42 protein-coding genes (2 of these 42 cut by a window edge) are annotated in these 57,671 nt (G+C 43.7%); 32 read left to right on the forward strand and 10 right to left on the reverse strand.

Annotated features, from left to right (window positions below):
* The 3 genes from V7R55_RS15115 to V7R55_RS15125 form a co-directional block, all read right to left on the reverse strand.
* Nucleotides 1–22, reverse strand: partial view of a DEAD/DEAH box helicase gene (locus tag V7R55_RS15115; RefSeq protein ID WP_334060125.1) — the start only. The gene continues 1,304 nt to the left of window position 1, outside the view; the window shows 22 of its 1,326 coding nt (coding positions 1–22); its start codon is at nucleotides 20–22; its stop codon lies off the left edge, out of view.
* 274 nt (nucleotides 23–296) lie between these two features.
* Nucleotides 297–950, reverse strand: coding sequence for a CoA transferase subunit B (locus V7R55_RS15120; protein WP_334060126.1), 654 nt, complete (start codon nucleotides 948–950; stop codon nucleotides 297–299).
* Nucleotides 950–1,657 carry a CoA transferase subunit A gene (locus V7R55_RS15125; RefSeq protein WP_334060127.1) on the reverse strand — a complete coding sequence of 236 codons (708 nt, stop codon included), beginning with the start codon at nucleotides 1,655–1,657 and terminating at the stop codon, nucleotides 950–952. Before V7R55_RS15125 ends, V7R55_RS15120 begins: the two co-directional genes overlap by 1 nt.
* Nucleotides 1,658–1,776: 119 nt before the next feature.
* On the opposite strand from V7R55_RS15125, the gene V7R55_RS15130 reads away from it, so the two are divergent.
* Nucleotides 1,777–2,661 carry a LysR family transcriptional regulator gene (locus V7R55_RS15130; protein WP_334060128.1) on the forward strand — a complete coding sequence of 295 codons (885 nt, stop codon included), beginning with the start codon at nucleotides 1,777–1,779 and terminating at the stop codon, nucleotides 2,659–2,661.
* Between the two features lie 39 nt (nucleotides 2,662–2,700).
* Here the strand turns inward: V7R55_RS15130 and V7R55_RS15135 are convergent, their stop codons facing one another.
* Nucleotides 2,701–3,459: a hypothetical protein gene (locus V7R55_RS15135; RefSeq protein ID WP_334060129.1), complete on the reverse strand. Its 759-nt coding sequence runs from the start codon at nucleotides 3,457–3,459 to the stop codon at nucleotides 2,701–2,703.
* A 93-nt stretch (nucleotides 3,460–3,552) separates the two neighbouring features.
* Nucleotides 3,553–4,257: a sensor histidine kinase gene (locus V7R55_RS15140; RefSeq protein WP_334060130.1), complete on the reverse strand. Its 705-nt coding sequence runs from the start codon at nucleotides 4,255–4,257 to the stop codon at nucleotides 3,553–3,555.
* Between the two features lie 209 nt (nucleotides 4,258–4,466).
* Here V7R55_RS15140 and cysB point away from each other — a divergent pair, with 209 nt between their 5' ends.
* Nucleotides 4,467–5,441, forward strand: coding sequence for an HTH-type transcriptional regulator CysB (gene cysB, locus V7R55_RS15145; RefSeq protein ID WP_118494818.1), 975 nt, complete (start codon nucleotides 4,467–4,469; stop codon nucleotides 5,439–5,441).
* Between the two features lie 81 nt (nucleotides 5,442–5,522).
* Here cysB and V7R55_RS15150 read toward each other — a convergent pair whose 3' ends face one another.
* From V7R55_RS15150 to pabB, 3 genes are all read right to left on the reverse strand, one after another.
* The gene (locus tag V7R55_RS15150; RefSeq protein ID WP_334060131.1) at nucleotides 5,523–6,896 is read right to left on the reverse strand and encodes an L-serine ammonia-lyase; all 1,374 of its coding nucleotides are present in this window, start codon (nucleotides 6,894–6,896) and stop codon (nucleotides 5,523–5,525) included.
* Between the two features lie 152 nt (nucleotides 6,897–7,048).
* A complete protein-coding gene (locus V7R55_RS15155; RefSeq protein WP_334060132.1) occupies nucleotides 7,049–7,621 on the reverse strand; it encodes a CoA pyrophosphatase in 573 nt (190 codons plus the stop codon).
* 69 nt (nucleotides 7,622–7,690) lie between these two features.
* Nucleotides 7,691–9,127, reverse strand: a complete 1,437-nt coding sequence (gene pabB, locus V7R55_RS15160; protein ID WP_334060133.1) for an aminodeoxychorismate synthase component I — start codon at nucleotides 9,125–9,127, stop codon at nucleotides 7,691–7,693.
* A 267-nt stretch (nucleotides 9,128–9,394) separates the two neighbouring features.
* Here pabB and V7R55_RS15165 point away from each other — a divergent pair, with 267 nt between their 5' ends.
* Both V7R55_RS15165 and rmuC read left to right on the forward strand, forming a co-directional pair.
* Nucleotides 9,395–10,924 carry a fumarate hydratase gene (locus V7R55_RS15165; RefSeq protein ID WP_334060134.1) on the forward strand — a complete coding sequence of 510 codons (1,530 nt, stop codon included), beginning with the start codon at nucleotides 9,395–9,397 and terminating at the stop codon, nucleotides 10,922–10,924.
* 270 nt (nucleotides 10,925–11,194) lie between these two features.
* The gene (gene rmuC, locus V7R55_RS15170; RefSeq protein WP_334060176.1) at nucleotides 11,195–12,484 is read left to right on the forward strand and encodes a DNA recombination protein RmuC; all 1,290 of its coding nucleotides are present in this window, start codon (nucleotides 11,195–11,197) and stop codon (nucleotides 12,482–12,484) included.
* 43 nt (nucleotides 12,485–12,527) lie between these two features.
* Here the strand turns inward: rmuC and V7R55_RS15175 are convergent, their stop codons facing one another.
* Nucleotides 12,528–16,496 (reverse strand): S8 family serine peptidase, encoded by a 3,969-nt coding sequence (locus V7R55_RS15175; RefSeq protein WP_334060135.1) that lies wholly within the window; start codon nucleotides 16,494–16,496, stop codon nucleotides 12,528–12,530.
* A 517-nt stretch (nucleotides 16,497–17,013) separates the two neighbouring features.
* Between V7R55_RS15175 and V7R55_RS15180 the strand changes: the two genes are divergently transcribed.
* From V7R55_RS15180 to rmf, 28 genes are all read left to right on the forward strand, one after another.
* Entirely contained in the window at nucleotides 17,014–18,201 is a 1,188-nt protein-coding gene (locus V7R55_RS15180) for a thiamine pyrophosphate-dependent dehydrogenase E1 component subunit alpha (protein ID WP_334060136.1), read from the forward strand.
* Nucleotides 18,201–19,178, forward strand: coding sequence for an alpha-ketoacid dehydrogenase subunit beta (locus V7R55_RS15185; protein ID WP_334060137.1), 978 nt, complete (start codon nucleotides 18,201–18,203; stop codon nucleotides 19,176–19,178). Before V7R55_RS15180 ends, V7R55_RS15185 begins: the two co-directional genes overlap by 1 nt.
* A gap of 16 nt (nucleotides 19,179–19,194) precedes the next feature.
* Complete coding sequence (locus V7R55_RS15190; protein ID WP_334060138.1) at nucleotides 19,195–20,895, forward strand: dihydrolipoyllysine-residue acetyltransferase; 1,701 nt, start codon at nucleotides 19,195–19,197, stop codon at nucleotides 20,893–20,895.
* Between the two features lie 143 nt (nucleotides 20,896–21,038).
* Nucleotides 21,039–21,956: a 23S rRNA (adenine(2030)-N(6))-methyltransferase RlmJ gene (locus tag V7R55_RS15195; protein ID WP_334060139.1), complete on the forward strand. Its 918-nt coding sequence runs from the start codon at nucleotides 21,039–21,041 to the stop codon at nucleotides 21,954–21,956.
* A 98-nt stretch (nucleotides 21,957–22,054) separates the two neighbouring features.
* A complete protein-coding gene (locus tag V7R55_RS15200; RefSeq protein WP_334060140.1) occupies nucleotides 22,055–23,932 on the forward strand; it encodes a protein kinase domain-containing protein in 1,878 nt (625 codons plus the stop codon).
* On the forward strand, nucleotides 23,925–24,785 hold the full coding sequence (gene tesB / locus V7R55_RS15205) for an acyl-CoA thioesterase II (RefSeq protein WP_334060141.1): 861 nt from the start codon (nucleotides 23,925–23,927) through the stop codon (nucleotides 24,783–24,785). Before V7R55_RS15200 ends, tesB begins: the two co-directional genes overlap by 8 nt.
* Before the next feature lie 11 nt (nucleotides 24,786–24,796).
* Nucleotides 24,797–25,324: a gamma carbonic anhydrase family protein gene (locus V7R55_RS15210; protein WP_334060142.1), complete on the forward strand. Its 528-nt coding sequence runs from the start codon at nucleotides 24,797–24,799 to the stop codon at nucleotides 25,322–25,324.
* Nucleotides 25,325–25,837: 513 nt separating this feature from the next.
* The gene (locus V7R55_RS15215; protein ID WP_334060143.1) at nucleotides 25,838–26,959 is read left to right on the forward strand and encodes a pyridoxal-phosphate-dependent aminotransferase family protein; all 1,122 of its coding nucleotides are present in this window, start codon (nucleotides 25,838–25,840) and stop codon (nucleotides 26,957–26,959) included.
* 313 nt (nucleotides 26,960–27,272) lie between these two features.
* Nucleotides 27,273–27,989, forward strand: coding sequence for an SIMPL domain-containing protein (locus V7R55_RS15220; RefSeq protein ID WP_334060144.1), 717 nt, complete (start codon nucleotides 27,273–27,275; stop codon nucleotides 27,987–27,989).
* A 12-nt stretch (nucleotides 27,990–28,001) separates the two neighbouring features.
* Nucleotides 28,002–28,457, forward strand: coding sequence for a GAF domain-containing protein (locus V7R55_RS15225; protein WP_334060145.1), 456 nt, complete (start codon nucleotides 28,002–28,004; stop codon nucleotides 28,455–28,457).
* Between the two features lie 2 nt (nucleotides 28,458–28,459).
* Nucleotides 28,460–28,750 (forward strand): hypothetical protein, encoded by a 291-nt coding sequence (locus V7R55_RS15230; protein WP_334060146.1) that lies wholly within the window; start codon nucleotides 28,460–28,462, stop codon nucleotides 28,748–28,750.
* A gap of 16 nt (nucleotides 28,751–28,766) precedes the next feature.
* The gene (gene proQ / locus V7R55_RS15235; RefSeq protein WP_334060147.1) at nucleotides 28,767–29,435 is read left to right on the forward strand and encodes an RNA chaperone ProQ; all 669 of its coding nucleotides are present in this window, start codon (nucleotides 28,767–28,769) and stop codon (nucleotides 29,433–29,435) included.
* A 2-nt stretch (nucleotides 29,436–29,437) separates the two neighbouring features.
* Nucleotides 29,438–31,480 carry a carboxy terminal-processing peptidase gene (gene prc / locus V7R55_RS15240; RefSeq protein ID WP_334060148.1) on the forward strand — a complete coding sequence of 681 codons (2,043 nt, stop codon included), beginning with the start codon at nucleotides 29,438–29,440 and terminating at the stop codon, nucleotides 31,478–31,480.
* An 86-nt stretch (nucleotides 31,481–31,566) separates the two neighbouring features.
* On the forward strand, nucleotides 31,567–32,901 hold the full coding sequence (locus V7R55_RS15245) for a sodium-dependent transporter (RefSeq protein WP_334060149.1): 1,335 nt from the start codon (nucleotides 31,567–31,569) through the stop codon (nucleotides 32,899–32,901).
* Nucleotides 32,902–32,974: 73 nt separating this feature from the next.
* Nucleotides 32,975–34,450 carry a Na+/H+ antiporter NhaC gene (nhaC, locus tag V7R55_RS15250; RefSeq protein ID WP_334060151.1) on the forward strand — a complete coding sequence of 492 codons (1,476 nt, stop codon included), beginning with the start codon at nucleotides 32,975–32,977 and terminating at the stop codon, nucleotides 34,448–34,450.
* Between the two features lie 47 nt (nucleotides 34,451–34,497).
* The gene (pepN, locus tag V7R55_RS15255; protein ID WP_334060152.1) at nucleotides 34,498–37,107 is read left to right on the forward strand and encodes an aminopeptidase N; all 2,610 of its coding nucleotides are present in this window, start codon (nucleotides 34,498–34,500) and stop codon (nucleotides 37,105–37,107) included.
* Entirely contained in the window at nucleotides 37,094–37,336 is a 243-nt protein-coding gene (locus V7R55_RS15260; protein ID WP_334060153.1) for a DUF2835 family protein, read from the forward strand. Before pepN ends, V7R55_RS15260 begins: the two co-directional genes overlap by 14 nt.
* A gap of 353 nt (nucleotides 37,337–37,689) precedes the next feature.
* A complete protein-coding gene (locus V7R55_RS15265) occupies nucleotides 37,690–39,750 on the forward strand; it encodes a DUF1302 domain-containing protein (protein WP_334060154.1) in 2,061 nt (686 codons plus the stop codon).
* 11 nt (nucleotides 39,751–39,761) lie between these two features.
* Nucleotides 39,762–41,129, forward strand: a complete 1,368-nt coding sequence (locus V7R55_RS15270; RefSeq protein WP_334060155.1) for a DUF1329 domain-containing protein — start codon at nucleotides 39,762–39,764, stop codon at nucleotides 41,127–41,129.
* Nucleotides 41,130–41,208: 79 nt separating this feature from the next.
* Nucleotides 41,209–42,255, forward strand: coding sequence for a WD40/YVTN/BNR-like repeat-containing protein (locus tag V7R55_RS15275; protein ID WP_334060156.1), 1,047 nt, complete (start codon nucleotides 41,209–41,211; stop codon nucleotides 42,253–42,255).
* A gap of 15 nt (nucleotides 42,256–42,270) precedes the next feature.
* A complete protein-coding gene (locus V7R55_RS15280; RefSeq protein WP_334060157.1) occupies nucleotides 42,271–44,589 on the forward strand; it encodes an efflux RND transporter permease subunit in 2,319 nt (772 codons plus the stop codon).
* A gap of 196 nt (nucleotides 44,590–44,785) precedes the next feature.
* The gene (locus tag V7R55_RS15285; RefSeq protein ID WP_334060158.1) at nucleotides 44,786–49,624 is read left to right on the forward strand and encodes an NAD-glutamate dehydrogenase; all 4,839 of its coding nucleotides are present in this window, start codon (nucleotides 44,786–44,788) and stop codon (nucleotides 49,622–49,624) included.
* Nucleotides 49,625–49,788: 164 nt separating this feature from the next.
* Nucleotides 49,789–50,796: a quinone-dependent dihydroorotate dehydrogenase gene (pyrD, locus tag V7R55_RS15290; RefSeq protein WP_334060159.1), complete on the forward strand. Its 1,008-nt coding sequence runs from the start codon at nucleotides 49,789–49,791 to the stop codon at nucleotides 50,794–50,796.
* Between the two features lie 84 nt (nucleotides 50,797–50,880).
* The gene (gene rlmKL, locus V7R55_RS15295; protein ID WP_334060160.1) at nucleotides 50,881–52,977 is read left to right on the forward strand and encodes a bifunctional 23S rRNA (guanine(2069)-N(7))-methyltransferase RlmK/23S rRNA (guanine(2445)-N(2))-methyltransferase RlmL; all 2,097 of its coding nucleotides are present in this window, start codon (nucleotides 50,881–50,883) and stop codon (nucleotides 52,975–52,977) included.
* Nucleotides 52,974–53,207 (forward strand): glutaredoxin family protein, encoded by a 234-nt coding sequence (locus tag V7R55_RS15300; RefSeq protein WP_334060161.1) that lies wholly within the window; start codon nucleotides 52,974–52,976, stop codon nucleotides 53,205–53,207. The genes rlmKL and V7R55_RS15300 overlap by 4 nt, the downstream gene beginning before the upstream one ends.
* Nucleotides 53,204–55,144, forward strand: a complete 1,941-nt coding sequence (uup, locus tag V7R55_RS15305; RefSeq protein ID WP_334060162.1) for an ATP-binding cassette ATPase Uup — start codon at nucleotides 53,204–53,206, stop codon at nucleotides 55,142–55,144. The genes V7R55_RS15300 and uup overlap by 4 nt, the downstream gene beginning before the upstream one ends.
* A 12-nt stretch (nucleotides 55,145–55,156) precedes the next feature.
* Nucleotides 55,157–56,914, forward strand: a complete 1,758-nt coding sequence (locus V7R55_RS15310) for a DUF3466 family protein (protein ID WP_334060163.1) — start codon at nucleotides 55,157–55,159, stop codon at nucleotides 56,912–56,914.
* 302 nt (nucleotides 56,915–57,216) lie between these two features.
* Nucleotides 57,217–57,393, forward strand: coding sequence for a ribosome modulation factor (gene rmf, locus V7R55_RS15315; protein ID WP_039220169.1), 177 nt, complete (start codon nucleotides 57,217–57,219; stop codon nucleotides 57,391–57,393).
* A 102-nt stretch (nucleotides 57,394–57,495) separates the two neighbouring features.
* On the opposite strand, the gene fabA is transcribed toward rmf, so the two are convergent.
* Nucleotides 57,496–57,671, reverse strand: the 3' portion of a protein-coding gene (gene fabA, locus V7R55_RS15320; RefSeq protein ID WP_334020676.1) for a bifunctional 3-hydroxydecanoyl-ACP dehydratase/trans-2-decenoyl-ACP isomerase. It continues 343 nt past the right edge of the window; 176 of the gene's 519 nt are visible here — the last part of the coding sequence; its start codon lies beyond the right edge, outside the window — the gene reads right to left on this strand; its stop codon occupies nucleotides 57,496–57,498.

The raw sequence follows: 57,671 nt of genomic DNA on the forward strand, positions 1-57,671 counted from the left end.
CAGGTAAATCAGTAACTAGCAAGAAAGGTGAGCCTTTTTAAAAATAACGTTCGCGCGCATTATCCCTCAATGCACCGTTTATTAAAAGGCTTATTGCCTTGTTAGCTTTAAACTTGACTATGTGACGCGATTCACAACCAATCGCTTCTGTATTGGGGAGCAGTAATTTGAAAAAACAGACACAAAGCCGGGATGGCTTTTGAGTTGCGCTTACCGATAAACAAAATAAGTGTTACCTAGTAAGCGCTATTTATTAAAGAGAAATGATTGAGCGTCGTACGTACTTGTTGAAAGTACTAAAACTGCATCTCTGGCACATCCTCTGGCACAACAAGCTTTCCACCGGTTTTCTCTTTTATTTCGTCTACGCTCACGCCTGGTGCACGCTCCTGCAGAACAAACGCGCCGTCTTCAACGCTCAGAACTGCTAAGTCGGTAATTATACGTGTGATACAGTTCACACCAGTTAAGGGCAATGTACATTCGCTTAGCAATTTGGGGTTACCGCGTTTATCAGTATGAGTCATGGTAACTATGATGTTTTTCGCACCAGCAACAAGATCCATAGCGCCGCCCATACCTTTGACCAGTTTACCCGGTATCATCCATGAGGCAATATTTCCAGATACATCAACCTCAAACGCACCTAACACAGTAAAATCTACGTGTCCGCCGCGGATCATGGCAAAGCTCTCGGCACTATTAAAGATTGACGCTCCGGTAATGGCCGTTACTGTTTCTTTACCCGCGTTTATCATGTCTGCGTCTACTTCACTTTCTGTAGGATAACGCCCCATTCCTAAAAGGCCATTTTCCGACTGCAGCATAACGCTAATATCATCAGGTACGTAATTAGCTGCAAGGGTAGGGATCCCTATGCCTAAATTCACGTAATCACCATCCTTAAACTCTTGGGCTACGCGCATTGCAATCTGTTCTCTACTAAGCATTACACTGACTCCTTGCTAACTACACGACGTTCTATACGCTTTTCAAATGAACCTTTAATAACGCGATTCACATAGATACCTGGTGTATGGATTTCGCTAGGACTAAGCTCGCCAGGTTCTACAATTTCTTCAGCCTCTACAACAGTGATCTTGCCAGCGGTTGCTGCCATAGGATTAAAATTCTGTGCAGTGTGCCGATAAACGCAGTTACCGTAGGTATCAGCTTTCCATGCTTTAACAATTGCAAAGTCACCAGTGATAGCAGGCTCGAGGATGTAAGGGCGTCCATCAAACTCTTTGACTTCTTTACCTTCGCCAACGGGCGTGCCGTAGCCCGTAGCGGTGTAAAATGCTGGAATGCCAGCGCCACCTGCTCGCATTTTTTCGGCGAGTGTGCCTTGTGGAGTTAGTTCAACTTCTAATTCTCCATTGAGTAATTGCTTTTCAAACAGCGCATTTTCACCAACATAGGAAGACACCATCTTTGCGATTTGTTTATCTTCTAGTAAAAGGCCTAACCCAAAACCATCAACACCACAGTTATTTGAAACTACAGTAAGGCCAGACACGCCCATTTCCTTGATTTGGCTGATTAGTCCTTCTGGTATTCCACAAAGACCAAAACCACCAGCAATGACCGTCATTCCGTCTTCAAGCCCTGACATTGCTTCATCGTACGAGGATACAACTTTATTAAACCCTGCCATTTTTATCTCCAATACTTTTGTTAAAAATAAGTATCAGCATTGTTGCAAGATATGTAAAATCGAATTAATCTTTCAATTAATAGATATTATTTATTAATAAGTCGTTAAGGTCTGCGTTTATGGATGTCTCATACCGCCAAGTAAAGGCGTTTGTAGAAGTGGCAAAGTCCTCAACCTTTGCCGAAGCTGCGGTGAACCTGCACATAACCCAGCCGGCTTTGTCTTCTGCAATAAAAAAAATGGAAGAGCAATTAGGCGGTAAGTTGTTCCAGCGTAATACCCGGAATGTCAGCTTAACACCTGAAGGTGAGGTACTTTTTCCAAACGCTCTGCGTTTGTTACACGACTGGGATAATACCTTTTCGGACATGCAAAACCTATTTGCGATGGCCAAGGGGCAACTCACCGTTTGTGCAATGCCGTCATTCGCTGAATCGCACCTGCCAAATATTTTATCGATATTTCATCAACGCATTCCGAATGTGAACCTACGGATTGTAGATGTTGTCATGGAGCAGGTTATTTATGAAGTAACAACCGGCCGAAGTGAGATAGGATTCTCCTTTGAGCCAGAACGAAAAGACGGCTTAGTCTTTACGAGTCTTTTTACCGATGAATTTGTTGTGGTGGCGAATAAAGCACTATTACCTACTTCAAACGAAGCACTGAAATGGGAGGATTGCCTTCGTTTTCCCTTAGTAATGATGAACCGAGGATCCGCCGTACGTTACTGGACGGAGTCTAAACTCGAACAATACGGCGACTTGCATATTGTTGCAGAAACAGGTCAGCTCTCTACGCTTGGAAAACTTATACAAAACGGGTTAGGCATATCTGTTATGCCAGCTATTTGTAAAGATCAAATGGAGGGGCTTGGTCTTGTAGCCCAACGAATAAGCGATGAACCCTTGGTGAAGAATATAGGAATAATAAAAAACGCGAGAAAAGGGTTATCGCTGCCAGCTCAATCCATGTGGGACTTGGCACTTGCGCATTATGCTTGAATCAAATAATGCGCAAAGTAAATTGCTAGTAGAGGTATACTACCACTTCTTTTTAGGGGCGAATAACTCGTCCAACTCGTCTCGTTCTTCTTCCTGCTTTTTAGCGCGATCTTGTTCATTCACACTCTTAAGATTACTTTGAATATCGTTTAGCCACTCGTTTAGTGTGGAAAGCTTAGACGTAGAGTACTCGTCCTGCGGGTTTTGGTTCTCCAGCGCTGTCTTAGCTTTTTCAAAATATTGCCTTGCTGAGCCTAGCATATTGGTTTGTAGTGCAGCGCGACCGCGCTTGATTAGGGTTTCAACGTTTACTTTTAATTGCAAACGCTCTAGCTGTTTATCTTCGTCCATAAACACTTTTGAGTCGATTTGCCCTTTGCTATGTTCAGAGCGGAGTACAATACGTAGTTTTTTAACTGCTTGGATGTACTGAATTATCATTTTATCGTTGTCAGGCAACGAAAATTCAGAAGTGCCAGTCGAATTGTCTGACAGTGCGGCTGCAGTTGATTGCTCGCTACTCGCTATTCTTTGCTTTAATTCTGAAGTGCTCGATAGTTCATTCATGGCTTTGAGCGCATTAAGAATTCGGTTGTGAAGAATCCCCATCAAGCGAGAAGAAACTGGCATGTTTAAACAAGCAGATAAAACGTTCTCGGTTTCATCGACAATTGTTCGCTGCTTAGCAAGCTCGGTACGACGCTCTGCCTCTTGTTTTTGACGATGCTGTTGAATTGCGTTTATGAAAATAGCGGCAATGAGCAAAACAACAATCAAAATAATAATAATCACGTACATGCGTGTGTTTCCGTCTGTTTTTATATCTTATAACGTCAGTTTTTATTAACCGCGAGCGTTACTTTTTGAATTATCTATTGTTATCGGACAATCTTACGGTATTTTTACTTCAAATACACTCCCGCCTAAACTTCCCCCGTTAGAAAGGCTTATGGTTCCCTTTCTATCACCTTGAGAATGCGCGCTTGCAATGAGTTTAGCAAAAAACAGCCCTAGCCCCGTTCTCCCTTGGCTTAATTCAAAATCACATAACTCTTCATGGCTTTTTGATAGCATTGCTTCTGGGTAGCCGCTACCGTCATCTTCTACTTTTAAAATCATAAACTCGTCATCGCCAATAGAGGCCGTAACTAGTATCTTGGACGTACCGTAGCGCATTGCATTAATGATCACATCGTTCAAAAGTAAATAGATTAATTCACTGTCTAAATACCAGCTCAGGTCTTCTTCAATATCAATAGTAATTTCTATACTTTTTTGTGATACGTAGAGTGCGTTAGAGCCAACCACATCTTCCACTAAATCTTTGACAAAACTTTCATCAACGGTAATGGGAAGACTTTCTAATTCGGCTCTATATAGAGAAAGTACTTGGACAAGGTTGGTGTTTAGCCTTGATGCTTCATAATGGACGCTAGCTACTTGCTCCCTTGCCTCGGTGTTTTGTGGCGAAAGGGAGTCGCTCAGTGTTTCGATAGATTGAATTAAAAGAAATAATGAATTCTTCATATCGTGCACAGCGGCAGCCAATACCGATGAAAAATCAATTGTGGATGTAACTTGTTTGCTACTGCTCATTGTCAATCAAACGCCGTGCGACTTTTTGCCCTAAACATACTGTAGAAGAATTTAGAAAATGAAGGACAAATTAAGCGTAAATTTGTGAAAAAATGAAATAAATTCAACTTTATAATGCTAATTTAGTAATAGCAACTAGTAAAAAACGGTGGTTTTGGTTATAACGGAGGGAGTAAAGTGTCAGTCTATCCCATAACGCGGTGTAAAATATGAAGCTACAGCAACTACGATATATCGTAGAAGTCCTCAATAATAATTTGAATGTGTCTGCAACGGCAGAAAGTTTGTATACCTCGCAGCCAGGTATAAGCAAGCAAGTGCGCATGCTAGAAGATGAGTTAGGCGTTCAAATATTTGGGCGTAGCGGTAAACACCTTACTCATGTAACCGACGCGGGTAACGATGTAATTAATATTGCTCGCGAAATTCTTGCGAAAGTAGAAAGCATTAAGGCCGTTGCAAGAGAACACACGCTTCCCGACCAAGGCAAGTTGAATATAGCTACCACTCACACCCAGGCACGCTATGCGCTTCCGGACGTAATTCAAGGCTTTATGACAAAGTACCCTAAGGTTTCATTGCACATGCACCAAGGTACGCCTTCTCAAATTAGCGACCTTGCCGCTAAAGGTGAAGCTGACTTCGCTATCGCCACTGAAGCGCTTCATTTGTATAACGACTTAGTTATGCTGCCTTGTTATCACTGGAATCGAAGCGTCATTGTGAATAAAGACCATCCACTTTCCAAAAAAGGCACGATAGATATCTCAGATATTGCAAAGTATCCGTTAGTGACTTACGTGTTTGGGTTTACAGGGCGCTCGGAATTAGATCAAGCTTTTGAAAGAGCAGGTTTAACACCAAAAATTGTATTCACTGCTACAGACGCTGACGTGATCAAAACTTACGTGCGCTTAGGGGTAGGCATTGGTGTAATCGCCTCAATGGCCGTGAGTGAAGAGTTAGACGATGACTTAGTGAAAATAGACGCGAGCCACTTATTTGATTACAGCACCACGAAAATTGGCTTCAGAAAAGGTTCATTCCTTAGAAGTTACATGTATGACTTCATTGAACGTTTCGCACCACACCTCACTAAAGACAAGGTGGAAAAAGCTATGATGCTGAAAAATAATGAAGAAGTTGAAAAAATGTTTAAGGGCGTAACGCTACCAGTGAAGTAGGGGCGTTAAAAATGAGTATGATTGAAAAAGGGGCTGTCGCCCCTTTTTTGTTTTTAATCTTTGTTCACAATGCGCTGACAATTAACACTCGATGATATTAACCGCGAGGCCGCCCCTGGCTGTTTCTTTATATTTTGTTTTCATATCATTACCTGTGTCTCGCATGGTCTTAATCACTTTATCTAACGACACTTTTTGTTCACCCGTGCCTCGTAGCGCAAGGCGTGAGGCATTAATTGCTTTTATTGCCCCCATGGCGTTGCGCTCAATGCATGGAACTTGAACAAGGCCACCCACAGGGTCACAAGTCAATCCAAGGTTGTGCTCCATGCCGATTTCAGCAGCATTTTCTACTGATGCCGCTGTACCACCCATTATTTCCGCAAGGGCACCAGCAGCCATTGAACACGCAACACCTACTTCTCCTTGGCAACCCACTTCAGCACCCGAAATCGATGCATTCTCTTTATATAATATGCCAATAGCCCCTGCAGTAAGAAGAAAGCGGCTGGCTACTTCTTCATCTACAGGACGAATAAATTTATCTACGTACTGCAGTACTGCGGGAATAATACCTGCAGCACCATTTGTAGGCGCAGTTACGACGCGCCCCCCAGCTGCATTTTCTTCATTCACTGCCAGAGCAAAAAGGTTTACCCAGTCCATGGTTTGCATGGGGTCATTCGTATGCTCGGTCTGCAGACGACGATAAAGAGCAGGGGCACGACGCACTACCTTTAAGCCACCAGGTAAAATGCCTTCGCTTTCAATACCACGCTGAATACAGGCTTTCATCACAAGCCAAATATGATGTAGCTGCTGCTTTACTTCGTGTTTCGGCCTAAATGTGGTTTCATTACGCAACATCAATGAGCTGATACTCAAACCATTGTTTTTACACAAAGCCAGTAATTCTTCGGCTGTTTTGAAAGGAAAGGGAACCGATGCTTGTAGGCTAGCTGCATGGGCCTTTGTAGCATCAAAATCTTCATCTTTGATGATAAAGCCGCCACCGATGCTGTAATAGGTTTGCTCTTTTACTAACTCATTTTTTGAGTAAGCATAAAAAGTCAGCGCATTTGCGTGCTTTGGCAATGTTTTACGTCGATGAAAAACAATGGCGTTTTTGTTAGGGAAACGAATAAGTTTCTTGCCGTTTAGGCACAATGCCTCGGTGTTACGTATTTCTTCAAGTTTGCTGTCAATGGTATCAACGTCCACAACGTCTGGGATTTCGCCTAACAATCCTAAGATTACGGCTTTCCCAGTACCATGGCCGATACCTGTTTGACCTAGTGACCCAAACAGTTCAACTTTTACACTATCAACCGAATCAAAAAGCGCAGTGTCTAGCGCTAACTCAGAAACAAACTCGGCTCCTGCTTTCATTGGGCCTACGGTGTGAGAGCTTGATGGGCCGATACCCACGCTGAACATATCAAATACACTGATCATAAACATTCATAAATTAAAACTAAGTAATATTGTGATCATGCATCCACCACACTAAAAGCTCAATACAGAAAAGCTAATAGAGGGATTAGTTTTGCTAATAGGCTGTAAAGATTAATTTATAGCTTCTTGAGTGACAGCTAAAATCTAGGCTATCAAGGGTGAATATGATGGGAGAGGTTTCGCAGCATAGCCGCCGTTGCTCCCCAAATCATGCGGTGTTGCCAAGGTATAAAATAAATAGGAAAAGTTTTCTTATGGCGATGGGTGTTATGGACGAGGTGATTTTTTCTATCAAGCACATGGGCAAGCGGTACTTCAAAAGCGCTCTCTACTTCATTTTTGTCAATAACAGGCGTGAAATCGGGTTTTACGAAGCCCACAACGGGCGCAATTTCATAGCCACTGATCGTGCGGTATTTTGGCAGCATGCCGATAACATCTACGTGAGTAGACGGAAGGCCTACTTCTTCTTGCGCCTCGCGAAGCGCAGCGTCAAAGAAAGATTTGTCGGTGTCGTCAACAGCTCCACCCGGAAAGCTAATTTGGCCGGGGTGATGTTTTAGATGGTGTGCACGCTCAGTTAGTAATAGCTGTAGAGAGTTGCCATAATCTATCAAGGGTATTAACACCGCAGCGGGCCGCCCTTTTTTCTTCAAAGGAAAGTCTGGCTCGGTACGAGTCAGCCTAAAGTGATGAAATTGTGATAAAAATTCGCTTCTCTTCATAGATACTTTTACTCGAAAACTACATACATAGCGCAGTTCGCTACAGTGAGCGCGATTAAAACTGTGTTTTTACTGGTTCATCGATGCTAATACAGGCAGTATTTTTGAGACCTTATCAAGGGTTTCCTGATATTCATCGCTAGGAACGGAATCTAGCACAATACCACCGCCTGCCCAGCAATGTAATTTATTATTCTCTGCCAAAACCGTTCGTATACAGATACTTGAATCCATATCTTCTCGATACCCCATATAAAACACACTACCGCAATATATATGTCGGCGATGGGGTTCTAGTTCATCAATCACTTCCATAGCACGAATTTTAGGCGCACCGGTTATCGAACCACCTGGGAAAGCCGAAGCTAGAAGCTCTAAAGGCGATGAAGCGTCGTTTAATTCGCCCGTTACGGTACTAACTAAATGATGTACTGCTTCATAACTTTCAAGTGCAAACAGTGCCGGCACCTTTACAGAATGAGGCTTACAGTGTTTTGAAACATCGTTGCGAAGCAGATCTACAATCATAAGGTTTTCTGCACGATCTTTCTCTGCACAAAGCAAGCTCTGCGCACTGGCTTTGTCTTTTTCCATGTCGCTGAAGCGGGGGCGAGTACCCTTAATAGGTTTAGTTTCTACAACGCCGTTTTTTACACGCAAAAAACGTTCGGGTGAAATAGATGCAATGCAGCCTTGTGCAAGATTGTAATAGGCAGAGAAGGGCGCTTGATTCTGATTTCGTAACTCACAATAGGCCTGCCATATGTTACCTTCAAAGTCTGCACTAAATCGCTGTGCCATATTTACCTGATAACAATCGCCTGCTCTCAAGTATGCGTGAATTTTATCTAAACACACTTCATAGGCGCTTTTTGTCAGGTTAGATTTAAAGGGCGATGTGAGCTTAAAATTATCCGATGTTAAAGCTTGCTCAGACATATTAAATACCTTGGATAGCGGCCGATTGTCCGCGCAGCAATAGTAAATATATCCGGTTTGGGTGTCTTCAATAAGTGAACTCAAGTAAAGGCCAACACTGAAGTCTGGTGAACTGTAATCGTTTTTAGCCATACTGGGTAACACTTCGTAGAATCGACCAGTGTCATATCCAGCCATTCCAGCTACACCAACAATAAAAGGTAGGTGGGAAGTGTCAAAATCAGCTCTCACCTCAACAGACTGAAACTTAGCATGCAAATGCGCTTGAACAGCTTCGAAAGGTCGCATGTTAAGTGGTTGGCGCGATGCGGTGTGTAAATTTACTAGTTCTGTAACTTTACCTTTCGCCTCAATAACAGCTGTGGGTGAAAAAGCCATTATATTAAACCGGCCCTCACTCTTAGATGAACCTGAAGTATCTAATAAAATTGAATAGGGCTGGGCAGATATTTGTCCGAATAACCTATTAAAAACGCTAGCCTTATCGCAATCTAGCGCAAATTCGTCGGCTAATTCCTGTTGGGTAAAACGGTTAACATAAATATTGATAGTATCTGCGTGTGGCATAGGTTTTTCTGTACTTCTTATCATCTAGGCCGTCAGGTGCTAAAAGCGCAAAAAGAGCAGCCTCCTATTTGTAACTGGAACTTGCGAACAAGCGTATTTCTTGCCGCTTCTACAACGCTTTCTAATGCTTCTATATAATATAGCGTGTAAAAATATCTGGAATTAACCCCAAGCACATTGTTTTGCATGGTGCGATGTCTTGAGATGCGCTAGTATACGCTTTTTTAGCTAGCTAAGACCACGAAAGCCAAATAAAAAGAGGATGTCATGACCGTTATCCGTCAACAAGACTTCATTGACAGCATTGAAGATGCCCTGCAGTTTATTTCTTACTATCACCCACTTGACTACGTTAAGGCCGTAGAAGAGGCGTACAACAAAGAGAAGAGCCAAGCCGCAAAAGATGCGATGGCACAGATTCTGATCAACTCGCGTATGTCTGCCGAAGGAAAGCGTCCTTTGTGTCAAGACACAGGTATTGTGACCTGTTTCGTTAAAGTGGGTATGGGCGTTACATGGGACAAAACTGACATGACCGTTCAAGAAATGGTCGATGAAGGTACCCGTCGCGCTTATCTTAACCCTGACAACCCGCTTCGTGCATCTATTGTAGCTGACCCAGCTGGTGCGCGTAAAAACACGAAAGATAACACACCATCTGTTGTTCACATCGACATGGTTGCGGGTGAAAAGATTGAAGTAATGATCGCAGCAAAAGGTGGCGGTTCAGAGAATAAATCTAAAATGGTTATGCTAAACCCAAGTGATGATATCGCTGACTGGGTTGTTAAAACCTTGCCTACAATGGGTGCAGGATGGTGTCCTCCCGGCATGCTGGGTATAGGTATTGGCGGTACAGCTGAAAAAGCTGCGGTACTTGCTAAAGAAAGCCTAATGGACCCAGTAGATATTCAAGAGCTTATTGAACGAGGTCCACAAACTACTGACGAAAAACTTCGCTTAGAAATTTTTGACCGAGTTAACAAACTGGGTATCGGCGCACAAGGCTTAGGCGGCTTAACGACCGTTGTTGACGTTAAAATTAAGTCTTTGCCTACACATGCTGCATCAAAGCCAGTGGCTATGATACCTAACTGTGCTGCAACACGTCACGCACACTTTTATTTAGACGGATCAGGTCCAGCAGAACTTACACCGCCTAAGCTTGAAGATTGGCCAGAAGTAACGTGGGAAGTGAGTGAAAACACTCGCCGCGTGAATCTTGATGAAGTGACCAAAGAAGACATCCAAGAGTGGAAAGTAGGCGAAACGGTATTACTATCAGGTAAAATGCTCACTGGCCGTGATGCCGCACACAAACGCATTCAAACCATGATGGAAAATGGTGAAGGTCTTCCTGAGGGCGTTGACCTAACCAATCGCTTTATCTATTACGTGGGTCCAGTTGACGCCGTGGGTGACGAAGTAGTAGGTCCGGCTGGCCCTACAACAGCGACGCGTATGGATAAGTTCACAGACATGATGCTGGAACAAACAGGTCTTATTGGCATGATTGGTAAAGCAGAGCGCGGCCCGGCAACAGTTGACTCTATTGCAAAACATAAGGCTGTGTATCTTATGGCAGTAGGTGGGGCAGCATACTTAGTATCGAAGGCGATTAAAAACTCACGTGTTGTAGCGTTTGAAGATTTAGGTATGGAAGCAATCTACGAATTCGACGTAGAAGACATGCCAGTGACCGTTGCTGTAGACAGCACCGGTGCAAATGCACATAAAAATGGCCCAGCTATTTGGAAGGCTAAAATAGAAGAGCTAGACGAGTCTCTTTCTAAATAGTCAGTGACACTGTCGCTTTTAAATTAACGTTAGCAAACACGAAGATCGCCACATAGTGGGTTTGTTTGGGTTACCAAAATTTATTTAAAAGCTTCAATCTATTTGATAAACGGGCGTGTCCACGCCCGTTTTTTAATACCGATATACAGAACATAACTCGTGTAAAAGACCACCACGAAGCAGAAACTTGCCGTTTATATCTTTGTAAGTTGGTATATTTTCCTTATTTTGTTTATAGTGCTGTACAAAATAACAGTATGAATGCGCACTATGATTACCAACCTCATTTCTAGCGAACCCATTGCCTTTTTAATCGCCTTTATTAGTGTTTGTGTACTAGCACTTTATTCCTTCATTCGTAGCCAAACGAATTCAACCAAACTTTCACAAACTTCCCAATATTGCGAACAATTGCAAAGTCAATTAAACGACGAGCGTGTTGCTAATGCGAAGCTTCAGACACAAAACGAGGCGCATCAGGCAAGAATTCAAGCGCTGCATACGGCGCATGAAGAAAAGTTAGCTGCAATGAATGCATCTGAACACCGTTTGCAGACCCAGTTTGAGAATTTGGCGAACCGCATATTTGAAGAGAAACAGCAGCGCTACACTCAACAAACCAAACACAACATTGAGGCCGTGCTGGCACCGTTTAAAAATGAATTAGACGGCTTTAAACGCCAAATTTCAGAACAGCATATACGCGAAGGCCAAGAGCGAGCGTCACTCAAAACGGAAATATTAAGCTTAAAAACCCTCAACCAAAAAATTACAGAAGAAGCAGCCGCTCTCACCAACGCGTTAAAAGGTGATAACAAAAAGCAGGGTAATTGGGGTGAGGTCGTACTTGAACGTATCCTTAAAGAATCAGGTTTACGGGAAGGACATGAATTCGAAACACAGATGTCTGCAACATCTGAACATGGCAGGCGTTTCCAGCCCGATGTGGTAGTGCATTTGCCAAACGATAAAGACGTAATTATCGATTCAAAAGTGAGCCTTGCAGCTTATGAGCGTTTTTTTAATTGTGATGATGAAATGGAAAAAGCGCAGTTCTTAACGCAACACGTAGCTTCAATTAAGGGGCATATTAAAGGTCTAGGCGCAAAAGATTACCAGAACTTAAAAGGCTTAAAGACGTTGGACTACGTTTTGCTTTTCATCCCCATAGAACCTGCTTTTTTGATCGCTGTAGAGGAAGAGCCCGACTTAGTCACCATGGCGCTTAACCACAATATTATGCTAGTAAGCCCAACAAACTTACTTGTAGCGCTGAGAACTATTAATAATATTTGGCAATACGAGTACCAAAATCAAAATGCACAGCTAATTGCAGAACAGGCTGCTAAGTTATATGACAAATTCGTAGGCTTTGTTACTGATATGGAAAAAGTCGGAAAGTCTATGGATACCGCTCAGGCAAGCTATGAACAAGCAATGAATAAATTAACTAACGGGCGAGGGAATATTGTCAGACAGATTGAAAAGTTTCGTGAACTTGGGGTTCAGCCAAGTAAACGGATGTCACAGCACTTACAGCAACTTTCTAAAGACGATTAAAAAAGGCCGCAATTGCGGCCTTTTAATTCTTTTTAATCAAACGTTATGAACGTTTCATACGTCTACGTAGGTATACCGCTGGAGCAAGAAGTAATGCAATCCAGCCCATAGAACCACCAGACTTATCGTTGACTGCTATAGACACGGTTTCTGTCGTTGTATCGATACCGTCCGTTGCTGTCACTTGTACTGTTACAGTCTCTGATTGCTCATGACTTGGTGCTGTACCAGTGAATGACGAAGTTTCAACACCGTCAATAGTGATGGTAACGTCATCGCCGTCCGCATCAGTAGCAGATGCAGTAACAGTGAATGATTCACCTTCGTCAACACTCGATGGCGCAGAGATTGAAAGCACAGGTGCATCTTGAACGCCAGCAACTGCTACGGTTACTGTGCCTTCACCAATGATATCACCTTCTACAACTTCGCCTGCTTCTGTAGTGGTACCCTCAACCTGTACGGTATAGGTAAATGAGTCTTCACCGAAGAAGTCTGCATTTGGTGTGTAGGTTACCGTTCCATCGTCATTAACCGCTACTGTACCGTTCATTGCTTCAGCAGTAACTTCAACAGTTGACGGGTCAAGTGGCGCCTTATCGATAGTAATTGGCGTAAAGGTACGGAAATCACCTGATAGCGATTCCATAGTAAAGGTGTTAATAATGGTGCTATCCATCTCGTTAGCAAGAATGTTAGCCGTTACCGACGCATCTTCGTTAACCGATAGCATATCGTCCATATACTCGCTCGAAGGAACAACAGTACCTGCGTAGCTGATTGTCACTTCATCACCCGCATTTGCCGTTAATACGAACTCGTCACCTTCTACTGGAAGTGTGCCTTGAGGGCCAGCCCCTGTAAGAGCAGCAAGGGTTGTACCAACGCTACCAGATGAGTTCTCTGCACCAACAACAGTGGCGTATACAGGTGAGTCCATTGGGCCGTAAACAAAGTTTACATTGCCTGTCTCGTACTCAAACCAAAGCTGGAAGTTAAAGCTAGTACCTTCTTCGTTCCAGATTTGCGCGTTTTCCCACTCAACAACGAAGTGACCTGTTGTTAGGCTTACCGCATAAATATTACCTGTACCAGCACCACCGCCAGCTAAATCGAAGTCAGTCCAGTACGGAGCAACAACGTTATTTGGCTCACTTAGGTTAGGTAGCACTTCAGCAAACGGAGTGGTGATGTTACCTGAGCTTGTGCCTAGTGACACAAAACCATTCGAAGAAATCTGCATGGTTGTGTACTCAGCGCCTAGGTAGGTGATCGTGCGCGGTAAACTAATCTCAATCGACGCATCATCACACGTGCCAGAACACACTAGTGGCGAAACACCAATTGAAGCCATTGGTACGTATCTACCTAAGCCGAAGCCTTCAAGAAGGTCACCAATTGAAGTGTCTGCGTTCATTGAGAATGAAGCAGTGTTAAGTGCACCTTCCCAATATACAGTACCAGACTCAGCGTCATAGCTTACTGGTTCTTGATTGCCGTTTTTGACCGCTGAGATAGTTGATGGGTTAATATCATATTTGTGGTCGATTTCACCAGAAATACTGATCATGCCCGTAACATCAGTGTTAGTGGCAAACGCTTCAGTAACAACTAATTCGCCTTCAGCTGCGAATTGATTGCTTACGTCACTATCGAATAGAGACGGCTCATCGCTACTAATTGGATATATCGCAACAGGGATGAAATAATCCGTTGTTGTATCGTCAGTGTCAGCCCAGTTGATGCCACCAAAAGACCATGAACCCGTTGATGCTGTCGTTACATCTACCGCAACCATGATTTCAGCAGAAGCACCTGCTGGCAGGGTAGCCATTTGTGGTGTAACGGTTGCTACAATCGCTGGGTCGTTAAACATAGCTGTTGCATCAACGGTCACATCTTCGTCACTGGTATTCGTTACTGTAATAGACATTTCACAGTTCAAATAACAGTTACCATCTACTAGGCTTAGGTCGCTGTAAGTAAGCTCAACACTAGTTGCACGTGGGAGGTCTAGACGACCAGCGCCCATATCAAAGTTGTCAGCTTGTGTAGCAGCGTCTTCTTTTAACACGTCACGAATTGACGAGGTTACAAGCGCGCTCTTAATTTGCTGTGCAGTCCAATCTGGATGCATCTGCTTGATAAGTGCTGCAGCGCCAGCTACGTGTGGTGACGCCATTGACGTACCACCTTTAAACGAGAAGTTCTCGCCTACGTGCCCAGGGGCATCTGGTGACTCGCCAGAGAAAATTCTTACACCTGGCGCGGCGATATTTGGCTTAAGGAACGTAGGGTCGCCGTTAGGACCACGTGAGCTAAAGTCAGCCATAATGTCCGCTAAGCTTTCAGAAACAACGCGAACTACCTCAGCGCCAATTGTGATGTTAACTGCTTCTTCTGAGCCTGAGATTAGCGTTGCCAGCTCTTGACCTGGCGTTGCGGGAACCATGAATGATGGAACCGTTTGATCCGCGCTAAGTCCGCCCATTAGGATTGGCGCTTCGCCACGACCATCGACGTTGTGAATAACAACGGCAACTGCACCCGCAGCTTCGGCATTTTCAATTTTTGTTACAAATCCGCACGTACCACGACTAATAAGAGCAATAGCCCCATCAAAGGCACCTTCAGCAAAATCTTCACAACCTTCAACGTTTGCCGCATCTACTTCGCCCGCATAAACAACTGGAGCAGTTAAAGCGGTATCAAAAACGATGTCAGGGTTGCCAACAGAGTAAAGCGCAGGAATGGTACCAATCGTGGTGTCACCTTCAATTGTCAACTCGTTAGCAAACAATCGATCGGTTGTAGTTGCCGCTACAGTGATTACGTCCTCGGAGCAACCTGGGCAACCAATTGTACCTTCGCCTGGACCATCGTTACCGGCTGCAAATACAGTCACAACGCCAGCGTCGTGCATGGCTTCAAGTACGTCTTCGTATACAGAACCGTTAGGGTTACCGCCAGCGCCGCCGCCCCAAGAGTTATTAACAACATCAGCGCCGTCTGTTAGCGCTGCTTCCAGCATAGAAAGCAACATTGAAGAAGCACCGCTAGAAGACGCAGGGTTTGCCGGTGTGGCATAAAGGCCTTTATAGGCCATAAGATACGCTGCAGGAGCAACACCTGAAATTTCCGCTTCAGCACCATCACGTTCAGCCATAACGCCAAAGTTACCAACGGCAGTACCAGCAACGTGCGTACCGTGACCGTTAAAACCTAGCGGGCTTTCATATTCTTCTTCAACAACAGCAAAACCTTCTACGATGTCGGCTGCACGTGCAACGATTAGCTTGTTGTTACAGAAATCAGGGTCTTCTGAACAGTAATCGTCAGTAGGTAGCGTATCAGCAGCAGGCGCTTCGAAATTCTCACCGCTAAACAGTGGGTTTTCAGGGCGGATACCACTATCGATGATGGCCACTTTAACACCAGCACCAGCACTTTCTTTACCGCCGAATTGTTCCCATGTCTCAACTGCACCGATTAAATCCAGACTAGCATCCATTTGTGCGTGATGAATAACGTCAGGATATACCGCCTTCACTGTTGAAAGGCTAGATAACTTATCTAATGCACTTTTAGAAACGATACCTGCAAAACCGTTAAATGCTGCAGTATAAGAAAGATCTGCTTTAAAAGACTTGTCAAAAGCTTTGATCGATTGAATAACAGATTGCTGTTGTGCCTCTAGGAATGATTTATATTCCTTCGCTGCATTAGATTCAAAGTTAACCTTTTGTCCCTTGTGTGCAGCCATGCTGCTAACACTAGGGTTTACTCCACTGAACTGCGCCATCGGCGCATCGTTTAGCTGGATAATTACACGAACACTATCACTGTTTACCTGGATAGCATTAGCAAGTATGTTTTTCTTGTCGAATGAGGCCTCGATTGCGTTTTGTTGTTCAACGCTGTGGCCGGAGATTTGATTTGTTAGTGCGAACGCGCCAAATGCAGAACCTGCAAGTGCCGTTGCAACTACCGTACTGATAATTGTTTTTTTCATAATTATTCTCGTGTGAATAGTTCCCTGGGTCTGACAATCTATGTAACGCTTTAAAGGTCATTTGCCTTTTTAATCACCATTAATCGCCATGACACATTTATTGTTAGCACAATTTTACGGGTTATGTAATGTGTATTTCATAAATACACAATTTACATATTTTGTTACATTTGGATGTAGGCTAATTATGAAATAAAGCTAGAATAATTAGCCGAAATAATGCAGAAAATCCGCATATAATTGAAATAAAATTACATAAACAAGCGCAGCCGATCTGTCGTCTTACGTTAATTTCATCGCATCTTGCAAAATTTTTATCCTACGTAGTTATCAAAATATTTACATACATTTTACTTCTTTAGGACAGTTATCCTCCCGAATATTGCTAATTGAGTATGCTCATCTCATACATCTGAATATTTACCTTTGAATAAGAAAGACACTCCTGCGCTTTCTCATCTAGCATATTTTAAACTTTTCAAGTCGCTATTAACCCTCATATTTAAGGGGAACAAACGTGAAAGATAGAAATCATTTGGCCGAAGTAAAAACAACAAACAAGGTCGAAATCATTAAGAAAGGGGTTGTTGATATCCCGATGCTTCAAATCTTGTCGGCGGAAGGCCAGCTTATTGATAAAGCGATAGAGCCAGAACTTGACAAAGATGAGGCATTAAAAATTTTTAATACCATGCATTACATCCGTGTATTGGACGAGCGCATGGTTGGTGCACAACGTCAAGGGCGTATAAGTTTCTATCTCGCCAGCACAGGTGAAGAAGCAGCATCAGTAGCAAGTGCAGCCGCGTTGTCGGATGATGACATGATTATGTCTCAATATCGCGAACAAGGCGCACTCGCATATCGTGGTTATACGACAAATCAATTCATGAACCAAATGTTTAGCAACAAGGATGACCCGAACAAAGGTCGTCAAATGCCTATTCATTACGGTGATAAGCCCCTCAACTTCATGACCATATCGTCGCCGTTAGGGACACAAATCCCTCAGGCTTCAGGTTATGCTTATGGACAGAAAATGTCAGGTAAAGACGTGGTTACCATTTGCTACTTCGGTGAAGGTGCTGCGTCAGAAGGTGATTTCCATGCAGGCTTAAATATGGCGGCTGTTCTGAACTGCCCAGTAATCTTTTTCTGCCGCAATAATGGTTATGCCATATCAACGCCAGCAGAGGAGCAATTTGCCGGTGATGGTATTGCGTCGCGAGGCCTAGGCTATGGCATTAAAACTATCCGCGTAGATGGAAATGATGTTTTAGCTATTTACGCAGCAACAAAAGAAGCCCGTCGAATCGCCATCGAAGAAAAGTGTCCTGTGCTTATTGAAGCTATGACATATCGCCTAGCAGCACACTCTACATCAGATGATCCAACAGGTTATCGCTCCCGCGAAGAAGAAGACAAATGGCGAGCAAAAGACCCTATCGCTCGCATGGAAAAGTGGCTAGAGAGCAAAGGGTGGTTTGATGCAGCAGAAAACCAAAAGCGTGTTGATAAAGCGAGACAAGACGTGTTAGCGGCTATGAAAAGCTGTGAAAAGACAGACATATGCGCTATTGAAGACATCGTAGAAGATGTGTACGACACAGCGCCTTGGCACCTCAAAGAACAGCTAAACGAACTAAAAGCCCACATCAAAAAATACCCTAAGATGTACCCTAAAACCGCAGGGAGAGTTAAATAATGGCTAAGATGAACTTACTACAAGCAATCAATAATGCACTCATTACAGCCATGACCGAAGATGAGAAAGTAATGGTCTTTGGTGAGGATGTGGGTCACTTTGGTGGGGTATTCCGTGCCACAAGTCACCTTCAAGAAAAATTTGGTAAAGCCCGATGCTTTAACACGCCACTCACTGAGCAAGGTATTATTGGCTTTGCAAATGGATTGGCTTCGCAGGGCTCTGTTCCTGTGGCAGAAATTCAATTTGGTGACTACATCTTTCCTGCTTTTGACCAGATCGTAAACGAGACGGCCAAATGGCGTTATCGTTCAGGTGGACAGTTTGATGTAGGTACTTTAACTATTCGTACACCGTACGGTGGTGGAATAGCTGGCGGTCATTACCATAGCCAGTCACCTGAAGCATTCTTTGCCCATTGCCCGGGCCTTAAGATTGTTATTCCACGAGACCCTTACCAAGCAAAAGGTCTATTACTCGCGTCGATACGGGATAAAAACCCCGTATTGTTTATGGAGCCTAAACGACTTTATCGAGCGTCTGTATCCGATGTGCCGGAAGAAGATTACGAGTTGCCTTTGGGTAAGGCTGATATTGTGCAAGAGGGTAGCGACATTACGCTTCTTGGCTGGGGCGCACAGATAGAAATCCTGCAAAAGGCTGCAGAGATGGCCCTTGAAGATGGCGTTTCATGTGAGATTCTTGATTTACGGAGCATACTTCCATGGGATGTTGAAACAGTGATGCAATCTGTCATGAAAACAGGTCGCTTACTCATTAACCATGAAGCTCCGCTAACAGGTGGCTTTGCAAGCGAAATAGCGGCGAGTATTCAAGAGCGTTGTTTCTTATACCTTGAAGCGCCTATTGCCAGAGTTTGTGGACTAGATACGCCTTATCCACTGGCTCACGAAAAAGAATACATGCCAGACGAAACCAAAACGTACGAAGCTATTAAGCGTACGCTTCATTATTAAGCCGGGAGACAATGAAATGACAATTGAGTTTATCTTACCGGACATTGGTGAAGGTATTGTTGAATGCGAACTTTTAGAGTGGTTAGTTTCAGAAGGTGAACACATCGAAGAAGACCAGCCCGTAGCTGAAGTAATGACCGACAAAGCTACCGTTCAAATTCCAGCCATGCATGCTGGAGTTGTTAGTAAACTGCATTATGCGGTTGGCGATATTGCAAAAGTCCATGAGCCACTATTTTCAATGACGCCTGACGATGCTACCGATGAAAACGCAAATAGCGACGCAAGCACTGACGCGAATGCACACAGTGTAAAAGAAAACGCTGAGGGATCTGCACAAACAGCGGCAAACACTGGAAGTTTATCAACGTCGGAAGCTTTAAATGGCAAGCATATAGAGGACTTTATTCTGCCAGATATCGGTGAAGGTATCGTAGAGTGTGAAATCGTCAAATGGAATGTAGCTGAGGGCGATGAAATTGAAGAAGATCAAGCCGTTGTTGAAGTGATGACCGATAAGGCAGTGGTTGAAATTCCTGCAAAAAACGCGGGAACCGTGCATCGACTTTATTACGCTCAAGGTGACATCGCTAAAGTACATAGTGCCTTGTTTGCACTCGAAGTTATGGGCGATTCTTCAGTAACAAACAGCACATCTGACAATTCAGGTAATGCATCTAACGCGACAAGCACGCCATCCTCAAATGCTTCACCACAAACCTCAGATGAAAAAACACAATCGAAATTCAGTGATGGTGAGTTTGAACCACCTATTGCTATTGAAGGTAAGGTGCTAGCGAGCCCTGCGGTAAGACGTATTGCTAGAGAAAAAAATATCGACCTTTCTTCGGTTAAAGGCACTGGTAAAAAAGGGCGTATTCTTAAGTCTGACGTAATGAATTTACAACAAACAAATGTTGGTGCGTCGGCACAAGATACATCATCTGCTTCGTCAACCGAGTCCACTTCACATAAAAGTGATACGAATAGCGCAAACACTGTGGTTAAAGGCAGCGTTAAGACTGAAAAAGTGCGCGGTATACAGGCCGCCATGGCCAAGCAAATGTCCGCGTCGGTCTACACAATTCCTCATTTCACTGTAAGTGACGAGTTAGTGATGGACAACCTAATGTCATTGCGTAAGTTGCTTAAGCCTGAGTTTGAGGCGAATAACGTTAAATTAAGCTTTATGCCATTTTTCGTAAAAGCGATGTCACTGGCACTTAACGAGTTTCCTGTAGTCAACAGCCAGCTCAATGATGATGCCACCGAGATTAGCTACTATTCTGATCACAATATCGGTTTTGCGGTCGATTCCAAGATTGGGCTTCTAGTGCCTAACATAAAACGGGTACAAGACCTTTCACTTCTGGATATCGCCCGCCAAATGCAAGACATAATCGAGCAAGCGAGAGCAGGGCGCGTAGCCGGCGAGCATTTGAAAGGCGGTACTATCAGTATCTCAAACATTGGTGCTATCGGCGGTATCACAGCGACGCCGGTAATTAACAAGCCGGAAGCCGCTATTGTGGCGTTAGGTAAAACGCAGAAGCTTCCACGCTTTGACGATGAAGGTAATGTTAGCGCACAACATATTATGGCAGTTAATTGGTCTGGTGATCACCGTATCATTGATGGTGCAACTATGGTGCGTTTTAATAACTTATGGATGAGTTATCTTACTCAACCAGAAAAAATGCTAATGCACCTTAAATGACCTATCAATTACATTTTGATGTGCTGTAACAATAGTAGAGAGGCCAATATTAACGTATTGGCCTTTTTTAGTTTTGTGTACCTCATCGCGGGATAGCGTTATTATAGCTCCCTATAAACAAATAAAAATTTTACTGAGGTTTTGTGCTTAGTTATCAACACGCCTTTCATGCTGGCAATCACGCCGACGTCATCAAACATCTATGTTGGATTGGTGTTATCAACGCCTTAAAAAAGAAAGATAAGCCCTTTACACTTTTTGACACGCATGCCGGTGCTGGCACATACGATTTAACTGACGACCTATCGTCGAAAAACAAAGAGTATGAATCGGGGATTTCTCGTCTTTTGGGGCAAGGTGATGGATCTGCGGCTACGGAAAACCAAGCTTCAGAAAACAAGAGTACGGAAGGTCTATCACGTTTACTTAATGACTACCTGTCGTTATGCGAACCTTTCTTAGCGCAACAGCAATATCCAGGCTCGCCTGCAATAAGTGCTAGAGCTAAACGTGGCATTGATACTTTGCATTTGATGGAGCTTCATCCTGGCGAATTCCTAAAATTAGAGAAAAACGTGTCACGCCTTCGAACCGGACATAGCCATGTACACAAGCGAGATGGTTACGAAGGGCTTCGAGCACTTACGCCTCCAAAGCCTAATCGCGGTGCTATTTTGATCGATCCACCTTATGAGAGAGCAAACGAGTACACTGATCTTGTCAAAGGCGTCGACCAGGTGTTAAAACGTTGGCAGCAGGCGCAAATTGTTGTGTGGTACCCGCTGCTATCAGAAAGGGCCGGCGCTAAGAGTGGAGCAAGTGAAGTAATGTGCGATAAGCTCGCCGAACTTGGACGCCCCTGCTTTAAAGCCGAAATATGTGTTGCAGAAAATACGCCTGACGCAGGCATGTATGGTTCAGGTGTATTTGTACTCAACCCACCATGGCAGCTAGATATAGGCCTAGACAGTGCATTAACAAATGTTGTTGAAATGCTTGGTGTTAATGAAGCAGGTTTTCACGCCACCGCACACGTTACTTGGGTAAATGAAGACAGCTAAAAGCGCCTTGTCCTAACAATTAACGCAAGGTGATTTGTTTAAAAGCTTATTATCGTCTAGTCGCTATAAGAACAACCATACAACTGTGAAACTGATAAATGGCTCAACTTAAAGGCTTAAAACACTTCTACATACCAGACGAACAGTCAATTTATTTGCTATCTCATGCAGATGCTAAAAAACTAAAAGACTGGGTGAATTTGTGTATCTCTCAGTTAGAAGGGTTAGGATATAGCGACATTGAGCTTTTAGGGAAAGGCGCATTTGGCTTTGCTTTTGCTGGAAATGCACCAAGTGGTGAATCACGTGTGTTTAAGTTCTCGCGTATAACCTTACCCCAGCATGTTCAAGACCGGTTAGAAGAGGAATCTTTTATGCTTTCTCACGTTAACCACGAGTTTGTGCCGCGTTTTATCGAATATCAACAGATACGTAAGCAATCAATCCTAGTAATGGGCAGAGCGCCTGGCGAAGATTTAGAAAAAGTGAGCTTGAAAACAGGCCCATTATCGCCCCGTATAATCGTGAAGATAGCCGTTCAAGTGGGTGAACTTTTATCGAGCTTCAGGCAATACAGCGAAAATGGTGAAATTAAGCCCATTGTTCACGGCGACATTAAACCCTCAAATCTTGTTTGGGATGCCACTAATGAATCCATTGGGTTAATAGATTGGGGCTCTTCAGTATTCGCACAAACTGACATTAATGGGCAGTATGTGGGTAACAATGTGATGGATTTAATGTCAGGCGAACTTCATCAGACAAACGCACGACTAGGCGATGTTTACTTTATTGGGGAAGAGCAATTAAACGGCGCACTTTCTAGCCCTCGCTTTGATGAGCAGGGATTAGCTAGCACCCTATATGCTCTAGCATCTGGGCAATCTTGTCGCTATGGCAGTAAAGTCATTACCCCATCATCCCTTGGGTTACCCAAAATGCTCGCTAACATCTTGGAATACATGCTTAGTGATGATCCTTTGAAAAGAAGACAAGGAGGGGATTACTTGTTTAACCACCTTCATGTCCTAAAAAACATGGTTTTCGCACAAGACAATAAGGCGCAGTACACCCCATTAATTCCTACATGGCTAACCCATACTCTTAATGCTGACATAGAAACCGTTGTTTATAGTTCGCGGAAGTCTTATTTACGCCAACAGGCGCTATTATCTGATTCTTTAGATGATAAAGAAGTTGAAGAGTTGCGCTACATAGACGACGCGCAATTTGATCGCTACTACAAAAACTACCTGCAGGGTATGGGAGATACTGAAAAAGCATTCGTATCAGCCATTAGTAGGCTAGGGCGCTATCCGGTAGTAGGCGGTATGGCTGTACGTTGGGAGCCTGAGGGAATATATGTGGATTCCAGCTTAAATTTGTATGATGAAACCCTCAAAAGTGCCTTTGATTTAGCGGTAAATAACGTTATTAATTTAGCAAGAGCTATTCATAAACCTGCGGTATTTAAATGCTGTATGTTCAACGCAAAAAATACCCTTCATATTGAGCGCAGCAGTGAAGATGAAGCCTTTATACCTAGCAGTGACCTTTTCATTCCTTATGAGTTATCACGTATTTCTGCGCAAAAAGATGAAAGCCGGACTCATTCCTATTTTGAAGACGGCGATGACCCCGATGAATTACTAAAACTGCCACAGGATACTATTGAAACTATTGTTCAGTTAAATACGATACACCACACTGGGTGTATTATATTCGAAGCATTACCTAAGCATTTGAAGATTCACAACTATTACACGTTGCTCGACCATAGCCAAGAAGAGCGATTTAAAGCTTTGCTGGCGCAGGTAGTGCAACAAATTCCTAACATAAAAGGGCTAGGCATTTCAGGGTTTATGAAGTTACCCTATAAAGACACGCGCTTTTTCGAGCACAAAGCAAAATTGCCTGAGAAATATTATCCGCGAAACCCGAAAGCAGTTATTGAAGAGAACGTACAAGATGTCTGAGATTAAACTATCATCACTATTTGAACTCGAAACAGTAGAAGCTGGCATTTATCGAGGTCAAAGCTGGGATCTAGGCTTTAGAGCTTTATTTGGCGGGCAGGTTTTGGGGCAAGCACTAGCAGCAGCCTATGAAACAGTATCACCAGACAGAGTAGCGCATTCATTTCATACCTACTTCCTTTTACCTGGTGATGCTAAGAAACCTGTTGTGTACGATGTTGAGATAGTGCGCGATGGAAGAAGCTTCTCTGCGCGTCGGGTTAAAGCAATACAAGATGGCAGAAACATTTTTTATATGACGGCATCTTTCCAAGTGCCGCAAGAAGGCATGGAGCATCAAAACCCATCTATGCCCGATGTCCCTAGTCCTGAAGAAGTCCAATCTGACATAGAGTTTTACGAAGCAAACTTCAACAAAATTGCGCGCCCTATGCAAGAAGCTTTGAGTTACCATAAGCCGGTAGATATTCGCACGGTTGATGCAGCTAATTCGTATCATTCAGCTAAGCGAGAACCAACCCGTTATATTTGGCTAAAGGCAAGAGATACCATGGATGCGCAACTTGCTGTGCATCAAGCTGCGCTTGCATATGCATCAGACTATCATTTTTTGAGCACCTCACTACAACCTCATGGCGTTGCTGTAACTGATAAGTCGCTCCGCATAGCGACGATTGATCACGCTATGTGGTTTCATCGCCCAATAAGCATGAATGAATGGATGCTATACGCAATGGAAAGCCCTTTTAGTGGTGGCTCTAGAGGCCTGGTTCGCGGTCAAATATTCAATCAAAGTGGCGAACTAATAGCCTCAACTATGCAAGAAGGACTAATGAGAAAAGTAGACGAATAGGGAGTAAGTGAATGCGTTATAAATTAGGTTCGACATCGCCGCAAGTTCATGACAGTGCGTTTATTGCACCAGGTGCCCATATTATTGGGAATGCGGAACTTAAAGAGGGAGCCAGTGTTTGGTTCAACGCCGTAATCCGTGGAGATATGGATAAAATAACTTTGGGTGAAAATACAAATGTCCAAGATGGCAGCGTATTACATACCGACGCTGGAATTCCTTTGGTACTTGGAAAAGGAGTAACCGTAGGGCACAAAGTTATGCTGCACGGTTGTGAAATTGGCGATTATTCATTAATTGGAATTAACGCTGTTGTACTGAACGGTGCCAAAATTGGAAAGTTTTGTATTATCGGTGCTAATGCACTCATTACTGAAAACATGGAAATTCCAGACTACAGTTTAGTTGTGGGGGCACCAGGCAAAGTTATCAGGACTTTCGATGAAAGTGTAGAGCCAAAATTGAAGGCATCAGCAGACCACTATGTCAGCAATGCAAAGACTTACATGACATCTTTGCAACAGATTGATGAGCTATAATTCTACTCACCATTTAACTTTTCTTTCCCCATAAAAAATGCCCAGAACAAACGTTCCGGGCCTAGGGGAATGGCTCATTGCTGAGCCGTGCGCTAACTTTTACAGGGAGAGTTTAAATAAAAAGTTTTAAACGGACAATGAGTATAGTTTAAATATGCTCAAAATATAAACAATAATTGTGTGAATTTTATCTTACAGGCTCTCTAGCCGATTAAAAATAAAATTAAACCTTTTAAATTCAAATAACTAACTCCTGGTCGGATGTGGTAAAAAATTTTTGTAGTACATTAATATATCGTTCCATCCAGTAATGCTCCCTATTTAATGTCCGGATTAAAACGTTCTGCGTATATTCAAATACAGATATAATGCATAACTTTCATTCATGTTGTTTATGTTGAACACAGGCGCTTGTTCCGTTTCCCTAAACTTGTAGTATGACGTTGTGAATCATGCTTTGAAGGCATGATACTTACTATAACAATTGGCCCTCACAACAAAAAAGGTTGGATTATGCAATCGTTTTCTACTTTTATACCGCCTGAGCGTACCTTAATGGGACCAGGACCATCCGACGTTAACCCAAGAATATTAAACGCTATGGCCCGCCCAACTTTGGGTCATCTAGACCCTCTATTCATTGAGTTGATGGACCAAACTAAGCAGCTACTACAATATGCATTTAAAACCGAAAATGCGCTCACTATGCCTATTTCTGCCCCTGGATCTGCGGGTATGGAAGCGTGTTTTGTTAATCTGGTAGAACCTGGCGATAAAGTACTTGTATGCATTAACGGCGTTTTTGGTAACCGCATGGTTGAAAATGTTGAGCGATGCGGTGGTGAAGCAATCACCATAAATAATACGTGGGGTGAGCAAACGGACCTTAATGCTGTTGAAGATGCCCTAAAAACCAACCCCGAAATTAAAATTCTAGCCTTTGTTCATGCAGAAACATCAACGGGTGTGCGTAATGAAGCAAAAGTACTTTGCGAACTCGCCCAAAATTACGATTGTTTAACTATTGTCGACGCGGTTACTTCGTTAGGCGGTATTGAATTAGACGTGGACGGTTGGGGTATTGATGCGATTTATTCAGGCTCGCAAAAATGCTTAAGTTGCGTTCCAGGTATTTCGCCAGTTTCGTTTAGTGACAAAGCAGTTCACGTCATTCAAAACAGAAAAACAAAAGTGCAAAGCTGGTTTTTAGACATGAATTTGATTGTCGGTTACTGGGGCCAGGGCGCTAAACGTGCGTATCACCATACAGCGCCCGTTAACAGCATGTATGCAATGTACGAATCGCTTCTAATTTTAAAAGAAGAAGGGTTAGAAAGTGCGTGGAAGCGTCATGCTTCAGGACACGACAAACTCGCACAAGGTTTAAGTGACCTTGGTTTAGAGTTAACCGTAGACAGTGCTTATCGCTTACCTCAGCTAAATGTTGTCAAAATACCAGACGGCGTAGATGATGCTGCTACACGTAAACAACTGCTAGAAGATTTCAATTTGGAAATTGGTGCAGGACTGGGGGATCACGCTGGAAAAGTATGGCGTATTGGGCTAATGGGCTATGCATGTAAACCACGCAATATAGACCACTGTCTAGCAGCGCTGCGTAGCGTGCTTAAATAACATCGGATCTTCAGACTCCAAGTATGGGGTCTGAATTAATATCTATAAATAAGCCAACACTCTCAGCGTCCCAAATCGCAGACTGCGTTGGCTTTTAACTCTTTATTTTCTATAAACAGCTGAGTGAATAGCTTCTTTTGCTATTATTCACAAGGGCCTTGCCTTACAAATAAAGCTGCTCGGCGTAGTTGTATCTCTTCTGATCGCAGTTCAGTGCTAGTATCTTTAACATAACCACATTCATAAATTATTCAGCTATGGACCTTTATCCTCCACGCATAGTTTCTAAAATGCCATCTGAAAAGGAATCAATATGAAATTGTTGACGCGTATTAAATCAAATATGTTGAAGAGAGCCCTTTGGGCTTCAGCAGCAATCGCATGGTCCACTCCAATTTTCTCCGCTCAAGCAGCTCAAGATGGAGTGATGAATGTACAAGGCGTAGGTGCCGTAGAAGTAACACCCAATGCTTATTCAGTGAAACTAGTTGTAGAAGAGCAGGGTGAAACAGTAGGTAAACTTAATACACAGCTAGATGCGGATCTACGCTCTGTTGTTAAGTTTTTGCTTAATCAAGGTATAGAAGAAAAGCATATTCAAAGTATGCAGGTTCGCCTACAACCACGCTATACCAATACGCCGCAAGGGCGAGAACAACAAGGTTTTATCCTTTCAAGAGATATAACGGTTACTTCAAAAGACCTTGGAACCTACGACAAGGTGCTAGATGGCGTGCTAAAACGCGGTGTTGACCGAGTTCAACAATTCAACTTTATTACTATTGGTGAAGCAGATGCTTACCAAAAAGCGTTGATTGCTGCAGTTAAAGATGCAAAGCAGCGCGCACACTTGTTGGCAAAAGAATTAGACGTGGAATTAGGTGAAGTAGTTGCAATCTCAGAATCTGGTGGCAATATGCCGATTCCAGTAATGCGTGCTGAAGCTTTTGCCAAAGACATGTCTATGTCTCTGCCTGGTCAGGAGCGGATAGAAGCGCGGATTAATGTGTCTTTTAATATTGTTCAATAGCAGGAAATTCGTTTGAAAGAACAACAGTACAGCCAGTTAATTGCCCAAGCGAAAAGCTTGGTTTCTGGTGAGCATGATCTCATTGCCAATATGGCCAACATCAGTGCGCTGCTTTTTAATAACCTCAAAGAGGTAAATTGGGCGGGCTTTTATCTTTTCAAAGAAGAACAATTGGTACTTGGGCCATTCCAAGGTCAGCCCGCTTGTATTCGCATACCGTTAGGAAAAGGCGTTTGCGGTACAAGTGCCAGTACAAGAACGGTCCAGCGCATCGCAGATGTTCATCAATTTGAAGGGCACATTGCTTGTGATGCCGCGTCTAACTCTGAGGTTGTTGTTCCACTTATAATCAATGATGAGCTTATAGGTGTGCTTGATATCGATAGCCCTGTGTTTGAACGTTTTAGCGAAGAAGACGAAAAAGGGCTCGTCGAAATTGCTCAAATTCTCATGGATTCGCAGAAATAATTATGAAATCCAGTGTCGATATACACGTTGTTTTATCCACATTTGAGGATATGGAAGACTTTCACGATGACCCAGATGAGGCATCTGAGCGTTTAAACTTTATCCTTCATGCGGTTTATGACAATGCGGAAGAAGATATTGAAACACAGCGTTTAGAGCAAATTTTGCACTATGCATGGGAATCTTGGCAACAAGATAAGCATTTATTAGAAATAGATGACGACGAATTGCTTGATTGGGTTGACCACACGCTGGCAACTTGGGATGATGCATGTAACGATGAAATCTCTTGAATAATTTAGAAAGTTAATGGAATCACCAGAGAAGTTTACTAACAGTAAGGAAGTGATAGCTTTCCTTGCAGAGACCTTTCCGAAATGTTTTAGCATTGAAGGCGAGGCCCGCCCACTTAAGATCGGTATTTTTCAAGATCTTGCCACCCGTTTAGAAGAAGACGAACGCGTAAGTAAAACGCTGCTTCGTTCTACACTACGTCATTACACCAACAGCTGGCGCTATCTTTATAGCATCAAAGAGGGTGCAAATCGTGTGGATTTAGACGGCGTTGAAGGCGATGCAATTGAAAAAGAACACGCTGAACATGCGCAACAGCAGTTAGAAGAGAGCAAAGCGAAAGCCGCTGAAAAGCGCAAAGCCAAGCTTGCACAGCAGCCCAAGCGCAAAGACAAACGTCAATTTAATCGTCCAAAAGGTGAAAAATCTGCAAATTCGGACCATGCTGATGCTAAGCGCGGAACTAAACCGAAAAATAACAGACCAAACAATACACCACCTGCGAAATTGACCGACAGCGATTTACAGCAAGGCACGCAAGTTACCGTTAAGTTAGGTAAAGCACCTATGCCTGCGGTAATTACCGAAGTTGCTAAAGATGGCATTCACGTTCAATTAGACTCAGGCATGGTAGTTAAAGTAAACGCAGACGCTTTACGTTTGGCACGCTCCAAGAGGTCGTAAATATGAGAGACATCCTTCGAATTTCCATTGCTAGTGCTTTTCTTACCGTAGGGGTAGGAGCAGGCGCTGTTACGTCAACACCCGATGTAGACGAGCTTCCAATTTTACAACAGGAATCTCAACACAGTGTTGCCGCAAAGCGAGTAAGCGCACTTTTTACCAGGGCGCACTACAAGGAAATTTCGTTGGATGACGTACTCTCAGCCAGAGTTTATCAGCGCTTTATCGACTCACTCGATCACAATAAACAAGTATTATTGTTATCTGACGTGGTAGGTTTCGAAAAATACCGTACCCTGTTCGACGATGCGCTGAGTAAAGGCAATCTTTCTGTTGCCTACGATATGTACAATGTGAGCGCAAAACGACGAATTGAACGCTATGAGTTTGCGTTATCACTGCTGGAAAAGGGCCCGTTCGACTTCGAAAAGGAAGGCGATAAGTTCTTTTACGATAGAGAGGACGCTGATTGGCCTGCTAGCAAAGCGGAGCTTGATGAAGTTTGGCGTCAACGTGTAAAGTACGATGCGTTGAATCTTATGCTTGCGGATAAAACTTGGGAAGAGGCGAAAGAGCTTCTTACCAAACGATATACACGAGCAATTAAACGTACCAAGCAGGCAAAGAGCGAAGACGTTTTTCAAACGGCAATGAATGCATTTGCTCGCACCATTGAGGCGCACACCAGTTATTTATCACCGCGAAATGCAGAACGTTTCCAAATGGACATGAACTTGTCATTTGAAGGTATAGGCGCGGTGCTACAAAGCGAAGATGATTACACGGTTATCAAAAGCGTTGTGCCAGGTGGTCCAGCCGATGAGTCAGGCGCAATTAAGCCTGAAGATAAAATTGTCGGCGTAGCGCAAGACGATGAAGAATTTGTGGATGTCATTGGCTGGCGATTAGACGAAGTGGTTGAGTTAATTAAAGGCCCGAAAGGAAGTACTGTTCGCCTACAGGTTGAGAAAGGCGCGAGTGATTCAAAGACAACTTCCGTGGTTAGTTTAACTCGCGATAAAATAAAGCTTGAGGATCGCGCAGCAAAATCTGAAGTATATGTTCCTGAAACCGGTCCACACGCTGGTGAGCCGTTAGGTGTTATCACGATTCCAAGCTTTTACAACAACCTCAGTATGGATGTTGCAAAAGAAATCGAGAGCTTGAAAGCACAAAACGTAAAAGGCGTAATCGTTGATTTACGTGGCAACGGCGGTGGTTCGCTTACTGAAGCTACATTATTAACCGGTTTGTTTATAGAGAAAGGGCCGGTTGTTCAAATTCGATATGGTCAAAGTAAAGTAAGCGTAAACCGTGATACGGATGGTGAAGTCGCCTACGATGGTCCGCTGACAGTATTAGTGGACCGCTACAGTGCATCTGCGTCAGAAATTTTCGCAGCAGCCATGCAGGACTATAACCGCGCACTCATTGTTGGTGAACAAACTTTTGGTAAAGGTACAGTGCAACAGCACCGCGGATTAGGCAAAATTTACGACCTTTACGATAATCCACTAGGTAGTGTTCAGTTTACTATCGCGAAGTTCTATCGTATTGATGGCGGGAGTACTCAGCACAAAGGCGTCATTCCTGATATTCTATACCCGTCTGCTGTAGAGCCGTCAGAGTGGGGCGAAGCCCAAGCAGAAAATGCGTTACCGTGGGACAGCATTAATCGAGCAAATTACACAACGTTTGCCGATGGTACCGCCGCTTTGGACGTGTTAACTGCCAAACACAATAAACGTATCCTTCAAAACCCCGAGTTTTCTTATATTTACGATGATATTGAAGAGTATAAAGAGAACAAAGACAAGGATTACATCTCTTTAGTGAAGTCTGAACGAGAAGCCGAGAAAAAAGAGGCAGAAGAAAAGTCACTTTCTCGTGCTAACGAACGTTTACAGAGAATGGGGATGGAAACCGTCACATCATTGGACGACCTACCCGAAGATATGGAAGAATTAGATCCATTCTTGGATGAAGCAGCCAACATCACTTTCGATATGATTGAAACAGGCCGTTACGCAATCACAAGAAATTAAGCGATTAAAATAAAGGGCTGGTCTAGGGCCAGCCCTTTTTTTGTGTCTATAAATAATCTAATAAAACAATAATAAAGGGAAATAACATGGCTATCAGAGGCGAATTTTCCTCTCGAATAGGGTTCGTGCTAGCAGCGGCAGGCTCAGCAGTTGGACTCGGTAATATTTGGGGGTTTCCCACAAAAGTAGCGAGTAATGGCGGCGCAGCGTTTGTACTTGTTTATTTGCTCCTAGCGTTTGTACTCGCTTATCCGGTTCTTATGGCTGAACTTATAATTGGACGTAGCTCTCGTTCAAATATGGTTGATGCTTTAGGTAAAATATCAGGGAACTTTGCAGGCCGGTTAACTGGTATTTGGGGCTGTGTTACCGTTTCTCTCATCCTCGCTTTCTACGCTATCGTGGGTGGATGGATGTTAGTTTATTTCGCCGAGTCAGCAGTTAGTCTGGTAGGTTTAGACAGTACAAGCGAATGGTTGCTCACATCTTCGGTTACGCGTAACGTTATATTCTGCTTTTTATTCATGGGGTTAACCGCGTTTATAGTTGTTGGCGGTGTTAAGTCGGGTATTGAGAAATGGTCAGTTCGACTCATGCCTACTTTGGTAATCCTTATCCTTGCGCTTATTGTTTATGTGAGCCTTCAACCTGGAGCAGTAGAGGGATGGTCAGCATATTTGGTACCTGACTTTACCCGTGTGTTAGACCCAGAGCTTTTAATCAATGCAATGGGACAGGCGTTTTTCTCGATGTCGTTAGGTGTAGGCACTATGCTAGTTTACGGTTCCTACCTTAGTAAAAATGAGAATTTACCAAGCATAGGCGCGTCTGTTGCGTTAGTCGACATTGGTGTAGCCGTGATTGCTGGGATGCTAATTATTCCTGCTATGTACGTTGCTTTAAATAACGGCGTTGAAATCTTTACGCCAGAAGGCGCGTTAATTCAAGGTGACACGCTAATATTTAAAGTTCTGCCCGCGCTTTTTGACACCATAGGTACCGTCGGTCTTTTCGTTGCCTTTACCTTCTTCGCATTAATGGCTATTGCTGCCGTCACGTCTTCAATTTCAATGTTAGAAGTCCCCGTTGCGTTTATGGTAGAAAGTAAAGGTCTTCAACGTAGAAAAGCAGTTGTGCTAATGGCTTCGATTATCTTTTTATTAAGCTGCATCATTATTTTGAATTTCGAAACCTTGTTCGGCCTTGTAATCGCACTAACCACAGAGTACAGCCAGCCACTCCTTGGGCTAGCGTTGTGCATTTTTGCCGGTTGGGTATGGCGTAGAGACGCAATACTAGAAGAACTCAAGCAAGGCGATCAGCATGCCGAGCACAGTATTTTCTGGAAAATCTGGCCTTGGTATGTGCGCTTTGTTTGCCCAGTTATCATCGCGCTAATGTTCTATCGCTCAGTGTTCTAAAGCACTAAAAGTTGCAGCAAGCAGCACGTTTAACGCGTTATAAATACAATAAAAAAGGTTTTTAAAAACGACAATGACGAATAAAGAGATAAAGACGCCGTCACTACTCGATGCAATGCTTCCTATTGTTGCGCTAGTGGTCATGATGGGAAGTGCAGTTTACCTGTTTAAGGATAATTCATCATATGGCCCCAACCAAATTGCACTACTTTTGGCAATGGGCTTAGCTGCTATTATCGGCATGAAAAATGGGTATAGCTGGAAAACGATAGAGAAGGGGATCGTTGACGGTATTTCTATGTCTCTGGGTGCCTGCCTAATTTTGTTAGCCGTAGGCTCACTAATAGGTACATGGATGCTCGCCGGCACTGTACCTACACTCATTTATTTTGGTTTAGAGCTACTCAACCCTTCTTTTTTCTATGCTGCCGCATGTCTTATTTGTGCCGTGGTTGCTATGAGTATTGGTAGTTCTTGGACTACTGCGGCAACGGTCGGTGTGGCGTTAATGGGTGTATCAGCGGGTATGGAAATGTCAGCAGCTATTACGGCTGGCGCCGTGGTGTCTGGTGCGTACTTTGGCGACAAGATTTCGCCATTGTCTGAAACTACCAATTTAGCACCGGCGGTTGCGGGTACAGATTTATTCGAGCATATCCGCTACATGCTTTGGACGACTATTCCTAGCTTTGTCATCGCGCTAATCTTATTCACCGTTCTTGGGTTTAGTGAAGTAGGTGAAGCTAAAGCAGAGCGTATTGAGCAAATGCAGCTATTGCTTAATGACTCTTTTGATTTGGGCTGGCATCTACTAATTCCTCTCGTTGTTCTGCTTACTTTAGCAATAAAGAAAATGCCGGCTTTCCCAGCGGTTTTTATTGGCGCCTTGCTAGGCGGCATTTGGGCTGTCGTGTTTCAGTGGGACGTTGTTATTTCAATGGCGAGTAGCGAAGACTCTGCAAATGTTGGGGCGCTAAAAGTTGTGTGGACGGCGCTATTTGATGGGGTAAGCTTTTCTACGCCAGACGAAAATCTAAATAGCTTGCTGTCTCGCGGCGGCATGTCATCTATGCTAAATACAATTTGGCTCATTATTTGTGCTATGTCTTTTGGAGCCGTACTTGAGCGTGTAGGTCTGCTAAAACGCGCCGTATCTGCCATATTAATTGGCGCTAAGTCAGCGGGTGATATGGTAAGTCGTACCATTCTTACGTGCTTTGGAACTAACCTTGTAACGGCTGATCAGTATATATCTATTGTCATGCCAGGTCGCATGTACAAAGAGGAATTTAAAAAGCGAGGTTTAGACCAACTTAACCTTTCTCGCAGTCTTGAAGACGGCGGCACACTTACATCACCACTCATTCCTTGGAACACCTGTGGTGCCTACATGCACAGTGTTTTATTGGTGAACCCATTTGATTATGTATTCTATGCATTCTTTAACGTAATCAACCCGATCCTTGCTGTCGTGTATGCGTACTTAGGTATTAAGATTTTACGTATTACACCACCGCACGTTGAAGTTAATAGCAAAGAGTCGGTTTAACCAAACGTTTCAAATAAACCCACGTAGGCTTTCTTTTAGGAGGATCTATGTCAGTTCAAGCTAAGCGCCGGGCGGATTATCAACCGCCCGCTTTTTCGATAGCGACAGTTGACCTACACATAACGCTGCATCCTACGCAAACTCAGGTTGTCAGTAAACTATCCGTCACTCGTAATGGCGATCATAATAGTCCTTTAGTTCTCGATGGCGATAACTTATCGCTTAACGCTATTGCGATTAACGGTAATACTTTATCTGATGACGAATATTCTGTGTCGGATACATCTTTAAGTATAGCGACGACTCTCGATGATTTTGTCCTAGAGATTACAAACACCATCGCGCCCGAACAAAACAAAGCCCTTGAAGGCTTGTATTTATCAGGCGGTGCGTATTGTACACAGTGTGAAGCTGAAGGCTTCCGTCGAATTACCTACTTTATGGACCGCCCAGATGTCTTATCTGTTTATACGGTAACAGTAGTTGCAGATAAATCAGTGCCAATGTTGCTTGCAAATGGCAACCCGGTAGACAAGGGGGTTATCAATGAAAACACCCATTTTGTGAAATGGCATGACCCGCATCCTAAACCTTGTTACCTTTTTGCGTTGGTTGCCGGTGATTTTGATTTACTAACCGATAGCTACACAACGACAAGCGGTAAAGAAGTTGCGTTAGAATTGTATGTCGATAAAGGCAAAAAGTCCCAGGGCGTTTTTGCATTAGAGTCGCTAAAACGGGCTATGAAATGGGACGAAGATGTTTTTGGGCTTGAGTATGATTTAGATATTTACATGATTGTTGCAGTCGACTTCTTCAACATGGGAGCGATGGAAAACAAAGGCTTGAATGTCTTTAACAGTAAGTTTGTTCTAGCCGACCAGAAAAGCGCGACTGACGATGACTTCTTTAATGTAGAGTCTGTTATTGCACACGAATATTTCCACAATTGGACCGGCAACCGGGTTACTTGTCGCGATTGGTTTCAGCTAAGCTTAAAAGAAGGGCTTACCGTTTTCAGAGACCAACAGTTTAGTGCTGATATGACCTCAGCGCTTAGTAACCGTATAAAGCATGTTCGCGTAATGCGAGAGCATCAGTTTGCTGAAGATGCCAGCGCAATGAGTCACCCAATTCGCCCTGAAGAAGTGATTGAAATGAATAACTTCTACACGGTAACAGTTTATGACAAGGGCGCAGAAGTTATTCGCATGTTCCACACCTTACTTGGTCCTGATGGATTCAGACGAGGCATGGATGAGTACTTCAGAAGGCACGATGGTCAAGCGGTTACGTGTGATGACTTTATTTCAGCCATGCAGTCAGCGACTGATTTAGATTTAACTCAGTTTACGCGCTGGTACAGTCAATCTGGTACACCTGTGATTTCTGTTAAGCACAGTACAGAAGCTTGCGACAACGAGACCATTAGACATACCTTTACTTTGACGCAACACACGCCCGCCACTTCAGATCAAGGTGAAAAGCTTCCCCTTTATATCCCAGTGAATATTGAGATAATTGATAAAGAGGGCAATACCTATACTGACAATGACTCGCTCATTGATGACGGTATGGTTATCTTGAAAAATACCTCTTTGCGTTTAACCGTAGATGCTAAAGATAGTGAATTGACACCTGTTGTATTAGGCAACTTCTCAGCGCCAGCAAAAGTAGAAAACCCCCTAGATACAGAATCATTGCTTACCATTTTTAAACATGCGAAAGATCCGTTCAATCGCTGGGATGCTATGCAAGCCTTGTATGACCGCTGTATCAAGCAATTGGAAGAATCACCGGGGTCTGCCATTAGCAACGATATTTGGAATGGTATTAAGCAGGCTATAGCTCAGGAGCAGAATAACCTTGAATTGCTTGGGGAGTGTTTGGTTATTCCTTCTTTTGAGACCTTGTGTCAAAGTCGTAGCAATATCACTGTGTCCGCGCTCTCAAAAGCTCGAAAGGCATTTTCTGACCAGTTTTCGCGCGCACTAGAGCAAGAGCTTTTGGCTGTGTTTAATAACATTGAACAAGGCGCTTACAGTTACACGCAGGATGCGATAAACAAACGTCGCTGTAAAAATGTCGTACTTGCACACTTAGCACGATTACCTCAGTACGAAGAACTTGTCGTGTCGCAATTTGATAATGCAGATAACATGACCGATACACTCGGGGCACTTAGAAGCGCGCAGCACTGCAGTTCAGCCACTTTTGATAGCTTAATGGCTCGATTTGAACAAATGTGGAATCACGACCCCCTTGTGCTAGACAAATGGTTTGCGCTTCATGCAACGCAAAATCGCGAAGATATATTTGCTACCATCACAATGTTATGTGAGCACCCGCAGTTTGCAATGAGCAATCCAAATCGCGTTCGCTCTGTAATTGGTAGTTTTGCGTTTTATAATAGCGAAAGGTTCCATGCTGCAGATGGCAGCGGTTATAAGTTTGTAACTGACTATTTGCTTAAGCTGGATGCAGTCAACCCGCAAGTTGCCGCTCGTATAGTAACACCGTTAACCCAGTGGCAGGGTTTTGCTAGTGAACACCAAGTTCATATGAAGCAGCAGCTTGGCCGCTTGCTTAACCACAAGGGTTTGAGCAAAGATTTATTTGAAAAAGTAAGTAAAAGTCTTGCTTATGAAAAGCATTAACGGAACAGACTCTGTTTTTTATTTTTCAATAAACGCACCTTACCAACAATGTGAGGTGCTTTATGTACCGTCTATGCCAGATGTGGTCATGGTGAGTGAATCAGGCCTTAGTGTTCAGGTACCGACTAATCGGCTGCGCCAATTCGTCACATCGGACGGTATTAAAGGTCGTTTCAGAATGGTCATAGACGCTAATAAAAAAATCAAATCCTTTGAAAGGCTCAGGTAGGGCCTTTCCAATTTTTTTCCCAAGTCAATTTTTTATCAAAAAGCACGTTGTCTACGCTTAATCGTTTCTATCGTAAACAGGGGATATAGAGCACACTTTATTCCAGTCAAAAACTGCAAAGCAGTAAATCAAATAATTACGCATAAAACTTGTACAATTTTTCTGCAAGTTTATAAATGCCTTTTATACTCACAATACAGCAATAACTATTTGATACGACTAATGTTGTAAATTTTGTTAACTGGTAGGATTAGTTCTTGCGGTTATGGCAAAATGATGTAATGATTTTGTTAATCGTTATGGTTGGTCATGATGTCACGTATTAAGTCACATCGACTTGGGAGTATAAAAATATGAAAAATGGGCCTAGCGCTTTTAAGATATCACCGGTAGCAGCGGGAGTTCTCTCACTGTTAGGTGCTGCTGCAGTACCAGCACATGCTGCAAATTGGCAAGTAGGTGATGTAAGTATTTCTTTAGATTCTACATTTACATTAGCTACAAGTATCCGAACAGAGGCAAGAGATTACGACCTAATTGGTAACAGTAACCACCCTCAGTTCGACTGGAGTGGTTATCACGCAGCTTTCAACCCTTTGTACCCAAGCGGCGATGTGTGGGGTTTAGCAGATGGTGCATATTCAACCAACGGTGACCTTGGTAACCTTGCTCACGATCCAGGCGACGCATTTGCAACGCAAGTGTCAGGTACACACGAACTAGATATTAACTTCGGTGATTACGGCTTTTTCGCACGTGGTTTCTGGTTCTATGATTTCGAGCAGATGGATGGCGACCGCCCATACTCTAACCCGATAACAGGAAACCAATACGACCTGTGTCAAGACCCTGAAGCAGAGGATCTACTGTGCACAGACGTACGTCTTTACGATGCATTTTTCTACGGCGATTGGTGGATTGGCGACAAACCACTTACGCTTCGTGTAGGTCGTCAGGTGATAAGCTGGGGTGAAAGTACATTCATTCAGCATGGTATTAACACGACAAACCCTGTTGACGTAACACGTGCACGTGCACCTGGTGCAGAACTTCGTGAAGTTTTCTTACCGGTAGGCATGGTTTACGCTTCACTCGGCTTAACCGATACGGTAAGTATTTCTGGTTATTATCAATATGAGTGGCAAGAGAGTTGGCTGCCGGTATCAGGCAGTTACTTTGCTGGTAACGACTTTGCGGGTGAGGGCGGTCAGCGTCAAAACATCCAGCTTGGCTTTAGCGGAAACCCTGATATTGATCTTGATCATTTATTGACAGCGTTAAACGGATACGGTGACCTACTGCGCTCAGGTGCTGATGCTGCCGCTATATCTCAGGCTTATCTCGCTTACCCAACAAAAGTCGCCATACGAGGCTTTAGCGATGAAGTTCGCAATGATGCAGATGACCAGGGTCAGTACGGTCTTCGTTTGACGTGGTTTGCTGAAGACTTTAACGAAACAGAGTTTAGTTTTTATCACATAAACTATCATAGCCAACGTCCATTGATTTCAGGTGTTACCTCTGATTTCACTCAAGAAGGAATTGGTGCTGACCTCGCGTTTATTGCAGCTAATGAAGTTACTCGTGACAACATAACTGAGCTAGGCGCATTCACAAAGTCTGAGTTCTTCTTCCCAGAAGACATCAAACTTTATGGTATGAGCTTCAACACCAACATTGGCACAACGGCATTCGCAGGTGAATTTGCCTATCGTGTAGATGAGCCACTTCAAATCGATGATGTAGAGTTGCTTTACATGGGCATGCCTGAACAGCTAGCTAATGCTGGTCTACGCCCTGATTTAGAAGGTATCTCACAGCTAAATAACATTGGCCGTGCTGTAGGTCCAGGTGAAACGGCGGTAGGTTTCCTTTTCTCCGATACATGGCAAATGCAATTTACCGCGTCACATGTATTCGGCCCTAAATTTGGCTCTGACAACTTCGTACTTCTAGGTGAAGTAGGTTATGTAAACGTCGTTGATATGCCAGACCCAGACGTAATTCGTTTAAATGCACCGGGCACTGCTCGTACACCGTCACTTGAACCAATTAACGGTAATGCTCGTGAAGGTCTACATATAGGTCTTTCAGACGGCCCTGAGACTAACCCGTTTGCAACTGACGATGCGTGGGGCTATCGCTTATTGGCGGTTGCTGACTACAACTCAATATTCGCTGGCATGAACCTTCGAGTTCGCGGTACTTTCTCTCATGACGTTGAGGGTACTACGCCGGATCCATTATTCCTTTTCACAGAAGATGTTAAGTCTGCTGCACTTTCATTCACGTTCGATTATTTAAGTAAATGGTCTGCAACGGCGTCTTACAGTGCATTCTGGGGTGGCATTGGTACAACTAATGCGCTAGCTGACAGAGACTTCATTTCATTTAACATCAAATACGCAATCTAAGAGTGGTTTTTATGATTAGAAAAGTAGGAATTATTGCTGCGGCCTTGTCACTAGCTCTATCTGGTGCAAGCGCTATGGCCAAAGTGTCTGACGCGGACGCAAACAAATTAGGTAACGAACTTACGCCGCTGGGCGCAGAAAAAGCGGGTAATGCAGATGGTAGTATCCCTGCATGGACCGGCGGTATTACGTCTGCACCTGCTGGGTTCAGTGTGGGTGACCACCATCCAGACCCTTTTCCAGAAGACAAGGTTCTGTTCGAAATAACAGCACAGAACTATAAAGAGTACGCAGAATTTTTATCTGAAGGTCAAAAGAAGCTCTTCGAAGCTTACCCAGAAACATTCCGCATGCCGGTTTATCCAACCCGTCGCTCTGCGTCAAACCCTCAGGTTGTCTATGACGCGACCAAGGTGAACGCAACCCGCGCTGAGCTACTCGACGATGGTAATGGAATTAAGGGTGCAGCATTGGGTATTCCTTTTCCAATTCCGCAAAACGGTCTTGAGGCAATTTGGAACCACATTCTTCGTTATCGCGGTGAAGCGGTTCAACGCAACGGTGGCCAAGCAGCGGTTACCACCGGTGGTGATTACAACGTAATTGGCTTTGATGAGCAGCTACTTATCAAATATGCCGAAGAGGATACGACGCCAGAGAAGCTAACAGAAGACAACATCTTGTTTATGTTTAAGCAAAAAGTAACTAAGCCAGCCCGCCTTGCAGGGACAGCGTTACTTGTTCACGAAACCGTAGATCAGGTTAAAGAACCACGTAAAGCGTGGACATATAACACAGGTCAGCGTCGTGTACGCCTAGCGCCTAACATCGCTTATGATACGCCGGGAACTGCTGCTGACGGCCTGCGTACTACTGATGACTTTGACATGTTTAACGGCTCTCCTAACCGTTATGACTGGAAGCTTGTAGGTAAGCAGGAAATGTTCGTCGCATATAACAACTATGCACTACATTCTGACAATGCTTCATATGAAGATATTTTGAAGCCAAACCACGTTAATCCGGATCTAACTCGTTGGGAAAAGCACCGTGTTTGGGTAGTTGAAGCGACCTTAAAAGAAGGTTTCCGACACATTTACCAAAAACGTGTGTTCTTTATTGATGAAGACAGCTGGCAGATCCAAGTTGCTGATATGTATGATAATCGTGGCGAATTGTATCGTGTTGGTGTAGCTTATGGTGTAAATTATTACGAAGTTCCAACACAATGGTCGACGCTCGATGCGTATTATGACTTGAACTCTCGTCGTTATCTAGCAATTGGTCTAGACAACGAAGAAGAGATGTACGACTTCACCGTGCGCCCTCGAGATGTTGAATTCACGCCTCAAGCGTTACGACGAGAAGGTATGCGCTAATCGCCTTACACAACAAACGGTTGGCAATTGCCAGCCGTTTTTGTATACAGACAATTATAAATAGGGGGAATGGTTAATTATGAAAAAAACCATTGCAGCGTGCATTGCCGCCACATTCGCAGTTAATTACTCTACAGCTGCACTTGCCGAAGAAGCATTCATGGCACCTTTGGTTGAGCAATCTGTTCTTTTGGACATTAACGCTGATTCATTTGTCGTTATTGTCGGTGAGCGCGGTCACGTATTAGTGTCAGAAGATGGTAAAACTTTTAATCAGAAAGCGGTGCCAACTCAATCAACGCTAACCGCGACTACGGTTATGGGCGAAAAAATATGGGCAGTGGGTCACGACGCTGTCATTCTTCACTCTTCAGATAAGGGCGAAACATGGGAGATACAGAATTATCAACCCGAGCTTCAGCGCCCGTTTTTAGATGTACTATTCTTTGACGAGCAGCATGGTATTGCCGCTGGCGCTTATGGCCTGTTTTATCGCACTACAGACGGCGGCAAAACGTGGAATGCAGAGCGTCACGCGAGCTTGTTAGATCCACTAGATCAAGAATACCTTGAGGAAATTCGCAAGGAAGACGAGGCGTTTTATCAGCAAGAACTAGAATCTATTTTACCCCACTTGAACCGCGTTACTCTTGACGGTGATATGCTTTACCTAGCCGGCGAAGCGGGACTCTTGGCCAAAAGTGTCGATAAAGGTGAGACTTGGGAACGCTATTATGTCGATTACACCGGCTCTTTCTTCGATATTAAGCCGCTAGATGCAAATACAGTACTTGCAGTAGGACTTCGTGGGAATATTTTCGTAAATAGGAATCAAGGGGAATGGGAGTACGTGCAAACCTGCTCTACAAGCACCCTTAATTCAATTTTGATTGAATCAGAATCTCAGGTTTATGCTTTAGGTAATAACGGCATGATGGTAAGCGCACAACGCCCGCTTCCTACTAGCATGCGTGACCCATATGCCAACCCATCGGATTGTCAAACTGATGACGGCATTGTCGTGTCACAAATAAAAGATAAAGCCGCGATTTTAAACGCTACTGAATTTAACGGTCTTAGTATAGCCGTTACCGCAAATGGCGTTAAAACGTTGAATTTAAAATAGGGCAGTATAAAAACAATGACCCATTTTCTTGAAAAATTAGTGTTTGGGAACCGCAAAATTGTGGTGGCTCTATTTGCCATTGCAACGGTTTTTCTTGGTTACCAAGCCTCGCAAATGCGTCTAGACGCAGGTTTCGAAAAAAATATTCCGCTTAATCACGAGTACATGAAAACCTATATTGAGCATCGTCAAGATTTTGGTGGTGCTAACAATATTTTGGTATCTGTTTGTGATAAAAACGAAAATATCTACAATCAAAACTTCTTCGATACGTTAAAGAATGTTCACGACCAGCTTTTTTTCATTAATGGAGTGAATCGTTCGTTAGTAATCTCACTTTTCTCTCCATCCACACGCTTCACTGAAATCGTCGAAGGCGGTTTCGCAGGCGGCCCGGTAATACCTGCAGACTTCGACTCTTCAAGTCCTGAGGCTCTAGAGCTCGTAGCTGCGAACGTGGAGAAAGCGAATATTGTCGGAAGACAGGTTTCAAGTGACTACAGCTGCGCAATGGTTACTGCACAGTTGCTAGATATTGACCCACAAACTGGTGAGCCGCTCGATACTCTAGCGTTAGCTGCAGAGCTTGAAAAACAGCTCCGCGGCCAATATGAAAACGAAAATACATCTATCCATATCATCGGCTTTGCGAAAATGATTGGCGATGTAGCCGATGGCGCAAAAGATGTACTTCTATTCTTCGCCATCGCTATCGCGATTACTGCTGTCATGGTGTACTTCTTCTCGCGAAGTCTCATGCTTACCGTATTGCCATTGGTTTGTTCAATTATTGCCGTTATTTGGCAGCTTGGGCTTTTGACTTCAATTGGTTTTGGCATGGATCCTATGTCAATCTTGGTACCTTTTCTTGTATTTGCCATCGGTGTTAGCCACGGCGTTCAAATGATTAATGCAGTAGAAAAGCAAGCTGTGACAGGTATCGGTGCGAAACGAGCGTCTATGGCTGCGTTTAGAAACCTATTAGTGCCGGGCGGAATCGCCTTGTTATCTGACACTGTAGGTTTCATGACGTTACTGGTCATCGATATCGGTATTATTCGCGAACTAGCAATAACAGCAAGTATGGGTGTTGCGGTAATTATACTTACCAATCTCTTATTACTTCCTGTTTTAATGAGCTTTTTGAAGCTAGACCAAAAGTATGTAGAGAAATTTGCGGGCAAGGAAAACGCGAACTCGAAATTCTGGGAAGTCATCGCAGCGTGTTCACGTAAAAAGCCAGCTGCCTTGATACTAACCATCACCGCTATTTTATTCGTGCTCGGTCACTTCCAGGCACAAAAAATGAAAATAGGAGATTTACACGCTGGCGCGCCTGCGCTTCACGAGACCTCTCGCTATAACGAAGACACCTTTTTAATCACTGACAAGTATGAAGTCACAGTAGATTATATCTCTATTCTCGTAGAGACTACGCCGGAAGCTTGTACGTCGCACAGTGTGATGAAAGCCATGGATGACTTCCAGTGGAAGATGGAAAACGTACAAGGCGTACAGTCTGCAGTGTCCCTTGCGTCAGTAGCCAAAATTGTCAATGCGGGTTACAACGAAGGTAACGTTAAATGGCAAGTTCTACCGCGTAATCAACAGACGTTAGTTCAAGCTATTTCTCGTGTACCTACGTCGTCAGGACTCCTTAATGGCGATTGTTCAGTTATGCCGATAATTCTGTTTATGGAAGATCACAAGGCAGAAACTATTTCTCGCGTTGTTAATGCAGTTAAAGCGTACCGCGATGAATACCAAACTGACGATATGAAGTTTAGCCTTGCTTCTGGTCCTGTTGGCGTAATGGCTGCTACCAACGAAGCAGTTAGCGCAGCACAAGACCCAATGATGCTTTATGTATTTGGTGCTGTTATTGCGCTATGCCTAATAAGCTTCAGGTCTATTCGTGCCACCTTAGTTGTTGTTATACCGCTATATGTTGTTTCTGTGCTGGCTCAAGCACTAATGACATACCTGCAAATTGGCCTCACCGTTTCTACATTGCCAGTTATCGCACTTGGCGTGGGTATTGGCGTGGACTATGGTATTTATATCCTCTCTACTAAGAGCTTAATGCTGAAGAAGGGTGCAACCGTTCAAGAAGCATATTTTGCAGCCCTGAAAGAGCGTGGCAGTGCCGTATTGTTTACCGGTATCACACTGGCAATAGGCGTTAGTACCTGGGTGTTTTCTTCACTTAAGTTCCAAATGGATATGGGGATATTGCTAACATTTATGTTCGTTGTGAACATGCTTGGGGCAATAATTGTACTACCCGCCTTAGCTAGGTTCCTATGGTGGAATAAGAATGACCCTGGTGCATAAATTATTTTTGCATAGCTACGCATAAAAAAGGGCCTTTAGGCCCTTTTTTTTATGTGTTTTCTGCATAGTTATCTATGCTGTTAATATAAGGTTAAAAATGGGCTTTCATTAGCGTCATTTATTAGAGAAAATAGTTAGGTACTCGACACTTATACCAAGTTGAATTGGTATTACGACATTCAAAAAAGGTTAACAAATGACAGTCACCTCACAGCGACACTCAGTACTGCTAGACAATGTATTTGCGCTTATCGATAAAAAAGTGGATACCAAGCAGAAGTCTCTTGTGCAGCAATTCGGACGTCTGTTGTATAAAAACATATCAAGCGATGATTTAGAAAATCGCAACGACAGCGACCTTTATGGTGCAACACTTAGTTTATGGAATGGTTTGGCAAAGTTTGAATACGCTTCGCCTTACATTCGTGTTTTCAACCCTGAGATAGCGAAACATGGCTGGCACTCAAGCCACACAATAGTGGAAATTATTGTATCGGACATGCCTTTCTTGGTTGACTCTGTACGTATGTTGCTTAATCGGTTGAACATTACCGCACATTTATTTCTTCATAGCCCCATCGGCGTTAAGCGGGATAAAGGGAACAAACTAGAAGCCTTTGCAGAGCCAGGAAAAACCCTAGATGGCGCTAAAAAAGAGACTGTCATTTTCATCGAAATCGATAGACAAACTTCAAAAAAAGATATCGATGCATTAACTAAAGAACTTTATTCAGTGGTTGATGAAGTCTCTTTAGCAGTTGAAGACTGGCAGGGCATGACCAGTACTTTGCAAGACGTCATAAAGGATAACGCAAAATACAATTGGCCTGTGTCTGCAGATGCGAAAAAACAAACCAAGGCTTACCTTGAGTGGTTAGGTGACCATAACTTCACCATGATGGGATATCGCTATTATGAGGTTAAAGCAATTGAAGGCGACCATAGGTGGATACCGAAAAACGAAACTAGCTTAGGCCTTCTTAAAAACTCAATAAATGACCGCGAACGTCTGTTATCAAGACTGCCTGCTTCAGCTAGAGCTGAAGCCTTAAGCAAAAGTCCGTTGATATTAACAAAAACAAATTCCCGTGCTCGCGTGCATCGACCAGCTTACATGGACTATGTAGGCGTTAAGGTATTTAACAAAGACGGGCAGGTTGTAGGTGAACATCGCTTTCTAGGACTTTATTCAGCATCCTTCTATAACAATAGCGTAACCCAACTACCCATTTTGCGTGAAAAGATTAAGCGTATTTGTGAATTATCTGGTTTCGAGCCAGGCACACACGCATACAAAGCTTTCGCGAACATTATAGAAACCTATCCCCGTGATGAATTACTGCAAACTCCAGCAGAAGAACTCGCACAAATCGTGATGGGCATATTCCAAATGCAAGAGCGTGGTATATCTCGTCTGTTTATCCGCAAGGACACATTTGGTCGCTTTTTCTCTTGCATGGTATTTGTGCCAAGAGAGCGCTATAACACTCAGTTGCGTAAAGAGACTCAAGCGTTACTAAAAGCTTCATTAGGCGCCACAGAGGAAGTCGAATTTACCACCTTTTTCTCAGAATCTGTATATGCCCGTACGCATTACATTGCTAGAGTCAACGATAACAACGCGGAATTCGATGTGAAGGAAATAGAGCAAAACATTATTGAGTTGACCAAAACCTGGAACGACCGACTAGCTTCAGCGATTTCAGCTGCTCATGGCGAAGCGTCAGGTAAGGCCCTTGAGCGCAAATACAACAACGCTTTTTCTCGTAGTTACATGGAGCACAACCTGCCATCGGCAGCGCTGGTAGATATCGGCAAGCTAGAGATGCTGGACGACAATCACACCTTAGACATGTTGTTCTATCGTCCGCAAGAAGAGGATGCAGATAGCCAAGTTGTTAAGCTTAAGCTTTTCCATCGTGCTGAACCCATTCACTTGTCTGACGTGTTGCCCATGTTGGAGAACTTTGGGTTACGCGTAATCGACGAAAGCCCTTATAAAATCACCTGTTCAGAAGGTGAGCGTAACTGGGTGATGGACTTCACCATGTTGCACAAAAGCGGCCAACATTTCGATATGGAAGCGGCGCAAACTCTATTCCAAGAAGCCTTCGCGAAGGTGTGGTACAAAACACTTGAAGATGATGCGTTTAACCGCCTCATACTAGGCGCGAACATGACAGGCCGAAAGGTGACTGTGCTGCGCGCCTACGCCAAATACATGCGCCAAACTGGTAGTTCTTTTAGCCGAGACTATATTGCAAATACACTGTCTAACTACCCAGACATTGCCCGTTTATTGGTAGATTTCTTTGACCAACGTTTTGACCCCAAGAAAAAGCGTAACCAGAAAAAAGAAGACGCAATACTAGAGACAATCAAGACACAGCTAGATAATGTAAGTAACCTTGATGACGACCGCATAATTCGTCGTTATCTAGATATGATGTCGGCAACCCTACGAACCAACTTCTATCAACCAGACGATGCAGGTAACGAAAAGTCTTACGTATCATTTAAGATGATGCCAGAGCTTATTCCAGAAATGCCGCTGCCGTTACCTAAGTTTGAAATCTTTGTATACAGCCCACGCGTTGAAGGTGTGCACCTTCGCGGTGGTAAAGTGGCCCGTGGTGGTCTGCGATGGTCTGACCGTCAAGAAGATTTCAGAACCGAAGTACTGGGCTTGGTAAAAGCGCAGCAGGTTAAAAATACAGTAATTGTTCCTGTTGGTGCGAAAGGCGGGTTTGTTTGTAAAAACTTGCCGGTTGGTGAGGGCCGTGCGGCTATTCAAGCAGAAGGGCAAGCCTGTTACCGAACTTTCATTACAAGCTTATTGGATATTACCGATAACATCGTTAATGGCGAAATAGTACCTCCTAAAGACGTGGTACGCCTTGATGATGACGACCCATATTTGGTTGTAGCTGCAGACAAAGGTACCGCGACCTTCTCTGACATTGCCAACGGTATTGCAGAGGAATTTGGCTTCTGGCTGGGCGATGCATTTGCATCTGGCGGTAGTATTGGTTACGACCATAAGAAGATGGGTATCACTGCGCGCGGCGGTTGGGAATCGGTCAAACGTCACTTTAGAGAAATTGGCATTGACTGCCAAACAACAGACTTTACCGCTGTGGGCGTTGGCGATATGGCAGGCGACGTATTTGGTAACGGTATGCTGCTGTCAAAGCATACGCGATTAATTGCGGCATTTAACCACTTACACATTTTCTTTGACCCAAGCCCAGATGCGGCTGAGAGCTACAAAGAGCGCCAGCGTTTATTTGAGAATCCAAGCCTTAGCTGGGAAGACTATGACAGTAAGTTAATTTCTAAAGGTGGTGGTGTATTTAGCCGTGCGTCTAAGTCAATCAAGCTGACACCTGAAATGAAGAAGTGGTTAGGCACACGTCAACTCACTATGACGCCCAACGAGCTTATTCATAATATACTGAAAATGCCTGTCGACCTTCTTTGGAACGGCGGCATCGGTACCTATATCAAGAGTAAGAAAGAATCTCATTCGGAAGTGGGCGATCGTGCCAACGATGATTTACGTGTTAATGGCCGTGACGTTCAAGCAAAAATTGTGGGCGAGGGTGGCAACTTAGGCTTAACGCAGCTCGGTCGTATTGAATATGCTTCAAACGGAGGCCGGGTTAACACTGACTTTATCGATAACGTCGGTGGTGTAGATTGTTCTGATAACGAAGTTAACATTAAAATTTTGCTTAACAGCTTGGTTAACGATGGCGAACTAACGCTTAAGCAGCGTAATAAGCTGCTGTACGATATGACTGACGATGTTAGTACAATTGTATTGAAAGACTGTTATCGCCAAACCCAGTCTATCTCTATTACGGAGTTAGCTGGCGTGAAGCAACTTAAAGAGCAGCTTCGCTTTATTCACGGTCTAGAACGTGAAGGGCAGCTAAACCGTGAACTTGAGTTTATTCCGAGCGATGATGAGATTTCTGATCGCGTTGCAACTGACCAAGGCCTAACGCGCCCTGAACTTAGCGTGCTGATTGCCTATGGAAAAATGGTGCTTAAAGATGCGCTTAACATTCCGGAAATTACTGACAACCCTTACCATGGTAAACTGTTAGTTGAAGCCTTCCCAAAAGTGCTTCGCGAGAAGTTTGCAGCACACATGCAGCAGCACCCGCTCAGAAGCGAAATTATCGCCACTAAACTAACCAATAATATGGTTAACGACATGGGCCTTAATTTTGTCTTTAGAATGCAGGAAGAAACCGGTGCAAGCGTTAACGAAATTGCAGATGCCTACGCGATTGTGCACGGTATCTTCAACATGGATACGCTGTGGGAGCGCATTGAAAAATTAGACAACGTTATTCCTGCCAAACTCCAGTTGAAAATGCTTGATGAAGCGCGCAGAATTATGCGTCGTGCTTCTCGCTGGTATATTCGTCATGGCAACAAAGCGCAGTCGATTGAAGAAGCCATCGCGAGCTATCGCGGCACATTCGATATACTGTCGAAAAACTTACAGCATTACTTGGTAGAAAGTGAATATGCACAATTAGAAGCAGCAACGCAGAAGTATATTGCTGAGGGCGTGCCTCAGGATATTGCTTATCAAGTAGCGAGCTTCTCGAATATGTTCTCAAGCTTTGATTTGGCACAAATTGTAGAAGCCGATAAGCACGATACTGATGTTGTTGCCAAGCTTTACTACCAATTGGGTTCGCGTCTAGAGCTTCACTGGTTCTTAGACCAAATCAACAATCAAGCGGTAAGCAACCACTGGCAGGCATTGGCCCGTGCTTCATATCGTGAAGAACTTGACTGGCAGCAGCGCTCAATTGCAGCAAATCTGCTAGCTTCTCGTGAAGACGTGAGCAACGCTGACCAAATTCTGGATGAGTGGATTGAAAGCAATCAGGTGCTGCTAAAACGCTGGTACCATATGATGTCTGAATTTAAGACCAGTACAACTCACGAATTTGCGAAATTTTCTGTCGCTTTACGTGAATTGATGCTTTTAAGCGTGAAGTCTAACCATTAGAATACACGCACCTTAATAATTTAAGCCCTGTTTATCAGGGCTTTTTATTGGCCGATTGGTTATTATTAGCTAGCTCTACATCGTTTTTTATAAACAGATTATCTGTATACGTAAGGCGTAGTAACGACTAAAAGGCCCTTAATAAGCGAGCGTTAAACACAACCATGCAATCTTTAGTGCAAAAATTCTTACTTCAGTGTGAGCCTGAAAAAAGTCACGATTTCACCATTAACTGGTTAAACAAGACACAACATACACCGCTGAAATGGATGTACAGCACACCAACGATTGAAAAGCCCGTCACCGTCGCCGGCATGACCTTTGACAATCCTGTGGGGTTGGCCGCAGGACTGGATAAAAATGGGGATTGTATTGATGCATTTTCAAGCATGGGCTTTGGCTTTGTAGAAATTGGTACGGTAACGCCACGCCCACAGCCAGGCAACCCTAAGCCTCGCTTATTTAGAATTCCTGAAAAGCACGCCATTATTAACCGTATGGGTTTTAACAATAAAGGTGTTGATCACCTTGTTGAGCAAGTAAAAAAAGCCCAGTTTAAAGGGCCAATTGGGATAAACATCGGTAAGAACAAAGACACCGAAGAAGCAAAAGCACTCGATGATTACCTGATTTGCTTGAATAAGGTTTACCCTTACGCCAGCTATGTCACTATCAATATTTCATCGCCTAACACGCCAGGGCTTAGAAACCTGCAGTACGGTGAAGCACTTGATAAATTATTAGCAGGCCTAAAGGCCGCCCAAGAAACACTCACGCAAACTCACGGAAAATACGTACCGCTTTTTATTAAGATTGCGCCAGATTTAAGTGATATTGAAATTGAAAGTATTGCTGCATCGCTAATTAATAGCAAGATGGATGGTGTCATCGCAACGAACACGACGCTTTCTCGTGATACGGTTGCTGGACTGCAACACGCAGATGAAATGGGTGGGTTGAGCGGTTCCGTAATGACAGATATGAGCTTAGAAGTAACCCGTAAATTAAATAAGGCACTTGACCGCGCTATACCTATTATCGGCGTGGGCGGTATCGACTCCCCAGGGGCAGCGCAAGCGCGTTTAGACGCAGGCGCTTCACTTGTTCAGGTCTACTCAGCTTTTATTTATCAAGGCCCATCTCTCGTTAAACGCATCGTAAACGCGTTATAATACACTCGAAATAGGGTACACCCGAAACCAATCTCTCGTGCACGTGCTTCTAGTGAAGCTCGTGCATCAAAAACAGGTATATGAATGAATACTATTCTGGTTACGACCAGTCGCGGTCTTGACGAACTATTGAAACAAGAAGTGCTAAGCCTTTGCCCTGATGCACAAATTAAACAGGGTCCTGGCACTATTCAGTTTGAAGGCTCAAAAGAAGATGCTTATAAACTTTGCTTATGGTCTCGTTTAGCTAACCGCGTAATTTGGGTGTTAGCATCCGGTAAAGCAGGCGATGCAGACGCACTTTATAACACGGCTATGGGCGTTGACTGGCAAATGCAGATGGATTCTCGTCATACGTTATCTGTACAGTTTATCGGAACCAACTTTGCTATCAAAAACACCCAGTTTGGTGCTGTTCGTGTTAAAGACGCCATTGTGGATTCATTCGTTGAGCAAGGTTTACCTCGCCCATCAGTTGAGCGCAAAAGCCCTGATGTATCAGTATATGCCAGACTGCACCGCGACAATGTGATCTTGGGTATAGACCTAGCTGGAGCAAGTTTACACCAACGCGCATACCGACAGGAAACCGGTGACGCCCCGCTTAAAGAGCACATTGCCAGCGCAATGCTTATGCGCAGTGGTTGGGCAGAGAATACCGAGGCGCCTTTGGTAGATTTAATGTGTGGCTCAGGCACTATTGCAATAGAAGCGGCCTATATAGCCCGTAATATTGCACCGGGTATTAAGCGTTCATACTGGGGCTTTACTAAATGGCTTGGCCACGAAGCTAAGGTTTGGGAAGATTTGGTAGAGCATGCCATTTCTGTTCAAAAGCCAAGTTGCGGCGGTATTTACGCAGGTGACTTCAGCCGTAAAATGGTCGCCATTGCCAAAGCCAACGCTGATTTTGCTGGTGTATTTAACGATATTTCGTTTTCTCAGCAAGATGCTACCAAGTCATCGCCGCCAGTCGGCACGCCAGGCTATGTCGTGTCTAACCCGCCATACGGAGAGCGTTTAGGTGAACTGACTTCGTTAATCCCGCTATTTAGCGATTGGGGTAAGCGCTTTAAAGAAGCTTGGAAAGGCTGGCATGTGTCGCTTCTTAGCAGTAACCGCGATTTACTACGCGTATTAAAACTTCGCGCCACCAAAGACTATGCCATGAACAATGGTAAGTTAGAATGTCGCTTAGCCAACTATGTTCTTGATGAACAAAACACGGTCCAGTTTAGTGAAGATGCCAGCAACCACGAGTTTGCAAATCGCCTTAAGAAAAACCTCAAACGCATGAAAGGCTGGATAAAAAACGCAAACACAAACTGCTACCGTATTTACGACGCTGATCTACCCGATTACAACGTAGCGGTAGATAGGTATGGCGATTGGCTGGTCGTCCAAGAGTACGCGCCACCAAAAACTGTATCAGAAGATAAAGCCCGTAAACGCCTGCAAGAAGTATTGCTGCATCTGCCTTCCGTAACTGGCGTATCCCCCAAGCATATTGCGCTTAAAGTGCGTAGCCAGCAAAAAGGGACTAAGCAATACGAAAAAATCAACCAGTCTGGCGATATGATGGAAGTGTTCGAAAACGACGCTCGGTTTTTGGTTAATCTGACTGATTACTTAGATACTGGGCTTTTCCTAGACCACCGTAATACCCGTCAAAAAGTAAAATCGTTGTCAAAAGACAAAGACGTATTGAATTTATTTTCATATACAGGAAGTGTGTCTGTCTTCGCTGCTATGGGCGGTGCGAAATCTGTTACCACCGTGGATATGTCTAACACCTATTTAGAATGGGCAAAGAAAAACATAGCACTGAATAAACTAACTGGCCCTCACGCCTTTATTCAAGCCGACTGCACCACATGGCTAGGTACGCACAAGGGTAAATATGACCTAATTTTCATCGACCCACCGTCGTTTTCAAATTCGAAACGTATGCAGAATACGTGGGACGTACAGCGCGACCATGTAAAAATGCTTACCGACGCCAAAGCGTGTTTAAAAGAGCAGGGGACAATCATATTCTCCAACAATAAGCGTGGTTTTAAATTAGACGAGTCAGCCATCAGTACCCTTGGCTTAAATATTGAAAATATCACCCACGAAACCATACCCGAAGATTTTGCTCGTAAGGGTAAAATACACCAGTGCTGGATTCTACATTCATGAAAATAATCTTTTATACGGGCCCTCAGTGTAGTCTTTGTGATTTAGCGGATGTAGAACTTCAGCAAACGTCTATGTTTTCGTCACTTGATATAGAGAAAGTGAACATTCGAACTAGCACCGAGTTGTACCACTTGTACGGAGCCCGTATTCCAGTTTTGAAGCGGGCCGATAATGAAAAAGAAATTGGATGGCCCTTTAATGCCGCCGATTTAGAGGAGTTTCTTCAGTGAGCATTTTGCAGTTAAAAAACATCACTGTTATTTATGGAAATCCGCCGCTTCTAGACGGCGTTGAACTGGTTGTTCAGCCTAAAGAGCGCGTATGTTTAGTGGGCCGTAACGGAAGCGGTAAATCAACCCTTATGAAAGTTATCGCAGGCGATGTTATTGCCGACGATGGCCAGCGCATTATTGAGAATAACACCGTAATAGCACGTTTAGAGCAGGATCCGCCACAAACGACAGACGTAACACTGTTTGATTACGTTGCCGAAGGCCTCTCGGACGTAGGTGAAACGCTAAAAGCTTATTTTCATCAAACCCGCACTGTGGGTGAAGACCCTAGTGAAGCTAATTTAAATAAACTTCAGCGGTTGCAAGAGCAGCTAGAGGCTAGAGACGCTTGGCAGTTCGAGCAGCAGATTGAGCAAACGCTTACCATGCTTAAACTTGACCCTGAGATATCGTTATCAACGTTATCCGGAGGCTGGCGAAGAAAAGCCGCTCTTGCGCGTGCGTTAGTACGTCAACCAGATTTATTGCTGTTAGATGAACCTACTAACCACCTCGATATTGAGATGATCCGTTGGCTTGAGTCGAGCTTGAGCAACTATCAAGGCGCAATTGTATTTGTAAGCCACGACCGTGCTTTCATTCGCGCCATGGCAACACGTATTATTGATCTAGACCGCGGTTCTGTTACCAGCTATCCAGGTAATTACGAAACCTACCTTGAGAAAAAACAGCACGATTTAGAAGTTGAAGCGTCGCAAAATGCTGAATTCGATAAAAAGCTAGCACAAGAAGAGGTATGGATTCGACAGGGCATTAAAGCTCGTCGTACACGTAACGAGGGCCGAGTAAGAGCGCTTAAAAAACTACGCGAAGAACGCAAAGCACGCAGAGCAGTCCAGGGCAATGCTGTAGTTAACCAACATCAGGGCGCCCGTTCTGGCAAAATGGTATTTGAGGTAAAAGACTTAAGCTATAACATTGAAGGTAAGCCTATTGTCAAAGGCTTAAACCTAAATGTACTGCGCGGAGACAAACTAGCATTAATCGGGGCTAACGGTTGCGGTAAGAGTACACTTATTAAGTTGCTGTTAGGCCAATTACAGCCAGATCAAGGCTATTGCAAACAAGGCACAAATTTAGAAGTCGCGTATTTCGACCAGCATCGTCATGGTTTAGATTTAGAAAAATCAGTTATTGATGCGGTTGGCGATGGAAAACGCGACCTTATGGTGAATGGCCACCCGCGCCACGTGATAAGCTATTTGCAAGACTACTTGTTTACGCCAGAACGCGTAAATGCGCCTGTGAAGTCATTATCAGGTGGCGAAAAAAACCGCCTTATGCTCGCCAAACTCATGCTGAAGCCAAGCAACGTTTTGGTTCTCGATGAGCCAACCAACGACTTAGACGTTGAAACCTTAGAAATGCTTGAAACCTTACTTAACGAGTATACCGGCACCGTGCTTTTAGTAAGCCACGATAGAGAATTCGTTGATAACGTTGCCAACAGCAGCGTAGTTTTTGAAGGTAATGGCCTGCTTCGCGAATTTATAGGGGGTTTCACTGACGTAGAAAACTGGTATAAAGAGCAACAGGAAAAACGTCAGCAAATCGAAAAGGAAGAGAAAGCCAAGGTAAAGAATGAAACTAATTCAGCTTCAGACAGTCCTAGTGCTAAGTCTTCTCCCCGTAAGACGAAAAAGCTATCATACAAAGACCAGCGTGAACTTGAGTCCTTGCCTAAAGAACTAGAAACACTTGAGGAAGAACTCGAGGCTATGCAAGAAGAAGTCAACGACCCAGACTTTTTCAAACAAGACAGTGATATTACTGCCAAGGCGTTAGCCGAATTGGCAGATAAAGAAGAATTACTTTCCCAGAAATATGCGCGCTGGGATGAATTAGAAAGTATGCTGGAAGATAATCAGCAGTAAATAGGATTTTAAATGAAACGAACTCAGCTTGCCGCCGCCGTTCTGTTGGCAACAGGAAGTGTTTCGGCATTTGCCGCGACCTATTCAGTGACGCCTCTTCCTTTACAGGATACCGCTAGAAACAATTTTGCTCGTTCAATCGACAACTCAGGCAAAATGCTTTCTGTTGCCCAGCTTGAATACAGTCCCCCAATAGATGTAGATCAGCTTGAAAATGACACCAATTTCTTTGATGTGAACGGCTCTGCTTTAGAAAATGAAGATGATGCGCGCCAAGGCGTGTTTACTGACGCAGATTACACGATTATCGTTAATTACTTGCTTTCGAACTTCACTGCCTCAACGGGTCAAAAACTTGCATCTTTTAGAACCTTCTTAACTGACACCCAGGATATTTCTTTGGTGCCTGGTTTAGACGAAGTTACTGAGAAATTCGATGACTATACACACTCGGTAGAGGCATTAGGCAGAGACAGTTTAAACGGTAACTTTGTTGTAGGTGACTCGTCTGGTTTAGTTGTTTTAGACCCGTACGAAAATGAAGACGGCGACACAGTTAACTACACTTATCCTGAGTCAGCTCAACAAGGTTTTATTCAAGCATCTGATGTCACCAAAGCATTACCCGCTTTAGATACCACTGCGGGCGGTTTTTCATCGGCTCGTGCAATTAATGCAAATCTACAAGTGGCCGGTTTTAGTACGGTTAGTTTTCAAGACGACGTAGATGAAGCTATCGAAACATGTGCTGATGATGAGTTGCGCGGTGATCAGTCTGAAGGGCGTTGTTTGTTTACTGTTTATAATGGTGATTTTGCGGTACCGCGCATTTCTAGCTATTACCTAAACACATCAACCAACTATCTTCCCGGCTTCGTTTTATTATCAGAAGTTAACGCTACTATCTGGCAAGTTGACGTTAACGGAGATGTGATTAGCACCGATACATATCCATTACTGTTCGAACCAGATGAGGACGATACAGCACACTACTTTACCTATGCTTATGATATCAATGATCAAGGTATTGCTGTGGGTGAAGGGCTAACAGGAGATCGTGTTACGATCACTCGTCCTAACCAATCTGGCTTGACTGAAAGTGAGCGCGTTGCAACTGTGTTCAGAGATGGCGAGACTATTGAACTTCTTCCTCGCGAAGAAAACATCAATAGCCAAGCAATCGCTATTAACGATGAAAACTGGGTAACGGGCGCCGTACTTCGCTCACAAAGCGATATCGCTCGTTCACGCCTTTTTGTATATAACCTAGATACACAAGAGCAGAAATATCCTGATGGCTTCTTCGTAAGCGCGGGGGTTACTGCGAATGCGATTAACAATAACAATATTGTGGTGGGTAAAGCTGATGTGGAAGCCACAAGCGATACACTGCGTGAAACCGCCGCATTTATGTATAATATTGACACAGAGGAGTTTCTGGATCTCAACGATTTAGTATCTTGTGACAATACCTATGAGCTTATAGAAGCCGTTGACATTAATGATGACAACGAAATTATCGCGAATGCACGTATCAAAACAACTAATAAGTACGTAACTGGCGTTGACGTCATAAACTCAAGTGGCGAAACAGATTTGGTGGATTCTATAGTAGCAGTTAAACTATCTCCAATAGCTAACGGCTCCATCGACGAATGTGAAGTGCCTGAAGACGAACAACCTTTTGAGCGCAGCGGTGCTTCCACAGGTTGGCTGGCCTTCTTCGGGTTATTTTCCGCAGCTTTCGTGCGCAGACGCTTTAAAAAATAATTGAATTTATAAAGCATATTTACAATGCGTTGAAGAAGCCACATTGCTGTGGCTTTTTTTATGCCTAAAAAGCGTAAAAATAGACATATTTATGCATAAAAAATGTAACATAAATTTCATCGAAACTTCATTTATTTAAAGTTTGTCAAGGGTTTTAATTTTATATTTTTCTTGAACCATTTCGTTAATTGCACTATCAAAGTAATGTACGCAATCACTTTTCCGGCACTATCAACCGATATGATGTAGAGCGCTCGAGAAAATGATTTGTTGTACGTCCAACAAACAAAAGAGGCTAATCAATGAAAAGACAAAAAAGAGATAAAATGACTCGCGCCCATTCTAAAGGCTATCAAGCTGGTATTAGCGGTCGTTCGAAGGAAAATTGTCCATTTCAGCAAAACGATGCACGTTCACAGTGGTTAGGTGGATGGCGTGAGGCAGTAGAAGACAGACACTTGGGTTTAAGTGTCAAATAACACTTCTCTTTTATGAACTGATTATGCAAAAAGGAAAGCCCCTGAAAAGGGGCTTTTTTGTGCGGCAGCGCTTTTGAGTGCAAGTTCGGCTAAAAACAGCGATTAAAAATTCGATGTATCTTGGAACAAGCCCACTTTCAAATCTTTCGCGACATAGATTTCTCTACCGTCGACTTCAACCGAGCCATCTGCCATACCCATGAAGAGTTTGCGCTTGATAACGCGCTTCATTGTGATTTTATAGGTTACTTTTTTCGCTGTAGGAAGTATTTGGCCAG

It is taken from the genome of Alteromonas sp. S005 (genome assembly GCF_036864475.1).
Lineage (GTDB): Bacteria > Pseudomonadota > Gammaproteobacteria > Enterobacterales > Alteromonadaceae > Alteromonas.

What these genes read in the sequence shown, in the direction of transcription:
- V7R55_RS15120 (WP_334060126.1), bottom strand. Translation starts at nt 950, where the DNA reads ATGCTTAGTAGAGAACAGATTGCAATGCGCGTAGCCCAAGAGTTTAAG.
- V7R55_RS15125 (WP_334060127.1), bottom strand. Translation starts at nt 1,657, where the DNA reads ATGGCAGGGTTTAATAAAGTTGTATCCTCGTACGATGAAGCAATGTCA.
- V7R55_RS15130 (WP_334060128.1), top strand. Translation starts at nt 1,777, where the DNA reads ATGGATGTCTCATACCGCCAAGTAAAGGCGTTTGTAGAAGTGGCAAAG.
- V7R55_RS15135 (WP_334060129.1), bottom strand. Translation starts at nt 3,459, where the DNA reads ATGTACGTGATTATTATTATTTTGATTGTTGTTTTGCTCATTGCCGCT.
- V7R55_RS15140 (WP_334060130.1), bottom strand. Translation starts at nt 4,257, where the DNA reads ATGAGCAGTAGCAAACAAGTTACATCCACAATTGATTTTTCATCGGTA.
- cysB (WP_118494818.1), top strand. Translation starts at nt 4,467, where the DNA reads ATGAAGCTACAGCAACTACGATATATCGTAGAAGTCCTCAATAATAAT.
- V7R55_RS15150 (WP_334060131.1), bottom strand. Translation starts at nt 6,896, where the DNA reads ATGATCAGTGTATTTGATATGTTCAGCGTGGGTATCGGCCCATCAAGC.
- V7R55_RS15155 (WP_334060132.1), bottom strand. Translation starts at nt 7,621, where the DNA reads ATGAAGAGAAGCGAATTTTTATCACAATTTCATCACTTTAGGCTGACT.
- pabB (WP_334060133.1), bottom strand. Translation starts at nt 9,127, where the DNA reads ATGCCACACGCAGATACTATCAATATTTATGTTAACCGTTTTACCCAA.
- V7R55_RS15165 (WP_334060134.1), top strand. Translation starts at nt 9,395, where the DNA reads ATGACCGTTATCCGTCAACAAGACTTCATTGACAGCATTGAAGATGCC.
- rmuC (WP_334060176.1), top strand. Translation starts at nt 11,195, where the DNA reads ATGATTACCAACCTCATTTCTAGCGAACCCATTGCCTTTTTAATCGCC.
- V7R55_RS15175 (WP_334060135.1), bottom strand. Translation starts at nt 16,496, where the DNA reads ATGAAAAAAACAATTATCAGTACGGTAGTTGCAACGGCACTTGCAGGT.
- V7R55_RS15185 (WP_334060137.1), top strand. Translation starts at nt 18,201, where the DNA reads ATGGCTAAGATGAACTTACTACAAGCAATCAATAATGCACTCATTACA.
- V7R55_RS15190 (WP_334060138.1), top strand. Translation starts at nt 19,195, where the DNA reads ATGACAATTGAGTTTATCTTACCGGACATTGGTGAAGGTATTGTTGAA.
- V7R55_RS15200 (WP_334060140.1), top strand. Translation starts at nt 22,055, where the DNA reads ATGGCTCAACTTAAAGGCTTAAAACACTTCTACATACCAGACGAACAG.
- tesB (WP_334060141.1), top strand. Translation starts at nt 23,925, where the DNA reads ATGTCTGAGATTAAACTATCATCACTATTTGAACTCGAAACAGTAGAA.
- V7R55_RS15210 (WP_334060142.1), top strand. Translation starts at nt 24,797, where the DNA reads ATGCGTTATAAATTAGGTTCGACATCGCCGCAAGTTCATGACAGTGCG.
- V7R55_RS15215 (WP_334060143.1), top strand. Translation starts at nt 25,838, where the DNA reads ATGCAATCGTTTTCTACTTTTATACCGCCTGAGCGTACCTTAATGGGA.
- V7R55_RS15220 (WP_334060144.1), top strand. Translation starts at nt 27,273, where the DNA reads ATGAAATTGTTGACGCGTATTAAATCAAATATGTTGAAGAGAGCCCTT.
- V7R55_RS15230 (WP_334060146.1), top strand. Translation starts at nt 28,460, where the DNA reads ATGAAATCCAGTGTCGATATACACGTTGTTTTATCCACATTTGAGGAT.
- proQ (WP_334060147.1), top strand. Translation starts at nt 28,767, where the DNA reads ATGGAATCACCAGAGAAGTTTACTAACAGTAAGGAAGTGATAGCTTTC.
- prc (WP_334060148.1), top strand. Translation starts at nt 29,438, where the DNA reads ATGAGAGACATCCTTCGAATTTCCATTGCTAGTGCTTTTCTTACCGTA.
- V7R55_RS15245 (WP_334060149.1), top strand. Translation starts at nt 31,567, where the DNA reads ATGGCTATCAGAGGCGAATTTTCCTCTCGAATAGGGTTCGTGCTAGCA.
- nhaC (WP_334060151.1), top strand. Translation starts at nt 32,975, where the DNA reads ATGACGAATAAAGAGATAAAGACGCCGTCACTACTCGATGCAATGCTT.
- pepN (WP_334060152.1), top strand. Translation starts at nt 34,498, where the DNA reads ATGTCAGTTCAAGCTAAGCGCCGGGCGGATTATCAACCGCCCGCTTTT.
- V7R55_RS15260 (WP_334060153.1), top strand. Translation starts at nt 37,094, where the DNA reads ATGAAAAGCATTAACGGAACAGACTCTGTTTTTTATTTTTCAATAAAC.
- V7R55_RS15265 (WP_334060154.1), top strand. Translation starts at nt 37,690, where the DNA reads ATGAAAAATGGGCCTAGCGCTTTTAAGATATCACCGGTAGCAGCGGGA.
- V7R55_RS15270 (WP_334060155.1), top strand. Translation starts at nt 39,762, where the DNA reads ATGATTAGAAAAGTAGGAATTATTGCTGCGGCCTTGTCACTAGCTCTA.
- V7R55_RS15275 (WP_334060156.1), top strand. Translation starts at nt 41,209, where the DNA reads ATGAAAAAAACCATTGCAGCGTGCATTGCCGCCACATTCGCAGTTAAT.
- V7R55_RS15280 (WP_334060157.1), top strand. Translation starts at nt 42,271, where the DNA reads ATGACCCATTTTCTTGAAAAATTAGTGTTTGGGAACCGCAAAATTGTG.
- V7R55_RS15285 (WP_334060158.1), top strand. Translation starts at nt 44,786, where the DNA reads ATGACAGTCACCTCACAGCGACACTCAGTACTGCTAGACAATGTATTT.
- pyrD (WP_334060159.1), top strand. Translation starts at nt 49,789, where the DNA reads ATGCAATCTTTAGTGCAAAAATTCTTACTTCAGTGTGAGCCTGAAAAA.
- rlmKL (WP_334060160.1), top strand. Translation starts at nt 50,881, where the DNA reads ATGAATACTATTCTGGTTACGACCAGTCGCGGTCTTGACGAACTATTG.
- V7R55_RS15300 (WP_334060161.1), top strand. Translation starts at nt 52,974, where the DNA reads ATGAAAATAATCTTTTATACGGGCCCTCAGTGTAGTCTTTGTGATTTA.
- V7R55_RS15310 (WP_334060163.1), top strand. Translation starts at nt 55,157, where the DNA reads ATGAAACGAACTCAGCTTGCCGCCGCCGTTCTGTTGGCAACAGGAAGT.
- rmf (WP_039220169.1), top strand. Translation starts at nt 57,217, where the DNA reads ATGAAAAGACAAAAAAGAGATAAAATGACTCGCGCCCATTCTAAAGGC.